The organism is Microbacterium sp. CFBP 8801, from assembly GCF_014839455.1.
GTDB lineage: Bacteria > Actinomycetota > Actinomycetes > Actinomycetales > Microbacteriaceae > Microbacterium.
On the sequence record NZ_JACYNU010000014.1, the window covers coordinates 1 to 56,611 of the forward strand.

Annotated in this window: 54 protein-coding genes and 3 tRNA genes (1 of these 57 cut by a window edge); 26 read left to right on the forward strand and 31 right to left on the reverse strand. The window is 68.8% G+C overall.

Features of this window, described 5'->3' with window-relative positions:
• The 7 genes from IFR11_RS13585 to IFR11_RS13615 all read right to left on the reverse strand — a co-directional run.
• Positions 1 to 199 (reverse strand): cation:proton antiporter (locus tag IFR11_RS13585; RefSeq protein ID WP_191916521.1); only part of this gene is annotated, 199 nt, incomplete at its 3' end.
• Positions 196 to 462: a monovalent cation/H+ antiporter complex subunit F gene (locus IFR11_RS13590; protein WP_055832242.1), complete on the reverse strand. Its 267-nt coding sequence runs from the start codon at positions 460 to 462 to the stop codon at positions 196 to 198. The genes IFR11_RS13590 and IFR11_RS13585, both read right to left, overlap by 4 nt.
• Positions 459 to 1,073 carry a Na+/H+ antiporter subunit E gene (locus IFR11_RS13595; RefSeq protein ID WP_055832244.1) on the reverse strand — a complete coding sequence of 205 codons (615 nt, stop codon included), beginning with the start codon at positions 1,071 to 1,073 and terminating at the stop codon, positions 459 to 461. Before IFR11_RS13595 ends, IFR11_RS13590 begins: the two co-directional genes overlap by 4 nt.
• On the reverse strand, positions 1,070 to 2,626 hold the full coding sequence (locus IFR11_RS13600) for a Na+/H+ antiporter subunit D (protein ID WP_191916522.1): 1,557 nt from the start codon (positions 2,624 to 2,626) through the stop codon (positions 1,070 to 1,072). The genes IFR11_RS13595 and IFR11_RS13600 overlap by 4 nt, the downstream gene beginning before the upstream one ends.
• Entirely contained in the window at positions 2,623 to 3,204 is a 582-nt protein-coding gene (locus IFR11_RS13605) for a Na(+)/H(+) antiporter subunit C (protein ID WP_191916523.1), read from the reverse strand. The genes IFR11_RS13600 and IFR11_RS13605 overlap by 4 nt, the downstream gene beginning before the upstream one ends.
• The gene (locus IFR11_RS13610) at positions 3,201 to 6,128 is read right to left on the reverse strand and encodes a Na+/H+ antiporter subunit A (protein ID WP_191916524.1); all 2,928 of its coding nucleotides are present in this window, start codon (positions 6,126 to 6,128) and stop codon (positions 3,201 to 3,203) included. The genes IFR11_RS13605 and IFR11_RS13610 overlap by 4 nt, the downstream gene beginning before the upstream one ends.
• A 98-nt stretch (positions 6,129 to 6,226) precedes the next feature.
• Positions 6,227 to 7,276 (reverse strand): substrate-binding domain-containing protein, encoded by a 1,050-nt coding sequence (locus IFR11_RS13615; RefSeq protein WP_191916525.1) that lies wholly within the window; start codon positions 7,274 to 7,276, stop codon positions 6,227 to 6,229.
• A 77-nt stretch (positions 7,277 to 7,353) separates the two neighbouring features.
• Here IFR11_RS13615 and IFR11_RS13620 point away from each other — a divergent pair, with 77 nt between their 5' ends.
• From IFR11_RS13620 to IFR11_RS13645, 6 genes are all read left to right on the forward strand, one after another.
• Positions 7,354 to 8,589 (forward strand): MFS transporter, encoded by a 1,236-nt coding sequence (locus tag IFR11_RS13620; protein WP_191916526.1) that lies wholly within the window; start codon positions 7,354 to 7,356, stop codon positions 8,587 to 8,589.
• A gap of 161 nt (positions 8,590 to 8,750) precedes the next feature.
• Positions 8,751 to 9,671, forward strand: coding sequence for a hypothetical protein (locus IFR11_RS13625; RefSeq protein WP_191916527.1), 921 nt, complete (start codon positions 8,751 to 8,753; stop codon positions 9,669 to 9,671).
• Between the two features lie 9 nt (positions 9,672 to 9,680).
• On the forward strand, positions 9,681 to 10,376 hold the full coding sequence (gene nucS, locus IFR11_RS13630) for an endonuclease NucS (RefSeq protein WP_055832263.1): 696 nt from the start codon (positions 9,681 to 9,683) through the stop codon (positions 10,374 to 10,376).
• A gap of 56 nt (positions 10,377 to 10,432) precedes the next feature.
• The gene (locus tag IFR11_RS13635) at positions 10,433 to 11,125 is read left to right on the forward strand and encodes an HAD hydrolase-like protein (protein ID WP_055832266.1); all 693 of its coding nucleotides are present in this window, start codon (positions 10,433 to 10,435) and stop codon (positions 11,123 to 11,125) included.
• On the forward strand, positions 11,118 to 12,329 hold the full coding sequence (locus IFR11_RS13640) for a hypothetical protein (protein ID WP_191916528.1): 1,212 nt from the start codon (positions 11,118 to 11,120) through the stop codon (positions 12,327 to 12,329). Before IFR11_RS13635 ends, IFR11_RS13640 begins: the two co-directional genes overlap by 8 nt.
• A 39-nt stretch (positions 12,330 to 12,368) precedes the next feature.
• Positions 12,369 to 14,432 (forward strand): bifunctional lysylphosphatidylglycerol flippase/synthetase MprF, encoded by a 2,064-nt coding sequence (locus IFR11_RS13645; protein ID WP_191916529.1) that lies wholly within the window; start codon positions 12,369 to 12,371, stop codon positions 14,430 to 14,432.
• Between the two features lie 72 nt (positions 14,433 to 14,504).
• On the opposite strand, the gene IFR11_RS13650 is transcribed toward IFR11_RS13645, so the two are convergent.
• A complete protein-coding gene (locus tag IFR11_RS13650) occupies positions 14,505 to 14,711 on the reverse strand; it encodes a cold-shock protein (RefSeq protein WP_055833134.1) in 207 nt (68 codons plus the stop codon).
• Between the two features lie 384 nt (positions 14,712 to 15,095).
• Here IFR11_RS13650 and IFR11_RS16195 point away from each other — a divergent pair, with 384 nt between their 5' ends.
• The 3 genes from IFR11_RS16195 to IFR11_RS13665 are packed head-to-tail and all read left to right on the forward strand — an operon-like array spanning position 15,096 to position 16,627.
• On the forward strand, positions 15,096 to 15,704 hold the full coding sequence (locus IFR11_RS16195) for a GntR family transcriptional regulator (protein ID WP_244630782.1): 609 nt from the start codon (positions 15,096 to 15,098) through the stop codon (positions 15,702 to 15,704).
• Between the two features lie 48 nt (positions 15,705 to 15,752).
• The gene (locus tag IFR11_RS13660) at positions 15,753 to 16,181 is read left to right on the forward strand and encodes a GNAT family N-acetyltransferase (protein WP_055832273.1); all 429 of its coding nucleotides are present in this window, start codon (positions 15,753 to 15,755) and stop codon (positions 16,179 to 16,181) included.
• 44 nt (positions 16,182 to 16,225) lie between these two features.
• Entirely contained in the window at positions 16,226 to 16,627 is a 402-nt protein-coding gene (locus IFR11_RS13665) for a hypothetical protein (RefSeq protein WP_191916530.1), read from the forward strand.
• Here IFR11_RS13665 and IFR11_RS13670 read toward each other — a convergent pair.
• From IFR11_RS13670 to IFR11_RS13700, 8 genes are all read right to left on the reverse strand, one after another.
• Entirely contained in the window at positions 16,624 to 16,761 is a 138-nt protein-coding gene (locus tag IFR11_RS13670; protein ID WP_191916531.1) for a hypothetical protein, read from the reverse strand. The genes IFR11_RS13665 and IFR11_RS13670 overlap by 4 nt on opposite strands.
• 67 nt (positions 16,762 to 16,828) lie before the next feature.
• On the reverse strand, positions 16,829 to 17,827 hold the full coding sequence (locus IFR11_RS13675) for an endonuclease/exonuclease/phosphatase family protein (protein WP_055832277.1): 999 nt from the start codon (positions 17,825 to 17,827) through the stop codon (positions 16,829 to 16,831).
• Between the two features lie 78 nt (positions 17,828 to 17,905).
• Positions 17,906 to 18,172 (reverse strand): GlsB/YeaQ/YmgE family stress response membrane protein, encoded by a 267-nt coding sequence (locus tag IFR11_RS13680; RefSeq protein WP_055832279.1) that lies wholly within the window; start codon positions 18,170 to 18,172, stop codon positions 17,906 to 17,908.
• Between the two features lie 504 nt (positions 18,173 to 18,676).
• Positions 18,677 to 18,799 (reverse strand): hypothetical protein, encoded by a 123-nt coding sequence (locus tag IFR11_RS16655; RefSeq protein WP_258027444.1) that lies wholly within the window; start codon positions 18,797 to 18,799, stop codon positions 18,677 to 18,679.
• Between the two features lie 5 nt (positions 18,800 to 18,804).
• Positions 18,805 to 21,327, reverse strand: coding sequence for a class III lanthionine synthetase LanKC (gene lanKC, locus IFR11_RS13685; protein WP_191916532.1), 2,523 nt, complete (start codon positions 21,325 to 21,327; stop codon positions 18,805 to 18,807).
• 202 nt (positions 21,328 to 21,529) lie between these two features.
• Complete coding sequence (locus tag IFR11_RS16820) at positions 21,530 to 22,219, reverse strand: response regulator (RefSeq protein ID WP_055935218.1); 690 nt, start codon at positions 22,217 to 22,219, stop codon at positions 21,530 to 21,532.
• Positions 22,212 to 23,492, reverse strand: coding sequence for a sensor histidine kinase (locus tag IFR11_RS13695; protein WP_156458670.1), 1,281 nt, complete (start codon positions 23,490 to 23,492; stop codon positions 22,212 to 22,214). The genes IFR11_RS16820 and IFR11_RS13695 overlap by 8 nt, the downstream gene beginning before the upstream one ends.
• 133 nt (positions 23,493 to 23,625) lie before the next feature.
• Positions 23,626 to 23,709 (reverse strand) — tRNA-Leu (locus tag IFR11_RS13700).
• Positions 23,710 to 23,863: 154 nt separating this feature from the next.
• Here IFR11_RS13700 and IFR11_RS13705 point away from each other — a divergent pair.
• The 7 genes from IFR11_RS13705 to pknB are packed head-to-tail and all read left to right on the forward strand — an operon-like array spanning position 23,864 to position 32,807.
• Positions 23,864 to 24,601 carry an FhaA domain-containing protein gene (locus IFR11_RS13705; protein ID WP_055832287.1) on the forward strand — a complete coding sequence of 246 codons (738 nt, stop codon included), beginning with the start codon at positions 23,864 to 23,866 and terminating at the stop codon, positions 24,599 to 24,601.
• Complete coding sequence (locus IFR11_RS13710; RefSeq protein ID WP_055935212.1) at positions 24,598 to 25,137, forward strand: FHA domain-containing protein FhaB/FipA; 540 nt, start codon at positions 24,598 to 24,600, stop codon at positions 25,135 to 25,137. The genes IFR11_RS13705 and IFR11_RS13710 overlap by 4 nt, the downstream gene beginning before the upstream one ends.
• Positions 25,138 to 25,146: 9 nt before the next feature.
• Positions 25,147 to 26,385, forward strand: coding sequence for a PP2C family protein-serine/threonine phosphatase (locus tag IFR11_RS13715; RefSeq protein WP_055832291.1), 1,239 nt, complete (start codon positions 25,147 to 25,149; stop codon positions 26,383 to 26,385).
• On the forward strand, positions 26,382 to 27,782 hold the full coding sequence (locus IFR11_RS13720; RefSeq protein ID WP_055832293.1) for an FtsW/RodA/SpoVE family cell cycle protein: 1,401 nt from the start codon (positions 26,382 to 26,384) through the stop codon (positions 27,780 to 27,782). Before IFR11_RS13715 ends, IFR11_RS13720 begins: the two co-directional genes overlap by 4 nt.
• 49 nt (positions 27,783 to 27,831) lie before the next feature.
• On the forward strand, positions 27,832 to 29,286 hold the full coding sequence (locus IFR11_RS13725; RefSeq protein ID WP_070408901.1) for a peptidoglycan D,D-transpeptidase FtsI family protein: 1,455 nt from the start codon (positions 27,832 to 27,834) through the stop codon (positions 29,284 to 29,286).
• The gene (locus IFR11_RS13730) at positions 29,283 to 31,073 is read left to right on the forward strand and encodes a serine/threonine protein kinase (protein WP_191916533.1); all 1,791 of its coding nucleotides are present in this window, start codon (positions 29,283 to 29,285) and stop codon (positions 31,071 to 31,073) included. The genes IFR11_RS13725 and IFR11_RS13730 overlap by 4 nt, the downstream gene beginning before the upstream one ends.
• A 33-nt stretch (positions 31,074 to 31,106) precedes the next feature.
• Positions 31,107 to 32,807: a Stk1 family PASTA domain-containing Ser/Thr kinase gene (gene pknB / locus IFR11_RS13735; protein ID WP_055832300.1), complete on the forward strand. Its 1,701-nt coding sequence runs from the start codon at positions 31,107 to 31,109 to the stop codon at positions 32,805 to 32,807.
• Here the strand turns inward: pknB and IFR11_RS13740 are convergent.
• From IFR11_RS13740 to IFR11_RS13750, 3 genes are read right to left on the reverse strand one after another with little or no spacing between them, the layout of a single operon-like run.
• On the reverse strand, positions 32,785 to 33,432 hold the full coding sequence (locus IFR11_RS13740; protein ID WP_191916534.1) for a glutamine amidotransferase-related protein: 648 nt from the start codon (positions 33,430 to 33,432) through the stop codon (positions 32,785 to 32,787). The two genes, pknB and IFR11_RS13740, sit on opposite strands and share 23 nt — an antisense overlap.
• The gene (locus tag IFR11_RS13745) at positions 33,429 to 33,584 is read right to left on the reverse strand and encodes a DUF4175 domain-containing protein (protein WP_162239381.1); all 156 of its coding nucleotides are present in this window, start codon (positions 33,582 to 33,584) and stop codon (positions 33,429 to 33,431) included. The genes IFR11_RS13740 and IFR11_RS13745 overlap by 4 nt, the downstream gene beginning before the upstream one ends.
• Positions 33,584 to 34,375, reverse strand: a complete 792-nt coding sequence (locus tag IFR11_RS13750) for a class E sortase (RefSeq protein ID WP_055832304.1) — start codon at positions 34,373 to 34,375, stop codon at positions 33,584 to 33,586. Before IFR11_RS13750 ends, IFR11_RS13745 begins: the two co-directional genes overlap by 1 nt.
• A gap of 53 nt (positions 34,376 to 34,428) precedes the next feature.
• On the opposite strand from IFR11_RS13750, the gene IFR11_RS13755 reads away from it, so the two are divergent.
• Positions 34,429 to 34,668, forward strand: a complete 240-nt coding sequence (locus IFR11_RS13755; RefSeq protein WP_055832306.1) for a cell division protein CrgA — start codon at positions 34,429 to 34,431, stop codon at positions 34,666 to 34,668.
• A 63-nt stretch (positions 34,669 to 34,731) separates the two neighbouring features.
• On the opposite strand, the gene IFR11_RS13760 is transcribed toward IFR11_RS13755, so the two are convergent.
• Complete coding sequence (locus IFR11_RS13760; RefSeq protein WP_235560498.1) at positions 34,732 to 35,505, reverse strand: rhomboid family intramembrane serine protease; 774 nt, start codon at positions 35,503 to 35,505, stop codon at positions 34,732 to 34,734.
• A 171-nt stretch (positions 35,506 to 35,676) separates the two neighbouring features.
• Complete coding sequence (locus tag IFR11_RS13765) at positions 35,677 to 36,234, reverse strand: peptidylprolyl isomerase (RefSeq protein ID WP_055832310.1); 558 nt, start codon at positions 36,232 to 36,234, stop codon at positions 35,677 to 35,679.
• Between the two features lie 101 nt (positions 36,235 to 36,335).
• Between IFR11_RS13765 and IFR11_RS13770 the strand changes: the two genes are divergently transcribed.
• Both IFR11_RS13770 and IFR11_RS13775 read left to right on the forward strand, forming a co-directional pair.
• Positions 36,336 to 36,908, forward strand: coding sequence for a hypothetical protein (locus IFR11_RS13770; protein ID WP_055832313.1), 573 nt, complete (start codon positions 36,336 to 36,338; stop codon positions 36,906 to 36,908).
• The gene (locus IFR11_RS13775) at positions 36,905 to 37,378 is read left to right on the forward strand and encodes an aminoacyl-tRNA deacylase (RefSeq protein ID WP_082516407.1); all 474 of its coding nucleotides are present in this window, start codon (positions 36,905 to 36,907) and stop codon (positions 37,376 to 37,378) included. The genes IFR11_RS13770 and IFR11_RS13775 overlap by 4 nt, the downstream gene beginning before the upstream one ends.
• 6 nt (positions 37,379 to 37,384) lie before the next feature.
• On the opposite strand, the gene IFR11_RS13780 is transcribed toward IFR11_RS13775, so the two are convergent.
• The 10 genes from IFR11_RS13780 to dnaA form a co-directional block, all read right to left on the reverse strand.
• On the reverse strand, positions 37,385 to 37,816 hold the full coding sequence (locus IFR11_RS13780) for an NUDIX hydrolase (RefSeq protein WP_055832315.1): 432 nt from the start codon (positions 37,814 to 37,816) through the stop codon (positions 37,385 to 37,387).
• Positions 37,817 to 37,918: 102 nt separating this feature from the next.
• Positions 37,919 to 37,991, reverse strand: a tRNA-Ala gene (locus IFR11_RS13785).
• Positions 37,992 to 38,005: 14 nt separating this feature from the next.
• Positions 38,006 to 38,079: transfer RNA gene (locus IFR11_RS13790), tRNA-Ile, on the reverse strand.
• A 68-nt stretch (positions 38,080 to 38,147) separates the two neighbouring features.
• Positions 38,148 to 38,552, reverse strand: a complete 405-nt coding sequence (locus IFR11_RS13795) for a DUF3566 domain-containing protein (RefSeq protein ID WP_055832316.1) — start codon at positions 38,550 to 38,552, stop codon at positions 38,148 to 38,150.
• Positions 38,549 to 41,179 carry a DNA gyrase subunit A gene (gene gyrA, locus IFR11_RS13800; protein WP_055832318.1) on the reverse strand — a complete coding sequence of 877 codons (2,631 nt, stop codon included), beginning with the start codon at positions 41,177 to 41,179 and terminating at the stop codon, positions 38,549 to 38,551. Before gyrA ends, IFR11_RS13795 begins: the two co-directional genes overlap by 4 nt.
• 53 nt (positions 41,180 to 41,232) lie before the next feature.
• On the reverse strand, positions 41,233 to 43,266 hold the full coding sequence (gyrB, locus tag IFR11_RS13805) for a DNA topoisomerase (ATP-hydrolyzing) subunit B (RefSeq protein WP_055832321.1): 2,034 nt from the start codon (positions 43,264 to 43,266) through the stop codon (positions 41,233 to 41,235).
• 119 nt (positions 43,267 to 43,385) lie between these two features.
• Complete coding sequence (locus tag IFR11_RS13810; protein ID WP_055832323.1) at positions 43,386 to 43,874, reverse strand: DUF721 domain-containing protein; 489 nt, start codon at positions 43,872 to 43,874, stop codon at positions 43,386 to 43,388.
• Positions 43,867 to 45,021 carry a DNA replication/repair protein RecF gene (gene recF / locus IFR11_RS13815; RefSeq protein WP_191916535.1) on the reverse strand — a complete coding sequence of 385 codons (1,155 nt, stop codon included), beginning with the start codon at positions 45,019 to 45,021 and terminating at the stop codon, positions 43,867 to 43,869. Before recF ends, IFR11_RS13810 begins: the two co-directional genes overlap by 8 nt.
• A gap of 47 nt (positions 45,022 to 45,068) precedes the next feature.
• Positions 45,069 to 46,220, reverse strand: a complete 1,152-nt coding sequence (dnaN, locus tag IFR11_RS13820; protein ID WP_191916536.1) for a DNA polymerase III subunit beta — start codon at positions 46,218 to 46,220, stop codon at positions 45,069 to 45,071.
• A 449-nt stretch (positions 46,221 to 46,669) separates the two neighbouring features.
• Positions 46,670 to 48,097 (reverse strand): chromosomal replication initiator protein DnaA, encoded by a 1,428-nt coding sequence (gene dnaA / locus IFR11_RS13825; RefSeq protein ID WP_191916537.1) that lies wholly within the window; start codon positions 48,095 to 48,097, stop codon positions 46,670 to 46,672.
• A 294-nt stretch (positions 48,098 to 48,391) separates the two neighbouring features.
• On the opposite strand from dnaA, the gene rpmH reads away from it, so the two are divergent.
• The 7 genes from rpmH to IFR11_RS13860 all read left to right on the forward strand — a co-directional run.
• The gene (gene rpmH / locus IFR11_RS13830) at positions 48,392 to 48,529 is read left to right on the forward strand and encodes a 50S ribosomal protein L34 (protein WP_013584598.1); all 138 of its coding nucleotides are present in this window, start codon (positions 48,392 to 48,394) and stop codon (positions 48,527 to 48,529) included.
• A gap of 8 nt (positions 48,530 to 48,537) precedes the next feature.
• On the forward strand, positions 48,538 to 48,876 hold the full coding sequence (gene rnpA, locus IFR11_RS13835) for a ribonuclease P protein component (protein WP_055935199.1): 339 nt from the start codon (positions 48,538 to 48,540) through the stop codon (positions 48,874 to 48,876).
• On the forward strand, positions 48,873 to 49,229 hold the full coding sequence (gene yidD, locus IFR11_RS13840; protein ID WP_055832332.1) for a membrane protein insertion efficiency factor YidD: 357 nt from the start codon (positions 48,873 to 48,875) through the stop codon (positions 49,227 to 49,229). Before rnpA ends, yidD begins: the two co-directional genes overlap by 4 nt.
• Before the next feature lie 2 nt (positions 49,230 to 49,231).
• Positions 49,232 to 50,305, forward strand: coding sequence for a membrane protein insertase YidC (gene yidC, locus IFR11_RS13845; protein WP_156458668.1), 1,074 nt, complete (start codon positions 49,232 to 49,234; stop codon positions 50,303 to 50,305).
• A gap of 17 nt (positions 50,306 to 50,322) precedes the next feature.
• On the forward strand, positions 50,323 to 50,826 hold the full coding sequence (locus tag IFR11_RS13850; RefSeq protein WP_055832334.1) for a Jag family protein: 504 nt from the start codon (positions 50,323 to 50,325) through the stop codon (positions 50,824 to 50,826).
• Positions 50,827 to 50,831: 5 nt separating this feature from the next.
• Positions 50,832 to 51,461, forward strand: a complete 630-nt coding sequence (rsmG, locus tag IFR11_RS13855) for a 16S rRNA (guanine(527)-N(7))-methyltransferase RsmG (protein ID WP_055832337.1) — start codon at positions 50,832 to 50,834, stop codon at positions 51,459 to 51,461.
• A gap of 4,770 nt (positions 51,462 to 56,231) precedes the next feature.
• A protein-coding gene (locus tag IFR11_RS13860) for a ParA family protein (protein WP_374754284.1) crosses the window boundary here: on the forward strand, positions 56,232 to 56,611 show its 5' end (the start). Its footprint extends 547 nt past the window's final position; the window shows 380 of its 927 coding nt (coding positions 1-380); the start codon lies at positions 56,232 to 56,234; its stop codon lies beyond the right edge, outside the window.

Consider the following 56,611-nt stretch of genomic DNA (forward strand, 5'->3'; position numbering starts at 1 on the left):
GGGCCTCCCACGTGCGCAGCGACAGCGCGACCGCCGACACGATGAGCAGCACGCCGAGCACCTGCGGCTTGGTGGCCGCGTGCAGACGGGTCGGCACGTCGCGCCAGCGCAGCAGGCCGATCGTCGCGGTCAGGCACAGCACCGCGCCGATGAGCACGAGCACGAGCGCGACGGTGTCGAGAACGGAGTCGAGGGTCATCTCGGGTTCTCCTTGCGCGCGACGAAACGGGCGACCGCGATCGAGCCGAACACGCCGACCGCGGCGATGATGAGCATCGCGGGCAGCGACTGGGTGTGCTTGTTGATCACCATGTCGGCACCCAGGATGCAGAGCACCTCGGTGAGCAGCACGTCGGCGGCCACGGCGCGGTCGAGGATCGACGGGCCGATCACGAGGCGGATCAGCGCCAGCACCGCGGCGGCGGCGAAGACGGCGAGGATGACGACGACGAGCGGGTTCACAGCAGGGTTCTCCCGTCGCGCGGGGTCTCGGCTCCGTGCCGGGCATCGGCATCGGACTCGGCGATCTTGGCCCGCAGCTCCTGCAGCTCTTCCTTCGAGCCGACGGCCCGCGTGATGCGGGCTTCCCAGCCGAGCACGACGCGGCGCTGATGCTCGGCATCCGCATCGCTTCGCACGCCGATGGTGTGCAGGAACAGGGTGCGGTTCTCGCGGTCGACGTCGACGATGAGCGAGCCGGGAATGAGGGATGCCGTGACGGCGGTGTGCGCCATGATCACGTCGTCGTCGACACGCAGAGGCACCGCGATGATCGCGGCCCCCGGCTGCCGCCGGAGATCGACGACCTGCCACGCCACGATGAGCGAGCCGCGGATGACCGCGCCGAGGAAGGTGACGACGAAGACGAGCCCGTACCAGAGGTTGATGCGGCCGGACAGCTCGACCGGGGGCAGGCGGAACACCCGCGTGACGAAGATGGCCGCCACCAGACCGGTGAGGAACGCCAGCCAGGTGAACTGGCCCCACAGCAGCATCCACAGGGCGACCAGCCACACCAGGAACGGCAGCTGGTGCAGGAACAGCCCCACCTGGGAGCGGCGCGACGGGCTCATTGCTGACCCGCCTGTTCCCGCACCTGCACGAGACTCACGCCGTCGGTGATGGTGACGCCCGCCCGCAGGCACATGTCCAGCAGCGGGCCCGCGAACACCGTCAGCGCCAGGGTGACGGCCACCATGCCGACGGTCGCCGAGGTCATGATGCGCGGGATCGCGCGACGCTCGGTTGAGATCGTCGCGGCGGGGGCGTTGCCGAGGTAGGCGACGCGCTCCATCGTCTCGGGCGAATCCTCGTTCTCGCGCCAGAACGACAGGTTCCACGCGCGCATCAGGGCGTAGAGCGTCAGGATCGACGTCGCGATCCCGCCCACGATCAGCACCATCATCACCGGCGTCCCCACCTGGGCCGCCGCGTCGAAGAGCGCGTACTTGCCGATGAAGCCCGAGAAGGGCGGCAGACCGCCGAGGTTGATGGCCGGGATGAAGTACAGCACCGCCAGAAGGGGCGCGGCCCGCATGAGGCCCTTCACCTTGAGGATCGAGGTGCTGCCCGCGCGGCGCTCGATGAGGCCCACCGCGAGGAACAGCGTGGTCTGCACGATGATGTGGTGGACGATGTAGTAGATTGTCGCCCCCACCGCCAGCGGCGTGTTGATGGCCAGGCCGAAGATCATGTAGCCGATGTGGCTCACGAGCGTGAACGACAGGATGCGTTTGAGCTCGGCCTGCGCGACGGCGCCCAGGATGCCGACGATCATCGTCGACAGCGCCACCATCATCAGCAGGAAGTTGAGGTCGTTGTCGACGAACAGCTGGGTCTCGGTGCGGATGATCGCGTAGACGCCCACCTTGGTCAGCAGCCCGGCGAACACCGCGGTCACCGGCGCCGGAGCCGTGGGGTACGAGTCGGGCAGCCAGAACGAGAGCGGGAAGACGGCCGCCTTGATGGCGAACGCGAGAAGCAGCATGAGATGCAGGACCGTCTGGGTGTCCTGCGGCAGCAGCGCCATGCGCTCGCTGATCTGCACCATGTTGACCGTGCCGAGCGCGCCGTAGACCATCGCGATCGCGGCGAGGAAGAGGATCGACGACACCAGCGAGACGACGATGTAGACGACCCCCGTGCGGATACGCGACTCGGTTCCGCCCAGGGTGATGAGCACGTACGAGGCGACGAGCAGGATCTCGAAGCCCACGTAGAGGTTGAACAGGTCGCCCGCGATGAAGGCGTTGAAGATACCCGCGCCGAGGATGAGGTAGGCCGGGTAGAAGATCGAGACCGGGGTGTCCTCGTCGTTGTCGGCGGCTCCCTGGCCGATCGAGAACAGCAGCACGGCGAGCAGCACGATGCTGGTGACCACCACCAGCAGCGCGGCGAGCACGTCGACGTACAGCACGATGCCGAACGGGATGTCCCACGCGGCGATGGCCACGGCGAGGGGGCCGTTCGTGTCGACCTCGACGAGCAGCACGGCGCCCAGCACGAGCACGGCCGCGAGAGAGGCCACCGACACGACGATCTGCGTCTTCTTGCGACGGCCGAACACGAGGTTGATCGCGGCGCCGATGAGCGGGATGCCGACGAGCAGGGGAACGAGGGCGCTCACGCGCGATCACCATCCTGGGGGTCGCGGGAGTCGGGGGTGGGAGCGTCGTCGTCGTCGCGCTGCACGGCGACGCGGTCGACCGGTGCGTCGTCGACGAGCTGCGACAGGTCGCCCTGGTGCAGCACCCGGATGGGCGAGGCCACGTCGCCCACGAAGTCGGTGGTGACGTCGTCGTCGTCGGAACGCGACTCTTCGTCCATGGCGTCTTCGGGCTCGGTCGCCGTGCGCGTACGAAGAGCGACGTCGTCGGCGTCGTCGATGACCGTGTCGGCCTGACCCAGCTGCCAGGACCGGTAGATCAACGCGAGCAGGAACGCCGAGATGCCGAACGTGATGACGATGGCCGTCAGCGTCAGGGCCTGCGGCAGCGCGTCGGACATGTCGGCGGGGTCGGTCTGCCCGTCGTAGAACGGCGCTCTGCCCGGAGCGCCCATGACGATGAGCAGCAGCAGATTGGCGGCGTTGCCCAGCAGCAGGAAGCCGATGAGCACGCGGGTCAGGCTGCGCTCGAGCATCGCGTACACGCCGCACGCGAAGAGCACGGCCATCACGATGACGAGGACGAGAGAGATGGTCACGGGCCCACCACCTCCGCGTCTTCGGGATGCAGCGACTGCCTGTCGACTTCGGCGCCGAGGCTGCGCAGCACGTCGAGCACCAGGCCGATGACGACGAGGTAGACGCCCACGTCGAAGATCGTGCTGGTGACGAACTCCCAGTGACCGATGAGCGGCAGCTCGCCCTCGAACGTGAAGCTCTGCAGAGGCGCGAAACCGAAGGCCATCGGCACCAGCGCGCACAGCACGGCGATCGCCATGCCCGCGCCCAGCAGCCGGCCGGCGTCGGTGGGGGCGGCGGCGCCGAGCTCCCATCGCCCACCGGCGATGTAGCGCATGACCAGACCCATGCCGGCGACCAGACCGCCGGCGAAGCCGCCGCCGGGGAGGTTGTGCCCGGCGAACAGCAGGTACAGCGACACGATCATGATCGAGTGGAAGAGCACCCGGATGATGATCTCGAGCAGGATCGACCGGTTCTCGGGCTGCACCTTCGAGCCCGAGATGAGCCAGGCCCGCGGAGCATCGGTCTCGCCCACGCGCTGGGCCCGCACTCCGCTGTCGGTCTCGACGAGCGGGCGACGGCGACCGAGACCCGTGCGACTGCGGGCCGTGCCCGAGCGCCGCGACAGGTTGTCGCTGCGGTCGGTGATGAAGACGAGCGATGCCACGCCCGTGGCCGCGAGCACGAGCACCGAGAGCTCGCCCATGGTGTCCCACCCGCGCAGGTCGACCAGCGCGACGTTGACGACGTTGCGGCCGTGGCCGATCTCGTACGCCAGGGCCGGCCACTCGAGCGAGATGGGAAGGTCTTGCCGCGCGCCGGTCGCCACGACGGCGACCAGCGCCATGGTGAGACCCACGCCGGCGCCGAGCACGGCGCGCGCAAGGGGGGCGACCGATTCGTTCTGCTCGCCCATGCGAGCCGGCAGACGCCGCAGCACGAGGGCGAACACGACCAGGGTCACCGTCTCGATGAGCACCTGCGTGAGGGCGAGGTCGGGGGCGCCGCTGGTGGCGAAGAGCACGACCATGCCGAGGCCGGTGACCGACACGAGCGCGACGCCGGTGTAGCGCTTGCGCGCCCGCACGGCGAGGATGCCCGCGGCGATCATGATCGGCGCCGAGATCAGCTGCGCCGGCGACTGCCACGCGTCGAGCTGCGCGCGCCACTCGCTCGAGGCGAGCAACGCGGTGCCCTCGGCCACCACGAGAACGACGAAGATCGTGCCCACGTAGAACGGCAGCGAGCCGCGCTGGAAGCGCGCGGTGACCCACTCCGACGTGTGGTCGATGCCGCGCAGGGTGGCGTTGTAGACGTCGTTCGCCGTGAACGGCAGCACGCGGCGGCGCTTGTGCAGCTGCGTCTTGCGCACGACCCAGAACACCCCGGCGCCGAGCGCGAGCGTGCCCAGCGAGATGAAGAGCGCCGGCTCCAGACCGTGCCAGAGCGCGAGGTGGTACGGGTACTCGGGCGCGGGAACGCCGGCCGTCGCCTCGGGCAGCTCGTCGGCGTAGGGCGCGAGCCAGTGGTCGACGATCGGCGCCAGGAAACCGAGCGCGAGCGAGGCCGCCGACAGCAGCACCGGGGCCGAGAGGAAGCCGATGGGCGGGTCGGGCCACTCGGTCTTCTCGACGTCGCGCTTGGTCCAGTACGCACCCCAGAGGAACCGGATGCCGTACGCCGCCGTCAGAGCGGAACCCAACACGATGCCGATCAGGGCGACGAGACCCCATCCGGCGCCGCCCTCGGCCTCGTGCAGCAGGGCGGTGAGAGCAGTCTCTTTCGCGACGAAGCCCAACGTGGGGATGACGCCGGCCATCGACGCGATCGCGATGAACGAGGCCGTGGCCATGACCGGGGCCTGGCGTCCGACACCCGAGAGCTCGCCGATGTCACGCGTGGAGAGCTGACGGTCGATGACGCCGACCACGAGGAACAGGCACGACTTGAACAGAGCGTGGCTGAGCAGCAGAGCGACGCCCGCGAGGGCGGCATCGCGCGTTCCATAGCCCAGCATGACGGTGAGGAAGCCGAGCTGGCTGACCGTACCGAAGGCCAGGATGCGCTTCAGGTCGCGTTCGCGCAGCGCCTGGAAACCGCCCAGCAGCATGGTGAAGACACCGAGGGTGATCAGCGTCGGGCGCCAGAACGGGGTGTCGGCGAAGCCGGGGGCGAGCCGCGCGATGAGGTAGATGCCGGCCTTCACCATGGCGGCGGCGTGGAGGTAGGCGCTCACCGGGGTGGGAGCGGCCATGGCGCCGGGCAGCCAGAAGTGGAAGGGGAAGATGGCCGATTTGCTCAGCGCGCCCACGAGCAGCAGCAGCACGGCGATGTCGACGACCGTCCCCACGGGGGGATCGGCGAGGATCGCCGACAGGCTCGAGGTGCCCGCCTGCACCACCAGCAGCACCACGCCGATCAGCATGACCAAGCCGCCGAGGGTCGTCACGAGCAGGGCCTGGAGGGCGGCACGGCGACTCGCCGCACGACCGTGGTAGTAGCCGATGAGCAGGTACGACAGCACGCTCGTGGCTTCCCACAGCATGACGAGCACGACGATGTCGTCGGTGAGCACGAGGCCGTACATCGCGCCGGCGAAGGCCAGCAGCACGGCCGAGAACTGCCCGACGCCCTGCGTCTTGCCGCGAAAGTACCAGCGGCAGTAGAGCATGACGAGCGCGCCGACGCCCGTGACGACGAGGGTGAGCAGCCAGCCCAGCACATCCATGCGCATCGAGAGCGAGACGCCCAGCGCGGGAATCCACTGGTATTCCTCAAACGGAATGTCTCCGCCGAAGACCGACGCGGCCTGCACGATGGCGAAGCCGAAGGCGAGTGCCGGAAGCACCGCCGCGACGTAGAACGCCCGAGCTCCGATGCGTGAGACGAGCCACGGGAGCAGGAGCGGGAGAGCCGCGAAGGCGCCGAGGAATATCAGCATGGTCGGGCCTCCTCGGGTGTCGACGGGTGGAGTGCCCGGGCTCTCGGGGTGTCGTGACTATTCTATGCGGAGCATGAGACGCGCCGCTGCCCGCGACCTCATGTGGTACGCGGCGGCGCGGTCGTCGTGCCCTCGCGGAACGTGCACGACAACCGCAGACCCGAGGGCACGGCATCCTCGAGCATCGCGGCGACGGCCTCGCCGGCCGCGCGGCCCTTGGCGGTGGCCGGCTGCACCAGCGTCGTGAGGACGTGCGGCGCCAGGCCGTCGACGACGACGCCGTCGAACCCCGTCACGCTGACGTCGTCGGGAACCCGAAGGCCCGCCTCTTCGGCGGCGCGGATGACCCCGGCCGCCAGCAGGTCGCTCTGCGCGATCACCGCGGTGGGGCGCTTGGCGGGGTCGGCGAAAAGCGTGCGTCCGGCGATCGCGCCCTCGTCGATCGAGCTGGTGGCCGCGGCCAGCGCGGGCGCGTCGGGGAACACGCGACGGGCCCCGGCCAGTCGATCGGCGGTGACGTCGACGCGCACGACCTCGTCGGACGCGATCCAGCCCCGCCGCCGCGACGTGTCGATCGGCAGGGTGACGAGAACGACGTCGCGGTGCCCGAGGTCGGCCAGGTGTTCGGCGGCGGCGGACTGCGCCTCGGTGTTGTCGAGCAGCACGCGCGGGATCCCCTCGCCGGCGTCGCCCTCGACGACGACGACCGGGATGCCGCGTCCGCGGACGATCTCGAGCGAGTCGCGCATGCGGGGGCTGCACCCGATCAGCACGGCGGCGTCGATGGGCGCGGTGTGCAGCGACGGCTCGCTCACCGTCTCACCGTCGTCGCGCAGCAGCAGCAAGGCCGCGCCCAGGCGCGAGACCCCGTCGGCGAGGCCGTCCATCATGTGCGTCGTCACCGGGTCGAGGAAGGCGGTTCCGAGGTGCTGGTCGAAGACGACGCCGACGATGCCCGACCGTCCGCGCCGCAGAGAGGCCGCGCGCGGGTCGGGCCCGGTGTAGCCGAGACTCTGCGCCGCGGCGAGCACGCGTGCCCGGGTGGCCTCCGAGGTGGGGGTCTTGCCACTGAAGACCACCGAGGCGGTCGACGGCGAGACGCCCGCCTCGCGGGCGACGTCGCTGATGGTGGCGCGTCGGGTGCTCACGGGCCGATCGTAACCCGCGACACGCGCGCTTCCGAATCGATTCGATCGACGTCGAATCGATTCGGTACAGTGGCGCCATGCATTCCACGCTGACCCGGTCCCAACTCGTGCGTTGGCACGTCGCGATCTGCGCCATCTTCCTCGCGAGCGGACTCAGCATCTCGACCTGGGCCTCGCGCGTGCCGGCGATCCGCGAGTCCCTCGGCATCGAGAACTCCGGCGTCGGGCTCCTGCTGCTCGGCATGGGCGTGGCATCCATCATCGGACTCTCCATCGCCCCCGCCGTCATGGCCCGCATCGGCGCCCGCACGGGAATGCTCGTCGCGCTGGTGCTCGTGGGCGTGGGCCTGGCCATCATCGGCTTCGGCACCGACTCCCTGCAGCTCTTCGCCGTCGCGCTCGTGGGCCTCGCCCTGTTCGGGTTCGGCAACGGCGCCGTCGACGTGATGATGAACGTCGAGGGCGCCGCCCTCGAAAAGGCCACGGGCCGCACGATCATGCCCCTGCTGCACGCCTTCTTCAGCTTCGGAACGGTGATCGGCGCCGCCCTCGGCTTCGTCGCCGTGCGCTTCGACATCCCGGTCGTCGCGCACTGCGTGGCCATGGGCGTGGTCATCGTCGTGGTGGCGTTCGTCTCGGTCGCCAACGTCCCCCGCGCCGAGGCCGCGATGGACGCCCCCGTCGCCGAGGAGCGCGCTCACTGGCGCGAGCGCCTCGCGGTCTCGCTGCAGGCCTGGCGCGAGCCGCGCACCTACACGCTCGGCGTCATCATGCTGGGCATGGCGTTCGCCGAGGGCAGCGCGAACGACTGGCTCCCCTCGGCCGTCGTGTACGGTCACGGAGCACCCGAAGAGGCCGGCCCCGCCGTGCTCGCGGTGTTCTCGGTCGCGATGACCGTCGGACGCATCGCGGGCGGACCGGTGGTCGATCGTCTCGGTCGCGTGCTGGTGCTGCGGGTGCTGGCGGCCACCGCGGCCGCGGGCCTGCTGCTGTTCATCCTCGCGCCGTTCGGCCCGTGGGTGTTCGTGGGCGCGGCACTGTGGGGTCTCGGTGCCTCCCTCGGCTTCCCGATCGGCATGTCGGCCGCCGCCGACGACCCCGCCAAGGCCGCCTCGCGCGTGGCCGCCGCGGCGACCATCGGGTACGTCGCATTCCTCTGCGGTCCCCCGATCCTCGGGTGGATCGGCGACCACATCGGGCTGCTCAACACGCTGCTCATCGTGGTCGGCCTGATCGTGGCATCCGGTCTCTTCTCGGGCGCGGCCAAGCCGCTCGTCGTCGCGAAGGCCGAAGCAGAAGAAGCGCGCCGCTGACGGGCTCCGGCAGACGTGCTCCACCCCGGGCGGGAGGAATCGGGAGGGACAACGGCGGCGGCGTCGAGACCGATCCGCGCATCCGGATAGTCTGAGCGCCGGAGCGTCGGGCGACCTCGGAACCACCGGGACGCGTTGACGTGGGGAAGGAACGGCAACCGATGGAGTTCTTCTCGTTCGATCTCGGCGGCATCTTCGTCGCCGTGGTTCTGGCGCCCATCGCGTGGTCGATCAAGAACTGGGTGCAACGGGCATCGCAGCAGCGACAGGCCGAATTCGAGCAGTCCCAGCGCGACAGCGAGGCCCGCCGCCTCGAGACGCAGGAACGCCTGACCCTGGCCAATGAGAGACAGCGCGAAGTACTGGAGCTCCAAGAGGCCTTCGACATCCACGAATCCCTCACGACGCGGGAGGTGTTCGAGGCGATGAGCCGCGCTGAGCGAGAACCCGCCTCGCGCGAGTATCTGACGCAACTGCATCGTCGCGCCTCGCATCGATACGAGCAGTTCGACGAGCGCTGGCCGCTCCCGCCCGACGTGCAGGAACTCGTGCGCGCCGCCGTCGCCGACATCGCCCGTCGCATCCCCGCGGAGGCCGCCGAGGCACAAGCGCTCTTCGAGCAGAAAGTCGAGCGCAAGACGCTGGCGGGCGACCGCAGTACGTTCCGCGTCGACGGGCATGTCCTCAGCAAGCACCACACGCTGCATGCCATCGCCGTCCGGTTCGCCCGGGAGCACGGCATCCACACCGTCGACGACTTCACCCGGGAGTGGGGCGCCGTCGTCACCCGCGTGATCGGCACGTCTCTCACGCCCAGCGTGTTCACCGGCCGAAAGCTCCTGACGGATCCGCGCGTCGGCAGCGAGTCCTATCTGCGACGCTACGCACCCCGGGACCGCAAGACATTGGCCGACCTGGGCGGGCTCGAATTGGACGGCACCTCGTACTTGTTGGCGTGGGAGAGCGGTGTGACTCCGGCGCCCGCCGACATCGGCAGGGTTGTGCACCTGCCCTTGATCGAGGAGTTCGCCTCGAACCCGAAATGGCACGTCACCGAGGGTCCGCGCCACGAGCGCGATTAGGCTCGACGGGTGCGTCTCGTCATCGCCCGTTGCTCCGTCGATTACACCGGCCGACTCAACGCGCATCTCCCCCTCGCCACCCGCCTGCTCGTGCACAAGGGCGACGGCAGCCTGCTCGTGCACTCCGACGGCGGCTCGTACAAGCCGCTCAACTGGATGAGCCCGCCGTGCAGTCTCACGCTCGAGCAGCCCGATGAGGCCGACGTCGAAGACGGCGTGATCGAGCGGTGGCGTGTCACCCACGCCAAGACGGGCGATGCGCTGCTGGTGCGCATCCACGAGGTCGTCCACGATTCCTCGCACGAGCTCGGCGTCGACCCCGGCCTCATCAAGGACGGCGTCGAAGCCGACCTGCAACGTCTGCTGGCCGAGCAGGTCTCGGTCGTCGGCGAGGGCCTGCGACTCGTGCGTCGCGAGTACCCCACGGCGATCGGTCCGGTCGACCTGCTGCTGCGCGACGACGCCGGCGGCACCGTCGCGATCGAGGTCAAGCGCCGCGGCGACATCGACGGTGTCGAACAGCTCACGCGCTACCTCGAGCTGCTCAACCGCGACCCCCTGCTCGCTCCGGTCACCGGCATCTTCGCGGCCCAAGAGATCAAGCCCCAGGCCCGCGTGCTCGCCACCGACCGCGGCATCCGCTGCCTCACCCTCGACTACGACGAGATGAAGGGCGTGCAGTCGGGGGCGCCGCGCCTGTTCTGACGCACTCCACGCGTGGGCAGCGAGCCGGGCCGATGCCGCGCCGGTAGCGTGGGAGCATGCCCGTACGCTCCCCCTTCTCGTGTGTCCTGTGGGACGTCGACGGCACTCTCGTCGACGCGTCCGAGGGGATCCTCCGTCGCCTGACGATCACCCTCGAGCATTTCGGACGCACTCCGCCGACGCGGGGAGAACTGTCGCACTGGATCGGGCCGCCCATGTTCGAGTCCTTCCAGGTGAACGTCGGGATGACGCCCGAGCAGGCCACCGAGGCCGTCACGTTCTATCGCGGCCTCAATCGCAGCGAGGGCTACACCGTCAGCGCGCGGCTGTATCCCGGCGTCGGTGAGATCGTGCACGACCTGCACGCCGCCGGTGTGCCGCAGTCGACGGCCAGCTCGAAGCCCGAGGTGCAGGTCGTGGCCCTGATGGACCACTTCGGTCTCGCCCCCGACCTCGAGGCCGTGGTCGGGGCGTCGCTCGACGAACGCACCCTGAGCACGAAGTCCGACATCGTCCGCGAGGCCCTGCGGCGACTGGAGGCGCAGGGTGTCGACGTCTCGCGCCCCGTGCTGATCGGCGATCGTCACCACGACGTCGAGGGCGGTCGGGATGCCGAGGTGCCCGTGATCTTCGTGCGCTGGGGGTTCAGCTGGCCGCACGAGTCCGAGGGCGCGCAGGCCGCCGTCGACGACGTCGACCAGTTGCGGGCCCTGCTGCTCGTCGACGACGCCCCCGCCGACCGTGACTGACGTCGCCTGGGCGATCCCCGCGGCGATCGCGCTCACCGGCGGTCTGCTCGTCGCGGCGATCGTCGTGCTGGTCGTTCGGGTGCGTCACCGCTCGCCACGCGCGCAGGCCGCGGCGGCCGAGGCCGTCACCGCCGCCGAGGCCGCCCTGCTCGACCTCGATGATGCGGTCAACTCCCTCGACATCGCGTTCGAAGCGGCCGACGCCCTGCCCGCGAGCGATGCCCCGGCAGATCTGCGTCGGGCGTACACCGCCGCCCAACGCGCTCGCGACCGCGGGTTCTCCGACGTCTCGTCGCTGCGACGGGGTGCCGTCGTCCCCGCGCGACGACGTGTCGAGGCCGAGCGGCTGCGCGCCGGGCTCGTGTCGCAGCTCGCCCGCGTCGAGGCGACGCGCACGCAGCTCGCCGCCTGGTCGACGGCGCATCGCACCCCGGCCGCACTCGTCGCAGCCGCACGTCGGCGCCGCGACGAGGCCGTCACCTCAGCGGGCGACCCGGCCCCGCTGCTCGCGGCACTGGGCGACCGCTTCGACGCCGACGATTGGCGCGACGCCGCCCTCTCGGCGCAGGCCGGCCATGCCGCGCTGATCGAGGCCGACGCCGAGATCGACCGCGCTGCGGCACGCGACGCCGATGTCGCAACCGTGATGATGCACCTGCACCGCTCGACCGACGCCACCCGCCGAGCCGGACGCCACCTGCGTGCCGTGGAGGATTCCCACCGCATCGCCCTGCAGGCCGCCGACAACGTCACCGCCGAGCTGGCCGCGGCCCGCGCCGAACTGGGCGCGGCGATCGAGCTCGCGACCGCCCGCGCCGACGCGTGCGCGCCCGGCGCGCAGGCGCGTCTGCTCTCCGCGGTCCGCGACCTCGACGACGCGGCCGCCCACGCTCCCCGTCGCCCGCGCACCGCCGTCGAAACCGTGGCGCGGGTGCGCGAGGTGCGCGACGACGCCCTCGGCGAGGCACCGAGCACCCGGCATCGGCTCGAGGTCGCCCGCACGGCCCTGCCCGGCACTCTCGCGTGCGCGCGTGCCGCCCTCGCCGCGGCCGACGCGCGCGAGGGCGTTCTGGCCATCGACGCCCGACTGCGCCTCGAGACCGCGCGTCGCGAGTTGGCAGCGGCCCGGGCGGCCACCGACGCGGTCGTCGCCCTGGCCAACGCGCGCGCCGCCTGGCACGCCGTCTCCTCGGCCGAGCTCTGAGCGAGAGGCCGAGAGCGGCCGTGCCCTATCTTTAGCGGCATGAGGGAGAACACCACGACCCGCCGCGTGAGCGCGGTCGCGCGCCGCATCCCGGCCACGCTCGCACTCGTCGGCATCCTGATCCTCGTCGGCGTCGCGGTGGGTGCACTGTGGCAGCCGTTCACCGCGTCTCCCCTGTTTTCGAGCGTGGCCTACGGCCTGCCGGCGCTCGAGGCGGGCCGCTGGTGGACGCCGCTCACCGGCTCGTTCTTCGTCGGCGCCCCCTGGGTCTACGCGCTCGTCGTTCCGGGTCTGGCCGGCATGGCGCTGCTGGAGTTCCGTCGGGGCAGTCGCGTGGCACTGGCCTACTTCGGCGCCGGGCAGCTCTTCTCCGTTCTCGCCGCGGCCGCGTTCCTGTGGGGCGCCGCCCTGCTCCCGTGGGCGTGGGCCCAGGAGCAGGCGATGGCCCTCGGTGTGGGACCCTCCGGCGGCATCGTCGCCTGCCTCGCGGCCGCCGTCGGGGTCCTGCCCTCGCCCTGGCGCCTGCGGGCCGGCACGACGCTGATCGCCGTCCTGTCGGTGACGTTCTTGTACTGGGGAACGTTGTCCGACCTGCAGCACGTGTTCGCCGCCGCACTGGTGCTGGGCGTCGACCGGTCCCTGCGCCCGCAACGCGTGAGTGTGCGAGAGCAGCGACTGGTCGCGTTCGCCCTGGTGTGTGCCCTCGGGGCGATGGAGATCATCGGCTACGTCGCTCCCATGACGGGCCCGTTCGGCTCGTCGGGCCCCGCCGACGGCTCGTGGCTCGACGTCGCCGTCAACACCGTGCTCGTGCTCGTCGTCGCCCTGGCTCTCCACCGCGGTCGGCGCTGGGCGTGGATCGTGCTCCTGGCCTATAGCGCCCTGAACCTCGTGCTCGTTCTGCTCACGCTGCTCCTCGCCGTGCTCGTGGGCGTGACCGAGCTCGAAACCGACCTGGGTGCCGACCTCACCAGCATCCTCGCCTCGTCGACGCTGTGGATCCTGGCGGCGGCGTATTTCGTGCTCGTGCGCGCCGCTTTCCGCGCCCGCCCGCGCGCGGCCCTCGGCGACGCGCCCGCCCCCGGGGTCGAAGACGTGAAGACCGAGCTGCGAGCCTCGGGCGGCGGGACCCTGTCGTGGATGACCACGTGGGAGGGGATGTCGTACGCGCGATTCGGCCGGGGGATCGTCGCGTACCAGCGGCGCTCGGGCGTGGCGCTTGCCTTGGCCGATCCGCTCGGTCCGGTCGAGACGCGCGCCGCCACCGTGCGGGCGTTCATCGAGAGCGCCGAGGCCGCCGGGCTCGCGCCGTGCTTCTTCGGCGCCGACGACGCGACGCGTGCGGCGGTGCCCTCGGACTGGCGCAGCATCGTGGTGGCCGACGACACCGTCGTCGACCTGCCGGGTCTGGCTTTCACCGGCAAGGCCTGGGGCGACGTGCGCACGTCGCTCAACCGCGCACAGCGCGAGGGGATGACGTTCCGTCTCTCGCGCCTCGCCGACGAGACCTGGGGCGTGCGTCAACAGCTGCGTGCCATCTCCGAGAGCTGGGTCGACGAGAAGGACCTGCCCGAGATGGGGTTCACGCTCGGCACCCTGCACGAGGCGGCCGACCCCGAGGTCCGCATCGCCCTCGCCGTCTCGCCGCACGGCGACGTCGACGGCTTCCTGTCGTGGCTGCCGATCTACGGCGATGGGGCGGTGCGCGGGTGGACGCTCGATCTCATGCGCCGACGCGACGGCGGGTTCGGGCCGGTGATGGAGTACCTGATCGGCTCGTCGGCGCAGCAGTTCTCCACGGAGGGGGCGGCCGTGATGTCGCTGTCCGGCGCGCCGCTGGCGCACGAGTACCCCGCCGACGCCGGGGCCATCGTCGACCTGCAGACGCGCATGGCGAGCATGCTGGAGCCCGTGTACGGGTTCGCCTCGCTGCACCGCTTCAAGCAGAAGTTCCACCCGCGGTACGAGACGCTCTCGCTCCTCTACCGCGACGAGGCCGACCTCGCGCGCATCGGTGCCGCTCTGACGCGGGCGTTCCTGCCGCACGCCACGATCCGGCAGTTCGCCTCCGCGGGCGTCGATCTGGTGCGCCACGAACAGTGAAGACCCCGGCCGCGCACGATCGTCGAGGGACGCGAGCGCGGCCGGGGCCGATCCGGGACGTACCCGAGAAGATCAGATGACGCGGATGTCCTCGGCCTGAAGGCCCTTGGGACCCTGGGCGACCTCGAACTCGACGCGCTGGTTCTCTTCGAGCGAGCGGTAGCCGCCCGACTGGATCGCGCTGTAGTGCGCGAAGACGTCCTGACCGCCGTCATCGGGGGCGATGAAGCCAAAGCCCTTTTCCGAGTTGAACCACTTGACCGTGCCCTGCGTGCTCATCGTCATGCCGTTTTCCGCTTGAGCCGGCACCGTGCGCGCCGGACTGTGCCCCCACGGTAACGGGCCGGATCACTCGGCGCACAGGGCTGTGACACAAACGTTGCGTCGATCGCCGGGGTGGTGTCCCTCTGTGGTTCGTCCGCCGGCCCGGCGCGCGCTGGCGGCGCGACGGGCGGTGCGCGGGAGGAATCGCTCCGGAGCCCATACGACGCCCGGGCTGAGCAGTGCTCAAAGCCCGGGCGTCGACGGATCCCCCCGGATATGCCACGCGAGGCGTGACGTGATGACATTACCGGTCGCGCGAGCCTCTGCGCGACAAGAAAACGAAGAATCAGGGAGTTATGGCGATGTTCTGTGATAACCGGGAGTCGTATGATCCGCGTGATGGACACCCGGAGACGCGCTTCTGCGCTCGTCGAGGAGGCGTACTCCGCCCTCGGCGAGGCGATCGTCGACGGGCGCCTGCAGCCCGGTGATCGTTTGCGCGACGTCGAGTTGGCGGAACTCATGGGCATCTCCCGCACCCCCGTGCGCGAGGCCCTGCAGAAACTCGAGCGCATCGGCCTCGTGGACGTCGCCGCCAACCGGTACACCCGCGTCTCGCAGCTGACCGACCGCGCGCGGACCGACATGCGGGAGTACGCCGCGCACACCATCGCGGGGGCGATGCGGGTGGGCCTCCCCCGCCTCACCGCCACCGACATGGACACCGCCGTGCGGCACGTCGACGCCATGCGCGACGCCGAGACCTCGCCGTCGTACGTGACGGCCGTGCTCGCCCTGTACGCCCACGTGGTGGCCGGTTCGCGCAATATCGTCTTTGCAAAGGCGCTCGCCCAGACCCAGCTGGTGCTGCGCCGTAATCTCGACGGCTGGACGAGCATCGACGGGGACACCCGCGGCCCCCTGTTCCGACACCTGCGCGGGCAGGTGTCGGCGCGCGACGCGAACGGTGCCACCTGGACGTTCCTCGCCCTGCACGGCTTCGCCTGACGGCGCAAGGCCGGCGGGGCGAGGAGTGCCCTTCGCTAGCGTGGCGCCATGCCCCACATCGAGCTGCGCGACCTTCGTGACGAGGATCGGGATGCCGCCTTCGCGGCGCTCCGCGACAGTCCCTCGACGTGGCCACGGGTGTCGATCGACGACCGCGCCTCGTTCGACCGGTGGGTCGACGGCGACGGCGCGAGTGTGCACGCCATCGTCGAAGACGCCGCGGTCGTGGGGGTCGCCGCCGCACTCGACGTCGACGACGACCGCGAGATCCTGCTCGCGGTGTCGCCGCACGCGGGCGACGATGCCGCCACCGAGGCGCTGCGTCTGCTCACCGTGCGCGAACCGGAACGCCCGCTGTACGCCTGCGTGTCCGCCGACGACGATCCTTCGCACGCCGTTCTCGCCCGCCTCGGTTTCGTCGAGCACGAGCGCGACGGCGCCGACATCGTCTATGTCCTGCCGCCGACCCTGGAGTAGGCCGGGACGTTGACCTCCCGTGGCATCCGTGTTCGGCTGGAGTCATGGTGAGCGAATGGTGGTGGGCCGCCTTCGCGGTCGTCGGAGCCGCGCTGTGGTGGTGGTCGATCCACCTGACCCTGGGTGCGTACCCGCGGGAGCGTGTGTCGTACTGGGCGAACCCGCGAAAGGCGCCCCGTCGAGCCGTCGCGTCGCGCGCCGTGGGAATCGGGCTGACGGTCTTCGGGGTCGGCATGATGCCTCGGCTCGTCGAGACCGAGCCATGGGCGGCGGCCCTTTTCGCGGGCGGCGCGATCATCGTCCTCATCTGGGTGCCCTACGTGATCGCCATCGCCGCGCACAACCGCCGGGTCGTCACGAGCGGCGCACTCGGCGCGGAGCACGCTCCTGCCTCCCGCGGCCAGAACCCGCCGTCGCCCGCCGCGGACGTTCGCCGCGCCCGCTAGTTCGGCTCTTCCGACTCCTCGAGCGACTCGTCGACCTCGATCGACGAGTCGTCGGTGGCGCTGGCCTCTTCGGCTCGCTCCGCCTGCTGCTCGGCCCGGGCGTAGGCCTCTTCGACGCGGCGCTTCTCCGACATAAGTGTCTCCCTCGGTGATCGATCGTGCGATCAACCTAGGGTCGACGAGCCCGCGGCGGAAGATCCCTCATCGACGCGACACCGTCGCCACGACCGGGCGGTGGTCGCTCCCGGCGTCGTCGAAACCGGTGACGACCGCGAATCCGCGCGCCTGCCAATCGCCACCGGTGAGCACGTGGTCGATCGGCGCCGCGAGGGCGGCCGGCAACCGTACCGGCCAGGTGCCCACGGCCGCGGCACCCCGATCGGCGGCGGCGTCGCGGCATCCGCCGATCACCCCTCCGTCGCGACCCAGCCCCGAGAAGTGGTCCAGCGTCGCGTTCAGGTCGCCCGCCACGATGACGTCGGGATCCGCGCACCGCGCCGCGACCCAGTCCAGCCCGTCGACCCACTCGGTCATTATCAGCGGCAACGGGGGCAGGGGGTGAGCGGCCACCAGCACGGGGCCGTCGCCATCGCTCGGCCGCCACACGCCGCTCGGTACGCCGGGAGTCGATCCCGCCGACGCGTCGCGTTCGTATGGGCCGAGCGAGGTCGCGATCAGGATCGAGGTCGGCACGGGGTCGTCGCCCGGCTCCGACACGACGGTGTCGTGCATCATCTCGATACCATCCCGAGCCAGGATGCCGACCACCGCGGCCGCCGCGATCGCATCGGTCTCGGGCAGGCTCACCACGTCGGCCCCCGTCTCGCGCACGAGCCGCGCGATGCTCTCGGGCGACGCGCCGCCGCCGTAGGTGTTCCACGCGACGACGGTCAGATCACCCTCCGCGATCGCACTGCCTCCGCCCCGCGCGAGCAGGACGGCGCCGTGACCGACCGTCGCCGCGGCGAGCGCGATCGCGAGGGCCGCTGTCACGCTCCATCGTCGCCGCAGCACCGCCACCACGGTGGCGACGAGCGCGAGAGCACCGAGAACGAGGGCCAGGATGCCGCGGAACGGGATCGCATTCGACACGAGGGGCAGCCGGTGCAGGCCGAGGGCCTGCGGCCACACGCAGATCACCGCCAGCAGCACACCGATCACCAGCGCGATGACGAAGGGGCGGCGTCGGGTGTTCGGCATCCGGACAGTAAAGCGGATCCCCGTGCACGCAGAAGGGCCCGGGGCGCGGTTCCACCGCCCCGGGCCCTTCGTTTCACCTCAGCGCGCGGAGCGGCGGCTGGTGATGAAGCCGTAGATGAGCAGCACGATGATCGAGCCGCCGATGGCCAGCAGCCAGGTCTGGATCGAGAAGAAGTCCTGCAGGGGCGCGTTGAAGATCAGGCCACCCAGGAAACCACCGAGCAGCGCGCCCACGACGCCGAGGAGCAGCGTGATGAGCCAGCCGCCGCCCTGCTTACCGGGCAGGATCAGCTTGGCGATGGCGCCGGCCAGAAGGCCGAGAAGAAGAAATCCGAAGAATCCCATGATGTGTCCCTTTCGCGAGTGTGAACCGAAGACCGCTCTCGCGGGTCCCTCGATTCATCCAGCTTGCTCCCAGGTTCGATTCTCGGGGGGTGGGTTGCGTTCGAGCCGAACATGGTGTTCGGGGTCGATGAAATCGGTCTGACGGGGCGGTCCCGGGGAGCCGTCGTCTTTTCAGACGAGAAAACACGGCGACTTCGTCGAGGCCCCGCGGCATTTATCCGCTTGTTCACGGCGGCCGACGAGGTATGGCGCGAGAAAGCACGCCGTCGGCGCGGAATCTGCGGCGACGGGGGCGATTAGCGTCGGCAGGAGCGAGACGTTCGCGCTCGCGTGGGGCTCGCGCTCCCCGTCTCGCTCTCGGTGTCAGTTCGGGTCTGCACACCGATGCTGGGCGGATGCCGCAATTGGGGGCGGCTTCCGCCCAGCCTCCTCCCGGGGATCGAACGGCGGTGCGGGCAGGAGCCCCAACCCCCGGTCCCACCCGCACCGGTCGAGTGCCACCGCCTAGCGGCAGAGGCCGGTCGACGTGCTGCTGTAGCAGATCGACGTGCTCCAGGAGCTGGCGAAGACCGCGCTGCGCTCGGTCTCACCGCGCTCGAGCGTCTGCAGAGAAAGCAGGTATCCCATTGATGTCACCTCCCCCCGGGGCTCGGCGCCCGGTGTCGGGCGGAGTCGACCGGGGGGAGGTCGAGGAACGGCAGCGCCAACCGCTGACCGTCACGAAGACTCGCGAGCATCCACAGCACGCCGGCCGAGCCGGTGGCCAGGTCGCACGACAGGCGCAGCAGGGCGCGACCCGGGTACCCCACGCCGTGGGGGCGGGGGATCTCGTGCAGACGCAGCAGCCGCCGATGGCGCTGCAGCGCTCGGCTCTTCTCGGGTGTCGGTGTTCGAGCCAGCAGGATCATGAGACCCGCGCGCCCCTGGAACAGGCCCGACTCCAGCACGAACTCGGGCAGACTCGCGCGCTCGAGGGCCGCGAGGGTGGCGGTGAGCGGGTGCGCGGGTGCTCGCTCCACGAGCGCGGCGAAGGCGACGGCGACGCCGGCCGATCCCGAGCCGAGGTACGGCAGGAGCCGCCATCCCTCGTTCATCTGCAGGGAGCCGTCGCCGGCCTCGGTGCACCGTGCGAGGTCGGCCCGGATCGCCGCATCGGCCAGCTGCAGCAGCGCCGGGTCGCCGTCGCGGTCGAAGAGGGCCATCGCCAGCAGGGCGATCCCGCTGGGACCGCGCAGCAGACCGCCCGCGCCCGTGGCGACCGGGTCGGCCGAACGCTTGCTCCACCCGTTCGCGCGATCGGCGATCTCGTGCAGGATGCCGCGCGCCCGGCCGACCAGCTCGGGGTGCCGGTCCGCCAGCCGAAGCAGACCGAGCGCCGTTCCCGCCGGTCCCCCGTAGAGCCCCGGGGCATCCCACCGCAGCGGAGCGTCGAGGCATCGCTCGACGGCGCGGTCGGCCGCGTCGATCCGCCCGAGTGCCTGCAGCGCCGCGGCGGCGCCCGCCAACCCGTCGAACAGTCCTGAGCGGGCGGGGGCCGCCTCGACCGCGCGCTCGCACCACTCCACGAGCGGGGGCGGCACCCGACCCCCGGCCGCGTGCAGCGCGATCAGCGGGCCGAGCGCTCCGTGCGCGAGGGCGTACGGGGGCTCGTCGAACTGCGCCGGGTCGCCCGGCCAGAGACGATCGGTGCGTTCGGGCGTGGCATCCGCGATCAGCTGGCGGGCGACGACTGCGAGGGGATCCGCGAGGTCGTCGGGCTCCGGGGGTGAGACGCGGGCGAACCCGAGCGCGCGTTCGTCTTCTTCTCTCAGGTCGAACCTCTCGCTCACCCAGGCGCGCACCTCGGCCTCCTTCCCCGCGTGCAGGTCGAAGATGGGCGTCATCGGCGCGAACAAGAAGAGCTGCACGCGCCGCAGCGCGAAGACGTCCGCCGCCACCCCACCGCGACCGTCGGGCGCGACGAAGCCCGGCGCCCCGATCACCGCGGGCACGTCGTCGGCCGCGGGGCGCGCCATCTCGAAATCGATCAGGGTGACCTCGCCGTCGTCGTCGACGAGGAAGTTGCCCGGATGCACGTCGCCGTGCGCGAGACCCGCCGCGTGCACCGCGGTCAGCGCCCGCTCGATACGGCGCGCGACCTCCAGGGCCCAGGTCCGGTAGGTGTCGACGGCGTCGGCGTCGACCTCGGCCGACACGAGCGGATGCCGGGCCACGACCGCCTGGTGCAGCGGCAGGCCGCGTGCGCGTTTCAGAACGAGGTAGCGATGCTCGAGAACGGTGAACTCGCGCAGCAGGGTCGCGGTGCCGGTTCCCTGGAGTCGCCGCAGCGTTCGGGCTTCGCGATCCGCGCGTTGCACCGCGCTGAGACCGTCGGGGGTCACCCCGGCGTGGGGGCGCGCCTCTTTCACGATCACCTCACGCCCGGCATCGCGCGCGGTGTACACGCCGCCGGCATTCGAGAACTGCACGACCCCGGTGATCTCGGGAAAGCCCGGGGGCGGCTGCCGGTCCCGCAGCTCATCGATCAACTCCCGCAGGAACGGCGGAACGGGTGCCCAGGCCGGCGGGTCGAACCCCGGCCGCCGCACGTCGGCCACGAGGTGCCCCGACGGATGCCGGATCGCCGGCACCGCGGTTCCCTCGATGTCCACGAACATCCGGTGGAAGCCCCCGTACCGCACGAAGACCGGCCCCTCCCGCCATCGCAGGTCCGAGAGCACGTGCGGGCCGGCGAGGCGCGCGGTGCGCCGCCCGAGGTGCGTCAACGTCCGGTGCAGCTGATCGATCGACGTCGGGTAGATCGTGACGAACTTGCCGGAGCCCTCACGACCGGCGTCCTTCGCGTTCGACGACGCCCGCACGCCCTCGGTCGAGAGGTGTTTGAAGGCGATCCCCGCGGGCAGGCAGTGGGCGGCGACCTCGCGCAGCAGGGTGTCGGCGGTGTCCGCCGTGCTGCTGAGGTGGATCTTCCAGCCCTGCTCGGGAAGCACGATCCCGGTCGGCTCGAGGTACGTCCAGATCCCGTCGTCGACGCGGTTCCAGCCCTCGGGCGCGTCGACCACGAAGCGGCGGTCGTCCGCTGCCGGCGGGCGTCGTGAGGGAAGGTCGTAGAAGGTCTGGTCCGCGCGGGCGAACACCGGATAGATCGCGTCCATGCCCCCGCCCACGCCGCCTGAGACGCCGGACTGACGCGGCGCGAAGCCATGGTGTTCTCGCGCGAGCGGGGCGGCTCCTCACCGCGGAGGGGCCGGCGGCGGGATCGAGGGTGTTGCGCGGGGGGATTCGCGCCGGTCACGCGCGCAATCCCGGGGGTCGAGCGGCTCTCCGGACGCGGCCGGAGGGCTCAGATGACGGTGATCAGATTCGTCCATCCGGACGAGCGGTGAGCTCGGAGCCCACCCGCACTCCCCACAGCGCGAGCTGCGTGCGATCCGAGACGTCGACCTTGCGTAGGGAGGACTGGATGTGGGTGCGCACGGTGTTCACCGAGACCACCAACTGCGCCGCCAGCTGCTCGTTCGAGGTGACACCCTCGCTGAGCAGCCGCACCACGCGGCTCTCCGACGCGCTGAGCGAGGCGACCTTGGCCCGGTCGTCGGCGCTCAGGCGGCGCTCGGCGATGTCGCGCAGCAGCGGGGCCGTCACGTGCGTCGACACGAGGGCGTCACCGCGGTGCGCGGCGTGGATGGCGTCGATGAGCTGGGCGCTGTCGTGCGTCTTCAGCAGGTAGCCCGCCGCTCCGTTGCGCAGAGCCCGCATCACGAGGCGGTCCTCGCCGTGGCTGGTGAGCACGATCACGCGGGTGGAGCCCCCCGACTCCTCGACGACGGCGCGCGTGGCGTCGATGCCGTTCATCTCGGGCATCTCGAGGTCCATCAGCACGACGTCGGCGTGCGCGGCGAGCGCCCCGGCGAGCGCGTCGCGACCGGTGGCGGCCTCTCCGACGACCGAGATCCCGTCGGCGTGCTCGAGGCGCAAGCGCACGCCGCGTCGGAAGGGGCGGTTGTCGTCGGCGATGAGAACCCGGATGGGTGCACTGTCAATCACGTTCCGCCTCCGTCGTCCTCGGGAAGGGGATCTCCACCCCCAGGTGCCAGCCCCCCTGGTCGTCTGCCGACGCGTCGACGGACCCGTCGACGAGAGTGAGCTTCTGGCGCAGGCTATCCAACCCCCAGCCGAGTCCGAGGTCGTCCTCGTCGGCCCTCACCCGTCTCGCCGGTCCGTTCGCGACCGTCGCGGTCAGCCGGTCGGCGTCGACGTGCACCCCGACGTCGACGGCGGCTCCCGCCGCATGCTTGGCGGCGTTCGAGAGCCCCTCCGAGATGGCTCGGTACGCGGTGGTCGAGACGACCACGGGCGGCGACTGCAGATCCCCGGTCGTCGTCACCCGCACATCCATGCCGCGCTCGCGCCAGAACGCGACGAGCACGGCGAGGCTCCGCAGATCCGGCGTGGGCGTCTGGGCCGAGGAGTCGACGGCCCGCAGGTCGCCGAGCGCGCCGTAGAGGCTCGCGGCGGCATAGCGTCCCTCGGCGCGCACCTCTTCGATGAGGTGCAGTGCCTGTTGCGGGTGCTCCGGCGCGAGCTCCACCGACGCGTCGCACAGCGAGACGAGCCCCGCCAGGTGCTGACCGGCGACGTCGTGCAGTTCCTGGGCGATGCGACCGCGCTCGGCGTTGCGCGATGCCTCGACCGCTTCGGCCTGCTGCGCCTTGAAGGCAAGTGCGCGTCGACGGGCGCGCTGCGTGCGCCGCTCGAGCACCGCCCACAGCATCCCCAGGGCTACACCGGCGAAGCACACGGATGCCAGGGCGGTGCCCTCCGTGAGGACGAAGCTGACGACGGCGCCGGCCGGTGCTCCGGCCGCCGCGGCCCAGAGGCCCAGCCCCACCACGGCCACGAGCACGCTCGCCCCCGCCCACGCCGCCGCGACGGGAATCGACCGCGCGCTGCCGACGGCGAACATCGCCACCGCGACGACCAACTGCATCGGAGACGCCCACGTCGGAACCCCCAACCACAGCGCGATCGCGAGGTAGCAGGCCAGAGCCCCCAGCATGGCCGGTACGGGGCGGTGGGCCGCTTGCGTGACGCAGAGCGCCTGGGCGAGGCATCCGAGGGCGGCGAGGCTGATCACGACGGCCGGCGGCAGCTGGTGCCCCCACTCCCCCGCACCCGTCCACAGGGCGACCAGCGGGTCGGCACACACCTGCACGACGGTCGCGAGGAACACCACCGCCGTGAAGACGGGCGAGCGCATCGCCTGGATCACCTGCCCGGTACCCGCGGATTCCTGTACCGTCTGCGTTTCCCCCACCATGACTCCATCGTCATGCCTTGCCCCTGGGTTTCCCGCATTTTCGCGCTGTCGCGTGGCGCCGGCGTCGAACGGGCCGGCCCGCGCACGGAAACGAGAAAGGCCCCGGGATGAACCCGGGGCCTTCTGTGTTGTGTGCGCGAGGGGGGACTTGAACCCCCACGCCCGTGAAGGCACTGGCACCTGAAGCCAGCGCGTCTACCTATTCCGCCACTCGCGCGTGCGCGGCATCGAGGATGCCACGCGACCAACTTCCCGAGAATATCACGGTCGCGCCCGCACGACGAAACGCAGGCCCCGAGAGGCGCGTCCATGACCTGCACAGCAGCCCTGGCTACGATGTGCCTACTGGTCTGCCTGCCTGAAGGAGTCTTGTGGGACTACTCGACAGTTTCGAGAAGGGTCTCGAACGCGCCGTCAACGGTGCGTTCGCGAAGACCTTCCGCAGCGGCATCCAGCCGGTGGAGATCGCATCCGCCCTCCGCAGCGAGCTCGACAAGAAGGCCGTCGTGGTCACCCGCGACCGCATCCTGGCGCCCAACTCGTTCTCGGTGCGCCTCTCTCCCGCCGACGACGAGAAGATGAGCGCGCTCGGGTCGACCCTTGTCACCGAACTCGACACCCTGGTCAAGAAGCACGCGCGCACGCAGGGGTACTCCTTCGCCGGTCCCGTCGCCATCTCGATCGAGCGCGACGGGTCGCTGTCCACCGGCACCCTGCGCGTCGACTCGCAGACCACCGAGGGCCAAGTGGCGTGGCGCGGCGTCGTCGACATCGACGGCAAGCGTCATCCGCTCTCCTCGGCCCGCACGGTCATCGGGCGCGGGAGCGACGCCGACATCACCATCCCCGACGCCGGCACGAGCCGCAAGCACGTCGAGATCCTCTGGGACGGCGAGCGCGCGATGGTCCGTGACCTCGGTTCCACCAACGGCACCACGCTCAACGGCCACAAGGTCACCGAGGCCGCTCTGCCGCCCGATTCGACGATCTCGATCGGTCGGACCAATATCGTGTTCCGAGTGGTGGCGCAGGCGCAACCGCCGCGGCGCCCCTCGGCGTCCGACGCCACGCGCATCTTCGACGTCCGGGAACGGGGACCCCTTTCATGAGTCAGCTGACTCTCCTCCTGCTGCAGGGCGGGTTCCTCGTCCTGCTGTGGTTCTTCGTCTTCGGAGTGGTCTACTCGCTGCGCGCCGACCTGTTCGGCGTGAAGGTGCGCAAGCTCCCCGAGCCGGTCGCCGCAGCGGCTCCGGCGGCCGCGGCCCCCACCGCCTCGCCCGACGCGGTCACCACCCAGGTCAAGCGCCCCGCGGCCCCGGTCCCCGCACCGGCCGGGGGCCTCGCCACCACCGCGAGCGTCTCGCGCATCGTCATCACGAGCGGTCCCAAGGCCGGCCTCGAGCTGCCCCTCGGCACCGAGCCCCTCACGATCGGCCGCTCGAGCGAATCGGGCCTCGTCGTGCGCGACGACTACACCTCCAGCCACCACGCACGTCTCGTGCTGTGGGGGGAGCAGTGGATGCTGCAGGACCTCGACTCCACGAACGGCACCTCCCACGACGGTGTGCGCGTGGCCTCCCCGGTCCAGGTCAAGGTCGGGGCACCGATCAAGGTGGGCGCCACGACCTTCGAGTTGAGGAAGTAACCCTCCTCCATGGTCTTCCAGGGCTCGAGCGTCGCCATCTCCCACACGGGCAAGGTGCGCTCCAACAACCAGGACTCCGGCTACGCCGGGTCCAATCTCTTCGTGGTCGCCGACGGTATGGGCGGCCACGCGGGCGGTGACGTCGCCTCGAGCCTCGCGATCCACCGTCTCACCGACCTCGATCAGCCCTTCACCACGCCGTCCGAGGCCGAGCACGCGATCCGCGACGCTCTGGCCGACACCGCCGCCGAGCTGATCGACACCGTCGCCCGCCGACCCGAGCTGGCCGGCATGGGAACCACCGTCAGCGCGCTCGTGATGGTCGACGCCTACGCCGTCATCGGGCACATCGGCGACTCGCGCATCTACCTCTACCGCGACGACACGCTCACCCAGATCACCGCCGACCACACCTTCGTGCAGCGCCTCGTCGACTCGGGCCGCATCACGCCCGAAGAGGCGCGGTACCACCCGCGCCGGTCGGTGCTCATGCGCGTTCTCGGCGACATGGACCCCGACCCCGAGGTCGACACGTTCATCATGCCGACGCAGGACGGCGACCGGTGGCTGCTGTGCTCCGACGGCCTGTCGGGCGTCGTCGACGACCCGCACACCGCGCGCACCCTCGGCCTGGGCCTGCCGCCGGGGCGCACCGCCGATGCCCTGCTGAAGCAGGCGCTCGACGGCGGAGCACCCGACAACGTCACGGTCGTGCTCGTCGACGTCGGCGGACAGCACCCGGTGTTCATCGGTACTCCGACGATCGTCGGATCCGCCTCGAACCCGAGCGGTGTCGTCGTTCCCGCCGCGCGTCCGGGTCGCTCGGGGTGGCTGCACCCCGCTCGACAGGCGGCCAACGAGCCCACGCACTTCGAACCCGCCGCCGAGTTCCTCGAGGAGCTCATCGAAGAAGACCGTCGCCGCGCCCGCCGTCGTCGACTGGGCTGGCTCGCCGCCCTGCTCATCGTGCTGGCGGGGATCGGCGTCTCGCTGTTCGCGGGGTACAACTGGACGCAGACGCGCTACTACGTCGGCGCCGATGAGAACTCCGTGGTCATCTACCGCGGCATCCAGCAGTCCATCGGCCCGGTCTCGCTGTCGACCGTCTACGAAGACACCAACATCGTGCTGGCCGATCTGTCCGACTTCGACCGGCAGACCGTCGAGGCCACCATCTCGGCGCGATCGCTCTCCGATGCCGAGCTCATCGTCGACCGGCTGCGCCCGACCGAGGAGGCCGGCGGATGACCGATCAGAAGCTCACCCGCGGTGAGGCCGTCTCGACCGACACCGCGGTCATGCGCGCGCTGAAGAAGATCCGCGTCCCCGCCACGCAGCGCAACCGCGAGCTGGGCCTGCTGGTCTTCGCCGTCGCCGTCTACGGTTCGGCCGTCGCCCTCGTTCAGCTGGGCGTGAACGGCACCGTCGACCCGGCCTTCCTCCTGTTGGCGGGCGTTCCCGCGTTCCTCGCCCTCGTGATGCACGTCGTCCTGCGCCTGCGTGCCCGCGACGCCGACCCGTTCGTGCTGCCGATCGCGACCGTACTCACGGGCCTCGGCATCGCGATGATCTACCGCATCGACCTGGCCGACGAGGCGAGCGGATGGGATGCCACGGGCAACCGCCAGATCGCCTGGGCGGTCATCGCGATGGTCATCGCCCTGGCCGTGCTGATCTTCGTGCGCAACTACCGCGTGCTGTTCCGCTACACCTATCTCTTCGGCCTCGTCGGCATCCTGCTGCTGCTGCTGCCGTTCGTGCCGGGCCTGGGCACCGACCAGAACGCCGACGTCTGGGTCTCGCTCGGATTCGTGTCGTTCCAGCCGGGCGAGCTGGCGAAGATCTGCCTCGCGATCTTCTTCGCCGGCTACCTCGTGCGCACCCGCGAGAGCCTCACCTCCACCGGCACGCGCTTCCTGTTCATGACCTGGCCGCGCGCCCGCGAGCTCGGACCCGTGCTGATCATCTGGCTGGTCTCGCTCGGCATCATCGTTCTGCAGCGCGACCTCGGCACGGGGCTGCTGATCTTCGGCATGTTCGTCGCCATGCTCTACGTCGCCACGGGCAAGACGAGCTGGGTGTTCATCGGTCTCGTGCTCGTCGGCGTCGGTGCGTTCCTGGCATCCCGGTTCCTCCCGTACGTGAACGGGCGCTTCGCCAACTGGCTGAACGCGTTCGACCCCGAAGTCGTCAATCGCGACGGCGGCAGCTACCAGCTCGTGCAGGGCATCTTCGGCCTGTCGCACGGAGGACTGTTCGGTACGGGCCTCGGTCAGGGGCGGCCCTACATCACGCCGCTGTCGCAGAGCGACTACATCGTGCCCAGCCTCGGCGAAGAACTGGGTCTCGTCGGCCTGTTCGCGATCCTCGCGCTGTACATGGTGTTCGCCAGCCGCGGCGTGCGCGTGGGGCTCGCCGGTCAGGACGACTTCGGCAAGCTGCTCGCCACGGGCTTCTCGTTCACGATCGCCCTGCAGGTGTTCATCATGGTCGGCGGCGTGACGCGCGTCATCCCGCTCACCGGCCTCACCACCCCGTTCCTCGCGGCGGGTGGCTCCTCGCTCATCGCCAACTGGATCATCGTCGCGTTCCTCCTGCGCATCTCGGATGCCGTCCGCAGCCGCCCGCGAGTGGTGATCGGCTGATGACCCCGATGACCCCGCGCCCCGGCGCCCCGATCTCGAAGGAGGCACCGTGACCAAAGAACTCCGACGCCTCAGCATCGTGATGCTCGCGATGTTCATCGCCCTGTTCGCCTCGACCAGCGTCATCCAGGTCGTGCAGGCGAACGACCTGACCAACACCACCGGCAACACGCGCGCGCTGTACGACTCGTACCAGATCCAGCGCGGATCGATCATCGCCAGCGGCACGGCCATCGCCTCGTCGGTGCCGTCCGACGACGTCTACAGCTGGCAGCGCCAGTACGCGGATGCCGAGATGTGGGCCCCCGTGACCGGCTACATGAACCCCGTGCTCGACGCCAAGACGCAGATCGAGTCCGCCGAGAACAGCGTGCTGAGCGGCTCGGACTCGAACCAGTTCTTCTCGCGCATCGACCGTGCGATCACGGGCCAGGCCCCGCGCGGCTCGAACGTGGAGCTCTCTCTCGACGCGAACGTGCAGAGGGCGGCGTGGGACGCCCTCGGCGACCAGCAGGGTGCCGTCGTCGCAATCGAGCCGTCGACGGGCCGCATCCTCGCCATGGTGTCCAAGCCCGGGTACGACACGAACGTCCTCGCCTCGCACGACACGGATGCCGTGAACGCGGCGTACGACCAGCTCGTCGCCGACTCGTCGCGCCCCCTCGACAACCGCGCCATCGGCGGCAACCTCAACCCTCCGGGGTCGACGTTCAAGCTGGTCGTGGCCTCGGCTGCCCTGGCATCCGGTCGCTACACCCCCGACTCCGCCTTCCCCAACCTCGCCGCGTACACGCTGCCGCAGTCGACCAACGTGGTCAGCAATGCGGGTGGCGGAACGTGCGGCGGTGGCGACACCGTCACGATCGCGACCGCCCTGCGCCTGAGCTGCAACATCCCGTTCGCCGAGCTCGCGGTCGACCTGGGTGACGACGCGATCCGCGCCGAGGCCGAGAAGTACGGCTTCAACGCGCAGTTCACGATGCCGCTGGAGTCCACGGCATCCACCTACCCCTCGTCGCCCAACGCCCCGCAGACCGCGCTCAGCGGCTTCGGCCAGGGCGATGTGCGCGCGACGCCCCTGCAGATGGCCATGGTCTCGGCGGGTATCGCCAACGGCGGTGTCGTGATGAACCCGCGCATGGTGGACCGGGTCATCGAGCCCAACCTGTCCGTCAAAGACGAGAGCAGCAGCAGCGAGTTCGGTCGTGCCCTCGAGAGCACCATCGCCGCGCAGATGGTCACCATGATGACGGCGAACGTCCAGGACGGCGCCGCATCGAATGCAAGAATAGACGGGGTTCAGGTGGCGGGTAAGACCGGCACCGCGGAGAACGATTCCCGTCCCTACACTCTCTGGTTCACCGGCTTCGCCCCGGCGGACGACCCCCAGGTCGCCGTCGCCGTGGTGGTCGAAAACGGTGGAGGCCAGGGGCAGAGCGGGAGCGGCAACGAGATCGCCGCCCCGATAGCGAAGAAGGTCATGGAGGCGGTGCTGGGTAAATGAGACCGACACAAGGTGTGACCTTCGGCGGGCGGTACGAGCTCGATTCGCGGATCGCGATCGGCGGCATGGGCGAGGTCTGGGAAGCCAACGACCACGTCATCGGACGTACCGTCGCCATCAAGATCCTCAAAGACGAATACATGGGCGACCCCGGGTTCCTCGAGCGCTTCCGCGCCGAGGCCCGTCACGCGGCCCTCGTCAACCACGAGGGCATCGCGAGCGTCTTCGACTACGGCGAAGAAGACGGCAGCGCCTTCCTCGTGATGGAGCTCGTCCCCGGCGAGGCCCTCTCGACCATCCTCGAGCGCGAGGGGTCCCTGTCGACCGACAAGACGCTCGACATCGTCGCCCAGACGGCCGCGGCCCTGCAGGCGGCGCACGCCGCCGGCCTCGTGCACCGCGACATCAAGCCGGGCAACCTGCTGATCACGCCCGACGGGCGCGTGAAGATCACCGACTTCGGCATCGCCCGCATCGCCGACCAGGTGCCGCTGACCGCGACCGGCCAGGTCATGGGCACGGTGCAGTACCTCTCGCCCGAGCAGGCCTCGGGTCACCCCGCGTCGCCCGCGACCGACACCTACTCGCTCGGCATCGTCGCGTACGAATGCCTGGCCGGTAAGCGCCCCTTCACGGGCGAGTCGCAGGTCGCGATCGCCATGGCTCAGATTAACGAGCAGCCCGCACCCCTGCCGCCCACGGTGGCCGTGCCGGTGCAGAACCTCGTCATGGCGATGATCGCCAAGAAGCCCGATGACCGACCGGCCTCCTCGGCCGCGGTCTCGCGCGCCGCCACCGCCCTCCGCCGCGGCGACCTCGTCGCGGCTGCCGCAGCGGTCCCGGCCATCGCCGCGGGTGCCGCGGTCGCCGACGACGCGACGCAGCTGCTCACCGCGGGGCAGACCTCTGCCGCGACGCGTCTGCTGCCGTCGGCCGGAGCGGGAGCGGCGGCGACGTCGCTCCTCACCGAGGAGCACACCGAAGAAGACGTGCAGCCGCAGAAGAAGGCGCGGAGCCGCTGGACGTGGCCGCTCGTCGCTCTCATCGCTTTGCTCGCCTTGATCCTCGGCGCCACCGTCGTCGGCCTGCTGTCGAACCAAGACGCCCCGGCGCCCGCGCCCACCAGCGCCGCACCGTCGGCGTCGACGCCCGCACCGGCACCCTCGACCCCCTCGCCGACCCCGAGCCCGACCACCACGCGTGTCGAGGTGGCGTCTCTCGGCCTGAACGGCAAGACCTGCGATGACGCGCGCGCCATCCTCGAGTCCAACGGTCTCGTGGCCGACTGCCGCGTCGGCAACGCCGCGACCACCACGGCCGACGTCGGTCTCATCTACGACGTCAACCCGACCGGTCGCGTCGACGAGGGCACGACGATCACCGTCACGACCTACGCCGACGAGACGCCGCTGACCGCGCCCGGTACGCCGACCCTCCCCGGGTCGACGGTGTCCGCCGGCGCCGACGTGCAGGTCTCGTGGCAGCAGTACACCTGCCCCTCCGGCACCGGATCGGTCGCGTCGTACAACTTCACCGCCGTCAACGGCACGTTCGACACCAACGGGCAGTCCACGGCGTCGTTCGAGCCCGACGCGCGCACCGCGTCGCTGAAGGTCAGCAACTCCGTGGGTCAGACCCTGCGGGTGACCTACACCGTCAGCTGCTCGGGCACGGATCGTACGGCCGGGCCCTCGGGTGAAGCGTCCGCGAGCATCACCGGCGGCAACACCCCGAGCCCCACGATCACGGGTAACGGCGGCAACAACGGCAGCAACACCAAGCCCTGACCTCCGTCATCCCCCCACGCCAGGAGTTCCTTCGTGACCACTGAGACGCGCGTCCTGTCCGGGCGCTATCGCGTCGACGACCTCATCGGTCGCGGCGGCATGGCCAGCGTCTACCGCGGATACGATCAGACGCTCGGCCGCACGGTGGCGATCAAGATCCTGCGCACCGACCTCGCCGGCGACGCCGCGTTCCGCACGCGGTTCCGTCTCGAGGCCCAGGCCGCGTCGCGCATGGCGCACCCGACGATCGTGCGGGTGTTCGACGCGGGTGAAGACGTCGAGACGGGTCTCGACGGCAACGATCGCCCGGTCCCGTACATCGTGATGGAACTCGTCCAGGGGCGCCTGCTGAAAGACGTGATCGCCGAGGGGCCGGTGCCCACCGACGATGCTCTGCGGTACGTCGACGGCATCCTCGAGGCTCTGGAGTACTCTCACCGGGCCGGCGTCGTGCACCGCGACATCAAGCCCGGCAACGTCATGATCACCGAGGCCGGGCGCGTGAAGGTCATGGACTTCGGCATCGCTCGCGCGGTGTCGGACTCCTCGTCGACCGTCGCCGAGACCACGGCCATCGTGGGGACGGCGGCGTACTTCTCGCCCGAGCAGGCGAAGGGCGAATCCGTCGACGCGCGCGCCGACCTGTATTCGGCCGGAGTCGTCCTGTACGAGCTGCTCGCGGGGCGCACGCCGTTCCGCGGCGACACCCCCGTGGCCGTCGCTTATCAGCACGTGAGCGAGGCACCGCTCCCGCCGAGCGAGATCAACGACACCATCCCGCGGGCATTGGATGCCATCGTGCTCCGCGCCCTGGCGAAGGATCCGTTCCAGCGTCCGCAAGATGCCGCGAGCTTCCGCGAAGCGCTCGACGAGACCGTCGACGGAAAGGCGCCAACCAAGCGCCAGATGTCGGCGCTGTCGAACGAGCTCTACGGTCCGAACCCGCGCCAGGCCGCCGAGACCGCACGTTCCCTGCGTCAGCTGAGCACCGACACCACCATGCGGCGCACGCAGGCCGGGCCCCCGGTCGCGTGGATCTGGGCCGGCGTGACCGTCCTGGCGGTGCTGCTGGTCGCCGTCCTCATCTGGGTCATGCAGATCCAGCAGACCGACGACGTGCCCACCACCTCGCTCGCCGTCCCCAACGTGGTCGACATGTCGTACGAACGCGCCGTCGAGACGCTCGAGGCCGAGCAGATGACCACGAGCCGCGTGAACGAGTCCAGCGAGACGATCGCCGCGGGCAATGTCACGCGCTCGACGCCCGAGGCCGACACCTCGGTCGCCGCGGGGCAGCTCGTGACGCTCTACGTCTCGACGGGCCCCGACACGGCCAAGGTCCCGACCCTCGACGGCATCACCGAGACCGAGGCCCGCACCGCTCTCGAAGCCGCCGGTCTCTCGGTGGGCTCCATCCGTCGTCAGACCGATCCCGCCCTGGCCGGGGGGACCGTCATCTCCTCGAGCCTCGCCTCGGGCTCCGACGTGGCGAAGGGCACGACGGTGAACCTCGTCGTGGCCAGCGGTCAGATCGTGATCGTCGATTACACGGGTTACACGGTCGATGCGGCCAAGCGCGAGCTCGAGTCCGACGCGAAGCAGCTCACCGTTCAGGTGACCGAGGACCCCGGATGCCGTGCCTCGTCGCCGGCGACGGTGAAGACGCAGTCGCTGGCCCCGGGCGAAGTGCCGGTGCACAGCGAGATCACGCTCACGACGTGCTCGGGCTCCTGAGCCGCCGCGGGTGAAGTCGGGCGCCGCGCAGCGCGGCGCCCCGCAGGCCGGCGTTCTCGAGCCAGCGACCCAGCAGGGCGTGGCCGCCTTCGGTGAGCACGCTCTCGGGGTGGAACTGGACGCCTTCGATCGGGGCGGTACGGTGCCGCAGACCCATGATCACGCCGCCGTCCGTGCGCGCGGTGACCTCGAGCTCGCCCGGCACCGACGACGGGTCGACCGCGAGCGAGTGGTACCGCGTCGCGACGAACCCGTCGGCCAGGTCGGCGAACACGCCCTCGTGGTCGTGGTGGATGACACTCGTGATGCCGTGCAGCAGCTCGGGTGCGTGCCCCACCCGTCCGCCGAACGCCGCGGCGATCGCCTGGTGCCCGAGACAGACCCCGAGCAGCGGAACCCCGGTGTCGTACGCGGCGCGGACCACCGCCACCGACTGACCGGCGTCGAGGGGATGACCGGGTCCGGGTGAGACCAGGATCGCGTCGGCACCCGACGTCTTCTCGAGCAGGGCCGGGTCATCGGCCGACATCATCACGGTGGTGGCGCCGAGGTCGCGGACGTACCCGGCGAGAGTGTGGACGAAGCTGTCGCGGTTGTCGACGACGACGACGCGCCAGTCGGTCACTCGACCGTGACCTCCTGGGGATAGACGATGTCGCTCACCCAGGGGAAGACGTAGAAGAACAGTCCGTACAGCACGGCGGCCGCGAGCACGAGGACGATGAGCAGGCGTACCCACCACGGACCGGGCAGAACGCGCCAGAGGGCTCCGTACATCAGGCGGCTCCGGAGGTCAGTGACACCGGCGGGCCGGCGTCGGTGCGGGGGGTGAACGACTCGAAGACGCCGTAGGCGATGGCGCGCTCCGAGAAACCGTAGCGAGGGCTGCACGTGGTCATGGTGATGACGCGGTCGGTCGCTTCGATCTGCGGCGCCTGGGGGAACGGCAGCAGCACCTCCACACCGTCGGGGCGCACGTACTCGAGGTTACGGAACCGGTAGGTGTACCACCCGCCCTCGGTCTCGACGACCACCGCGTCCCCGACGCGCAGCGACGGAAGATCGGCGAACGGTGCGCCGTGGCTGCCGCGGTGGCCGGCGATCGCGAAGTTGCCGACCTGACCCGGCATGGAGGTGTCGGGGTAGTGCCCCAGACCGATTGGGTCGAGAGTCACCGACGCGCTCACCCCGCCGGCCAGCTTGAACTGCCAGTCCGCGCCCAGACGCGGTACGCGGAGCACACCGAACACCTCGCCGTCACCGGGCTGATCCAGAACCGGGGGTTCTGCGGTGGCGGGACCCGTCGTTCCCGGCGTAGGGGTGACCGACGGTGCGGGCGCGGCCGGGGCGCTGTTGGCCCATTCGTCGGTGAGGTTGCTGGCCTCGTCTTTGAACTGCGCGCCGATGATGGCGTCGCCGATCCACAGCTGCCAGACCACGAACAGCAGCACGACGACGCCGGCGGTCACCAGGAGGTCGCCGAGCACGCCGACGAAAGACAGACGTCGCCGGTCGCCGCGACCACCACGTCGGCTGCGGCGGGTCGGTGGTTGCTGCACGGTCTGCACCAGGCGAGTCTAGTTCCGTGGGTCCGTGGTCACCTGGCCGTTAGACTGACCGCATGGCGCGAACTGGTAAAGGCGACGACCCGATCGCCGAACGCAATGATGGCGGATCGGCACCGAACCCCGTGTGGTTCCTGCCCCTCATGGTCGGACTCATGCTCGTCGGCCTCGTGTGGGTGCTGGTGTTCTACCTCAGCAACTCGCAGTTCCCCATCCCGGGCATCGGTCCGTGGAACCTCGTCATCGGCTTCGGCATCGCCTTCGTCGGCTTCCTCATGACGACGCGCTGGCGCTGACTCGCCCGAAAGTTACACCCGTGTAATTCATCCCCAGGTTGTGGATGGATCTGTGGATAACTCTCAGACGTAGGCGATCGCGGGAATGGCCAGCAGGCCGACCAGCACCACGGTGAGCGCCACGAGCAGACCGATCTGCAGACCGCGCTGGCGCGGCGCGCGGGTGCGGGAGTAGATCAATCCCACGGCGGCTCCCGTGGCGAGCCCACCGAGGTGCGCCTGCCACGAGATACCCACCGCGGCGAGTGCCCCGGCGAAGTCACCGCTCCCGATCGACTGCACGCCGGCCGCGACGAACGGCCAGGCGAAGTTGATGGCGATGATGACGCCGATCACCCGGATGTCGGCACCGATGTGGCGGCCGATCACGAGCAGGGCACCGAAGAGAGCGAAGATCGCGCCCGAGGCGCCCACCGTCCACACTCCGGGGGCGAGCAGGGCCACCGCGACCGAGCCGCCGAGGGCGCCGACGACGTAGAGCGTCAGGAAGCGCGCGCGACCCAGCAGCGGCTCGAGATTGCGACCGATGAACCACAGCGCGAGCATGTTCAACGCCACGTGGAAGAACCCGCCGTGCACCAGCGCGACGGTGAGCAACCGCCACGGCTGGACGACACCGGCCTGCGGCAGCAGGTACACGCTGTTGAACATCAGCAAGTTGGTGAGCAGGGGACCCACACCGGGGATCAACCCGATGATGTAGACCAGCCCCGTCACGGCGATGATCGCCAGCGTCACGCGAGGGCGGTCCGACGACACGATCGCCATCGGGCGCGAAGCCCAGCGGCGCTGCGCCTTCTTCTGCGCCGGAGTCTGCGAGGCGCGTTGCTGCGCCATGCACTCCGGGCAGATGACTCCGACGGCGGCGGGGGTACGGCAATCCGAGCACACGGTGCGCATGCACCGCTGGCACAGAACGAAGCTCTGCCGGTCAGGGTGCCGGTAACAGAAGTTGTCGCTGTTGCGACGGAACTCGTCGGTCGTAGACACCCCCGCCGCCCGTGGGACTCAGACCGAGACGACGTCGACCGACTGAAGGACGACGTCGACCTTCGGCCGGTCCTGCGCACCGGTGGGCACCGCGGCGATGGCGTCGACGACGGCCTTGGAGGCGTCATCGGCGACCTCGCCGAAGATCGTGTGCTTGCCCTGGAGCCACGGGGTCGGGTCGGTGGTGATGAAGAACTGCGACCCGTTGGTGCCCTCGGCCTTGCCGGTGATGGCGTTGCGACGCAGTCCCGCGTTGGCCATGGCCAGCTTGTAGGGCGCCGTGAAGTCGAGCTCGGGGCTGATCTCGTCGTCGAAGTTGTACCCGGGGCCGCCGATGCCCTGGCCGAGGGGATCGCCGCCCTGGATCATGAAGTTGGGGATGATGCGGTGGAAGATCACGTCGGAGTACAGGGGACCTTCGCCCGGGGCACCCGTAGCCGGGTTGGTCCATTCCTGGGTTCCGTCGGAGAGCCCGACGAAGTTGCGGACGGTACGCGGAGCGTGGTCACCGAACAGGTTGACGACGATGTCGCCGTGGTTGGTGTGGAGGGTCGCGACGGCAGTGTGGTTGGCCATGGGTACATTCTCTCAGAGTTATCTGCAAGGGTCGGCGGCGCAGGCGGCCCCTTCTGGCAAGATGAACGCAACGTACATCCCATCGATAGGGAGGATGAGCCGTGGGCCTCAGCCGCAAGAGCAAGAAGGAACTGCGCAAGCTCCAGAAGCACGCCGCCAAGGTGTGGGAGTCGCAGCAGGTGCTGCTGGGCGAGAGCGGGAAGGTCGCTCGTGAAGCCGGCCACCAGCTCGGTCGCTTCAGCCGCGAAGACCTCGTCCCCGCCGTGCAGGACGGGTACAGCAAGTACGCCGCCCCGTACGTCGACAAGAGCGTGAAGTACAGCAACCGTTTCCTCAGCACCAAGGTCGTCCCGGCCGCCGGTGCCGTGGTCGGCGGAGCCATGTCCGTGTGGGACGCCGCGGGCGACACCCGTGACCGCCTCGCGAAGGGCCGTGGCTTCGAGCTCGACACTCACAAGTACGCCAAGCGTGCCGAGAAATACGGCAAGCAGGCCTCGAAGCGTCTCGCCAAGAAGCTGCCGTCGCAGCACGACGGAATCGGTGCCGGCGGTGTCATCGCGATCATCCTCGGTGTCGTCGCCGCGGCCGGCGTGGCTTACGCCGCCTGGCAGACGCTGCGCGCCGATGACGAGCTGTGGGTTGCCGACGACCCGCTGCGTGCACCGGACGCGTGAGCGACCCCACCATCAGAGTCAGAGAGGCCGCGCGTGAGCGCGGCCTCTCTGTCGTCATACGCGAACGCCCCGCGGCCTCGAGCCTCGACGAGGCGGCCGCGCTTCTCGGCATCCCGGCCGCCTCGATCGTGAAGACGCTCGTCGTCAAGCGATCCGACGACACCTACCTGTTCGCGCTGATCCCCGGCGATCGGGCGATCTCGTGGCCGAAGCTCCGCGCGGTCGTGGGCGTCAACAAGCTCCGCCTCCCCGAGCCGGAGTTGGCGCTCGCGGCCACTGGATACGAGCGTGGGACCATCGTTCCGGTCGGCAGCACCACGGACTGGCCCATCTACGCCGACGAACGCATCGTCGGCGAGCGCATCGCCATGGGCGCCGGAGCCCATGGCTACAGCCTGTTCGTCGACGCTGACGATCTCCTCTCGTCGTACGGCGCCGTGGTCGCCGACATCAGCGCCGAACGCGCCTGACCGGGCTCACGGCCGAGCGAGGCCCGCCATCCGGAACGCCACGTCGACCAGCTGCACGCGCCGCAGCTTGCGGGCGGTCGGCAGGGTGAACCACTCCGCCCGGTCGGTGGAGCCGTCGACCTCGTTGCGCAGGCGCCCGCCCACGACGTGCGCGCGGTAGACGATCCGCAGGGCGTGGAGGGGTCCGGTCTTCCCCTCGGCGGCGCGCGACTCGGCCGGGATGACACGCGAATGGATGCCGAGAAGCTCGTCGATGCCGACCCGGTACCCGGTCTCTTCGCGCACCTCGCGGCGTACGGCGCTCACGGGGTCCTCACCGTCTTCCAGACCGCCGCCCGGCAGCGTCCACGCCGCGCGTCGCCCGTGCACCCAGTGGGCGAGCAGCACGCGGTCTTCGGCGTCGGTGATGACGGCGTACGCGGCGACCCGCATGTCCATGACCGAACTCTAGCGAAGCCGAGGCGGCGGCACGTCCCGGCGCGAGCGCCGCGGCCGGAAACGAGAAGAGCCGGTCCTGGTGGACCGGCTCTTGCACCGTTGTGGAGCCTAGGAGATTCGAACTCCTGACATCCTGCTTGCAAAGCAGGCGCTCTACCAGCTGAGCTAAGGCCCCGTGAGGGAGAAGGGTGGGGCTACCAGGACTTGAACCTGGGACCTCTTCATTATCAGTGAAGCGCTCTAACCGCCTGAGCTATAGCCCCGTCTCGGTGACGTGATCACGTCAACCTCGAAGACTTTACCGGATCACCGAGGTTTTTCCGAATCGACGTCAGTTCGACGTGAAGCCGACGAGCAGACCGCCCGTGACCTTGACGGCGAGGTTGTAGATCCCCGCCATGACGGCGCCCAGAACGGTGACCACGACGAGGTTGAGGATCGCCACGATGGCCGCGAAAGCCATGACCTGCGGCAGTCCGACGTACTGCGAGAGCGTCGCCCCGCCATCGGTGAAGCTCGTGAAGAACTCATCGAGCTTCGTGATGAGGCCGGTCGCCGACACCACCAGGTAGATCAAGAAGTACGACACGACCGTGACGATGGCCAGGGCCACCGCTGCCAGGAACGACAGCTTCACGGCCGACCAGAAGTCGATGTACACCAGGCGCAGACGTACCTGCTTGGCAGGGGTCTTGTGAGTCGACTTCTTGGCGAGTTTGTCGGCTACCGTGCTCATGCGTCAGTACTTTCCTCGGGGGTCTCGGGAGCGGAGGCATCGGCCTCGTCCGCAGGGGATGCGGCGGGCTCCGTGGTTGTCTCCGTCGTCTCGGCAAGGTTGCGCTCGGCGTTGCGCGCGATGGCGATGATGCGGTCATCGCCTCCGGCGCGGGCGAAAACGACACCCATCGTGTCGCGTCCCTTGGCGGGCACCTCGGCCACGGCAGAGCGTACCACCTTGCCACTGGCAAGAACCACAAGGACCTCATCGCCCTCGGACACCATCATTCCGCCCGCGAGGGTGCCGCGATCGTCGGTCAGACGCGCGACCTTGATGCCCAGACCGCCACGATTCTGCATGCGGTATTCGGTCACGGCGGTGCGCTTGGCGTAGCCGCCCTCGGTGACGACGAAGACGAACTCGTCATCCTGGGCGACCGATGCCGAGAGCAGGCTGTCGCCCTCTCGGAACTCCATGCCCTTCACGCCCGAGGTCGAACGACCCATCGGGCGCAGGGTGCTGTCGGTGGCCGAGAACCGCAGCGACATGCCGAGGCGGCTGATGAGCAGGATGTCGTCTCCCTCATCGACCAGCATCGCGCTCACGAGCTCGTCGGCGGCGCCCTGCTCGGCCTCGTCACCCTCTTCGGCGACCTGACCGCGCAGCTTGATCGCGATCACACCGCCCTGACGGTTGGTGTCGTACTCTGCGAGCCGGGTCTTCTTGACCAGACCGCCGCGTGTGGCCAGGACGAGATAGGTCGACACCGAGTAGTCGCGGATGTCGAGGATCTGGGCGATCTCTTCGTCGGGCTGAAGCGCGAGCAGGTTCGCGACGTGCTGGCCCTTCGCATCGCGACCGGCCTCGGGCACCTCGTACGCCTTGGAGCGGTACACACGGCCCTTGTTCGTGAAGAACAGCAGCCAGTGGTGCGTCGTCGTGACGAAGAAGTGCTCGACGACGTCGTCGGCGCGCAGCTGCGCACCCTTCACGCCCTTGCCGCCGCGGTGCTGCGAGCGGTAGTTGTCGCTGCGCGTGCGCTTGATGTAGCCGTCGCGCGTGACGGTGACGACCATCTCCTCCTCGGCGATGAGGTCTTCGATCGACACGTCACCGTCGAACCCGTGCAGGATCTCGGTGCGGCGGTCATCGCCGAAGCGGTCCGTGATCGCGGTGAGCTCGTCGCGGATGATCGTGCGCTGACGCGCGGGCGTGGCGAGGATGTCGTTGTAGTCGGCGATGCGGGCTTCGAGCTCGGTCGCTTCGTCGACGATCTTCTGCCGCTCGAGCGCCGCGAGGCGGCGGAGCTGCATGTCGAGGATCGCCTGCGCCTGCACATCGTCGATGTCGAGGAGCTTCTGCAGGCCCTCGTTGGCATCCTGTGCCGTCGGCGAGCGACGGATGAGCGCGATGACGTCGTCGAGGGCGTCGAGTGCCTTGAGGTAGCCGCGCAGGATGTGCATGCGCTCTTCGGCCTTGCGCAGGCGGTACTGCGTGCGGCGCACGATGACCTCGACCTGGTGGTCGATCCACAGGCTGATGAAGCCGTCGAGCGCGAGCGTGCGCGGCACGCCGTCGACGATCGCCAGCATGTTCGCGCCGAAGTTCTCCTGCAGCTGGGTGTGCTTGTAGAGGTTGTTCAGCACGACCTTCGCGACGGCGTCGCGCTTGAGCACGACGACCAGGCGCTGACCGGTACGGCCCGAGCTCTCGTCGCGGATGTCGGCCACGCCGGTGATCTTGCCCTCGCGAGCGAGGTCGCCGATCTTGACCGCGACGTTGTCGGGGTTGACCTGGTACGGCAGCTCGGTGATCACCAGGCACGTACGGCCCTGGATCTCTTCGATGTTGACCACGGCGCGCATCGTGATCGAGCCGCGACCGGTGCGGTAGGCCTCTTTGATGCCGCGCGTACCGAGGATCTGCGCGCGGGTCGGGAAGTCGGGGCCCGGGATGCGCTCCATGAGCGCTTCGAGCAGCTCCTCGCGAGTGGCATCCGGGTTCTCGAGAGCCCACAGCGCGCCGGCCGAGACCTCACGCAGGTTGTGCGGCGGGATGTTCGTCGCCATGCCGACCGCGATGCCGACCGAGCCGTTCACGAGCAGGTTCGGGAACCGCGCCGGCAGGACCGTCGGCTCCTGCGTCTGGCCGTCGTAATTGTCCTGGAAGTCGACGGTCTCTTCTTCGATGTCGCGCACCATCTCGAGCGCGAGCGGCGACATCTTCGTCTCGGTGTACCGGGGCGCGGCCGCTCCCTGGTTTCCGGGCGAACCGAAGTTGCCCTGTCCAAGTGCGAGCGGGTATCGCAGCGACCACGGCTGCACCAGACGCACGAGGGCGTCGTAAATGGGAGCGTCGCCGTGGGGGTGGTAGTGCCCCATGACCTCGCCCACCACGCGGGCGCACTTCGAGAACGACTTGTCGGGGCGGAATCCCCCGTCGTACATGCCGTAGATCACACGGCGGTGCACCGGCTTGAGGCCGTCACGCACGTCGGGCAGCGCACGGCCGACGATGACGCTCATCGCATAGTCGAGATAGCTCCGCTGCATCTCGAGCTGCAGGTCGACCTGGTCGATCCTGCCGTGGTCGTGGGCGGGCTCGGCGCGGACGTCGTCGGGCTCGGGAGTGGAGTCGTCAGCCATGTCTTCTCAGTTTCGTAGTGCGTCGTCGTCGATCGTCGTCGTGCCGGACGAGATCAGATGTCGAGGAAGCGGACGTCTTTGGCGTTGCGCTGGATGAAGCTGCGGCGCGATTCGACGTCTTCGCCCATGAGGACCGAGAAGATCTCGTCGGCCGCGGCCGCGTCGTCGATCGTGACCTGCTTCAGCGTGCGCGTCTGCGGGTCCATCGTGGTCTCCCACAGCTCGTGATCGTTCATCTCACCGAGACCCTTGTACCGCTGGATGCCGTTGTCCTTGGGGATGCGGCGACCGGAGGCCTGACCGTCGATCAGCATCGCGTCGCGCTCACGGTCGCTGTACGCGTACTCGTGCGCGTGGTTCGACCACTTCAGGCGGTACAGCGGCGGCTGCGCGAGGTAGACGTAGCCGGCCTCGATGAGCCCACGCATGTAGCGGAAGAGCAGCGTCAGCAGCAGCGTCGTGATGTGCTGACCGTCGACGTCGGCATCGGCCATGAGCACGATCTTGTGGTACCGCGCCTTGGTCATGTCGAAGTCTTCGCCGATGCCCGTGCCGAAGGCCTGGATCATCGCCTGCACTTCTTTGTTGCCCAGCGCGCGGTCCAGGCGGGCGCGCTCGACGTTGAGGATCTTGCCGCGCAGCGCCAGGATCGCCTGCGTGTGGGGGTCGCGACCCTGAACGGCCGACCCACCGGCCGAGTCGCCCTCGACGAGGAAGATCTCGCTGATCGACGGATCCTTCGACGTGCAGTCCTTGAGCTTGTCGGGCATCGCCGCCGACTCGAACACGCTCTTGCGACGCGCGGTCTCGCGCGCCTTTCGCGCGGCGAGGCGGGCGGTGGCCGCGTCGAACGCCTTGCGGATGATGTTCTTGGCCTGGGTGGGGTTGCGGTCGAACCAGTCGCCGAGCTTGTCGCCGACGACCTTCTGCACGAATGCCTTGGCCTCGGTGTTGCCGAGCTTGGTCTTGGTCTGACCCTCGAACTGCGGCTCCGACAGCTTCACCGAGATCACGGCGGTGAGACCCTCGCGGATGTCGTCGCCCGTCAGGTTGTCGTCTTTTTCCTTCAGCAGGTTGTTCGCCCGCGCGTAGCGGTTCACGAGAGTGGTCAGCGCCGCGCGGAAACCCTCCTCGTGCGTTCCGCCCTCGTGCGTGTTGATGGTGTTCGCGTAGGTGAAGACGTTCTCGGTGTACGCCGTCGTCCACTGCATCGCGAGCTCGAGTGCGATGTGGCGGTCGGTGTCTTCGGACTCGACCTCGATGATCACGTCGTTGACGACGTCGGCCTTGCGCACGCGATTGAGGTGCTCGACGTAGTCGACCAGGCCGCGCTCGTACAGGAACGAGTCGTGGCGGCCCTGGGTGACCTCTGCTCCGGGGTCGCCCTCGGTCACGACCGCGTCGGGCCGCTCGTCGCGCAGGCTGATGCGCAGGCCCTTGTTCAGGAACGCCATCTGCTGGAACCGCGTCCGCAGGGTGTCGTAGTCGAAGTCGACGGTGTCGAAGATGGTCGCATCGGGCCAGAACGTGATGGTCGTCCCGGTCTTGTCGCTCTCTTCGCCCTTCGCGAGAGGGGCGAGGGGAGTACCGCCGTCGCGGAACGACTGACGCCACACGTGTCCCTGACGCTGCACCTCGACCTCGAGGCGCGTCGACAGCGCGTTCACGACCGACGAGCCCACGCCGTGCAGGCCGCCCGAGACGGCGTAGCCACCGCCACCGAACTTTCCACCGGCGTGCAGCACGGTGAGCACGACCTCGACCGTCGACTTGCCCTCGGTGCGGTGCATGTCGACCGGGATGCCGCGACCGTTGTCGATCACGCGGACGGCTCCGTCGCTCATGATCGTGACGTCGATCGTGTCGCAGTAGCCGGCCAGGGCCTCGTCGACGGAGTTGTCGACGATCTCTTGCACGAGGTGGTGCAGACCCCGCTCACCGGTGGAGCCGATGTACATGCCGGGGCGCTTACGGACGGCCTCGAGACCCTCGAGCACCTGGATGGCGTCTGCCCCGTACTCGTTGGGAACCTTGGTCGATGCGACGGGAGGTTCCTCGGAAACGCTGTCGGGGTTTTCGGACGTCATGGGTACGTGCGCTCCAGATCGGTTCGTCGGAAGCTCCATCCTACCGCGTGGGGCTCGCGAAAATGGCGTGTACGCCCCTACACGGCGATAAATCGGACCGAGGCGGGATCGACCATGGCCTAGCCGTAGGTATCGCGCGGACCGCGGCCTGGAACGGCTCTGGGGCCCCATTTCCAAGAGGGGACGTCCGGCCCTACGAACCGGATGGCTTCGACCCCCGCGTCGGGGAAGCGTCGGATGATCTCCGAGAGGATGTGCGCGCGCATCAACTGGAGCTGCTTCGCCCACGCCGTCGAATCGGCCTGGACCGTGAGCGTGCCGGCATCCAGAGCCACCGGGCGGGTGTGCGCCGCCGTCTCGGCACCGGCGACCTCGTCCCACTTGCGCACGAGGTCCTCTCGCGACAGCTGGGGCTCCCAGCCCGCCGATCGAGTGAGGCCCGACAGCACATCGCCGAGTCCCCGGGGATCACGGCCCGGCGTGAACGGTGCGTTCTCGCCGTCGTCCACCCGGCGCCGACGCTTCTTCTTGCGATACGGCGAGGGCTCGAGTCCGCGCAGCCGCAGGTAGGTCGCCACCGTCTCGGGGAGCTCGCCCTCGTCACTCATCGCCGGGCTCACGGATCTGACCGGCTTCGACCCGCACGACGCGGGCGCGCAGCTCGGGCGGGACGTCTTCTTCGACGGCCGACGTCACGATGACCTGTTCGTACCCCGCCGCGAACTCGGCCAGGCGGGCGCGGCGGCCGGCGTCGAGCTCGGCGAAGACGTCGTCGAGGATCAACACGGGGTCTCCGAGCCGTGACTCGGCACGCAGGAGCTCGGCCGAGGCGAGTCGGAGCGCCAACGCGATCGACCAGGATTCGCCGTGCGAGGCGTAGCCCTTCACCGGGAGGCCGCGCACCTCGAGTACGAGGTCGTCGCGGTGCGGGCCGACCAGGGTGAGTCCGCGCTCGAGTTCGGCCGAACGGCGTGCGGCCAGCGAGGCTCGGAACTGCTCTGCCAGCGGAAGGGCCGAGCCCGCGGTCTCGACGGCGTCGTCTTCTTCGGGGTCGCCCCCGCCCACCGACAGCGCCCACGTGAGCCGCGGTCGGTGGTCGTCGCCCGCGATGGCCTCGTAGGCGTGCGCCACGGGCTGGGAGAGGGCGGATGCCAGCGCGATGCGCGCTTCGATCACCTCGGTGCCCAGGGTGACGAGCTTGTCGTCCCATACGTCGAGGGTGCTGAGGGCGTCGCCGCGCACCCCGCGGGCGCGCGCCGATTTCAGCAGGGCTCTGCGCTGCCGCAGGACGCGGTCGTAGTCGCCCAACACCGCGGCCATGCGAGGAGTCCGTTGCACGATGAGCTGGTCGGCGAACCGACGCCGGGCGGACGGGTCACCGCGCACGATCTGCAGATCTTCGGGGGCGAACAGCACCACCTGCGCGTACCGGGGCAACTCCGAGGTGCGGACGTTGACGCCGTTGACCCGAGCCTTGTTCGCACCCTGGCGGTTGAGCTGAAGCTCGAGGAGCACCGTGCGCTCACCGTGTGCCAGACGAGCGCGCACGATCGCGGCATCCGTTCCGTCGCGCACCATCGGTGCGTCGTGAGACACGCGGTGCGAGCCGAGCATGGCGAGGTAGGCGACCGCCTCGACGAGGTTCGTCTTGCCCTGCCCGTTGCGACCGATGAAGACGTTCGCGCCCGCGGAGAGCGAGACATCGGCGACCGCGTAATTGCGGAAGTCCTTCAGTCCGAGCTGCTCCACGATCACCGAGTCAGACTACCCGTCGCCTCCGACACGACGACCGGAGCCCGATCTCAGCGCAGGAGCAGGTTCGGCTGGAGAAGGTACTTGAACGAGCCCTCGCCACCCTTGTCGACCGAGGTCTGCGGGGTGACCAGCACGGGGCTGAGCTTGTTCGCGTTGTCACTCGAGGTGAACGTGATGCGCGTGAACTCGCTGCGAACGGCGCCGAGCGACTCGAGCAGGTACTGGGGGTTGAGGCCCAGGGTGACCTCGTCGCCGACGAGGGTGGCGTCGACCGACTCGGTCGCGCGCGCCTGCTCGGTACCGGAGGCATCCATCGAGACGCCCTCGGGACCGAAGGTGAAACGCAGCGGAGCGGAGCGGTCGAGGACGAGCGCCACGCGGCGCACCGCCTCGGCGAGCTCGGCGGTGTTGACCACGCTGTGGTGCTCGGTCTGCGCGGGGAACAAGCGGCGCACGGGGGGGAAGTTGCCCTTGATGAGTAGCGAGGTCACCGTCTTGTTGCCGGACGAGAACGCGATGATCTCGCGATCGCCCGAGCCCGAGAAGGCGATCGAGATGTCGCCGGCGTGCGCGAAGGTCTTGCCGACCTCCTGCAGCGTGCGGGCCGGCACCAGGGCCGACGTGGGTTCGTCGGAGGCCGCCGAACCGCCGTCCCAGGGGATCTCGCGCAGGGCCACGCGGTAGCGGTCGGTGGCGACGAGGCTCAGGCGGGTGCCCGTGACCTCGAGCTGTACGCCCGTGAGCACCGGGGTCACGTCGTCGCGCGAGGCGGCGAAGGCGACCTGTGCGATGGCCGTGGCGAACTCGTCGGCCGGGACGAGGCCCGATTCTCCGCTCACTTCGGGGATCGCCGGGTATTCCTGCACGGGCATGGAGGCGAGAGTGAATCGTGCGGAGCCGCAGGTGAGCAGGATGCCGCCGTCGTCGTCGACGGTGATCTGGATCGGAGCGTTGGGGAGCCGGCTGGCGATGTCGTTCAGAAGTCGGCCGTGCACCAGGATCGTGCCCGGCTCGTCGACGGAGGCTTCGATGGTGGTGCGCGCGGAGGCTTCGTAGTCGAAGGCGGCGAGGGTCAGACCCTGGTCTCCGGCCTCGATGAGCACACCGGCCAGGATCGGCTGCGGGTTTCGCTGGGGCAGGAGCTTGACCACGAACGAGACGGCTTCGCTGAACACATCACGATTGACGTGGAACTTCACGGATGCTCCCTTGATGGCGGGTACGGCTTACCCATGCTAGCCCCACGCTTCCGGCGAGCCGACGACGGGCCTGGCACGGCAAGGTCATCGAATCTCTCTTAACGAAGGGAAAAGGATCTTCATCTTGTTAACCACTGTGGAGACTGTGGATAACTTCCGACATGCGTGTTAACAGCTGGGAACTACACCGTTGTTAACTGTGGACGCGCTGCGGACAGCCTGGGCAGTTAACAGCGACGAGAGGGAGTGCGGTCGAGCTCTCCTCCACAGGCCAGCCCCGTTCGTACACAAGTCATCCGCAGCAAATCAGAGTTATCCACAGGTTTTCCACACTGTGTAGAACTGTGTCGGGAACCACTCGTACGCGGGCGCGTGCGCGATTTTCCGGGCCGAAAACGCGCGAAGGGCTCGCCCACGATGGTGGACGAGCCCTGACGGGAGAGGAGCGCTCAGCGCATACGGCCGAGCTGGCTGGTGATCTCCGACACCTGGTTGAAGATGGAGCGGCGCTCCTTCATGAGGTCGCTGATCTTCTTGTAGGCGTACATGACGGTGGTGTGGTCGCGGTTTCCGAAGAGCTGCCCGATCTTCGGCAGTGACAGGCTCGTGCGCTCGCGGCACAGGTACATCGCGATCTGTCGAGCCGTGGCGACGGCCTGCGAACGGCTCGAGCCGTAGAGGTCGTCGACCGACAGCTTGAAGTACTGCGCCGTCGCCGTGATGATGTCGGTCGGCGAGATGACGTTGGCATCGTCTTGATCGATGATGTCGCGAAGCACGGTCTGGGCCAGCGACATGTCGAGCGTCGACCTGTTCAAGCTGGCGAAGGCCGAGACGCGGATCAGCGCCCCTTCGAGCTCACGGATGTTCGACGAGACGACGGTGGCGATGTACTCCAACACGTCGTCGGGAATCAGCAGTCGCTCGCTCTGCGCCTTCTTCCGCAGAATCGCGATGCGCGTTTCCAGGTCGGGGGCCTGCACATCGGTGATGAGTCCCCACTCGAAGCGACTGCGCATGCGGTCTTCGAATCCGGTCAACTGCTTCGGCGGCAGGTCGCTGGTGATCACGACCTGCTTGTCGTGGTCGTGGAGCGTGTTGAAGGTGTGGAAAAAGGCTTCCTGCGTCTCGGCACGACCCTGGAGGAACTGGATGTCGTCGATCAGCAGGATGTCGACTTCGCGGTACCGCGCCTGGAACGCCGAGCCGCGGTTGTTCGCGATCGAGTTGATGAAGTCGTTCGTGAACTCCTCACTCGAGACGTACCGCACGCGGATGCCCGCGTACATGCTGGCCGCGTAGTCGCCGATGGCATGGAGGAGGTGCGTCTTGCCGAGGCCGGAGTCGCCGTAGATGAACAGCGGGTTGTACGCCTTGGCCGGTGCTTCGGCGACCGCGACGGCAGCGGCGTGCGCGAAACGGTTCGACTGCCCGATGACGAAGTTGTCGAAGGTGTACTTCGGGTTCAGGCGGGTGTCGTTCCGTGACGCCGGCACGATCGGCTCCGGTGCCTGTTCGATGACGGCCGCGTGCACAGAGACGGCGGGGCCGGATGACGACGGCCGGTCATCGTCACGGGACGAGGTGTGGTGGGATTCGACGAGGTCGGGATTGACCACGACGCGGAAGGTGCCCACTTCCGGGTCACTCCCCTGCACCTGGGCGAGCGCCTCGAGGATCGACGCGCGCATGCGTTTGTTGAACTGCGCCGCGGTCAGGTCGTTGGGGACGTCGAGGTAGAGGGTCCCGCCCATCACACCCTGCGGCACAGCCAGATTGAGGAAGCCGTGCAGCTGCGGGGTGACCCGATCGTCGGTGAGAAGATGGTCTAGCACGGCGGACCAGACGGGAACATCCGGTACTTCGTGCAGAGACATATCCCCTCCGGGATCTAGACGCGACGGCGATCGACGAGTCGCGTCGAACCTGTGGATAACTCCGAGGGCCACGCTAGTTCGCGGCTCTCGAGGAGCAAAATCCACTGTAAGTCCCGGCCGCGTGTCTTTGCCACGCTTGTGGACGGAGCCTGGGGATAATGAGCGGTCGGCTTCCCAGTTTGAGTTAACGCCCCGCTCGACGTAGCCTTAGTCGGTTGACTTATGCCTATACGGCAGTCCCGACCCCCGTCCCCGGCAGAAGAGCATCGGGCGACATCACCTCCGGAGTGACCCATGAGCAAGCGCACCTTCCAGCCCAACAACCGCCGCCGCGCCAAGAAGCACGGCTTCCGTGCCCGCATGCGCACCCGCGCCGGCCGCGGCATCCTCGCGGCGCGTCGCGCCAAGGGCCGCACCGAGCTTTCGGCCTGACCTACCAGGTGCTCGCGAAGCCGAACCGACTCACCCGCGGATCGGACTACAAAACCACAGTCCGACGGGGTTCTCGTTGTGCCGGAGCGCACACCGTGACCTACGTCGGGTCGTCGGCTGAGAGTGGTTCGCCTCGCTTCGGCTTCATCGTGAGCCGACAGGTCGGCTCCGCTGTCACCCGCAACACCATTCGCCGCCGCCTCAAAGCGGTGTGCGCCGAGGCGCTCCCGTCCATCAACGGGGGCGCCTCTATCGTCATCCGCGCTCTGCCGTCCGCGGCGACCGTGGATTACGCGACACTTCGCGCCGATGTGGTGCGGTGTCTGCAACGCAAGGCCGTCGCATGAGTGCGTCGACACTGCCGACATCGGCCACCGGGGCCGGTCGCCTGGCACCGGACGCCGTCCTGGCATCCCTCCCCCTCCTCCCCCGGAATGCAGGGCTCGCCCTGCTGCACGCGTATCGAGCGACGATCTCGCACGTCTACGGCGACGTGTGCAAGTACTACCCGTCATGCTCCGCCTATTCGGTGGGAGCGGTGCAACAACACGGACTCGTCAAGGGCGTCGCGTTCACCGCGGCCCGTCTCGCACGCTGTCATCCCTGGGCTCAGGGGGGCATCGACGATGTCCGTCCGCACCGCGCCTTCCGCCACGAACTCACTCCGCACGGTTTCGTCGTGCCTTCCCGAAAGGACTGATCGTGCAATTCGATCTCATTGGGACCCTTCTCTGGCCCCTCAAGTGGGCTGTCGAGCTCGTACTCGTCGGTTGGCATTCCCTGTTCACGGCGTTCGGCATGGCTCCCGCCGCCGGCATCACCTGGGTGCTGTCGATCGTCGGACTCGTGCTCATCGTGCGCGCGGCGCTCATCCCGCTCTTCGTCAAGCAGATCAAGAGCCAGCGCAAGATGATGGAGATCGCTCCCGAGCTGCGCAAGGTGCAGGAGAAGTACCGCGGTAAGAAGGACCAACTCTCTCGCGAGGCCATGAGCCGCGAGACCATGGCGCTGTACAAGAAGCACGGCACGACGCCGGTGTCGAGCTGCCTGCCGCTCCTGGTGCAGATGCCGATCTTCTTCGCGCTCTTCAGCGTTCTGAACGACGTCTCCAAGCACGCCGCGAGCGGCGTCGGTGGTGTCGGACTGCTCACCCCCGAGCTGACGACCGAGTTCTACGACGCGCGCCTGTTCGACGTGGCATCCATGCACGTCAACCTCGTCACCGCATGGGGTCAGGCCGACGGCCAGGTCACCGTCGCCATCCTGCTGACGCTCGTGGTGCTCATGATCGGGTCGCAGTTCTTCACGCAGCTGCAGATCATCTCGAAGAACCTGTCGCCCGAGGCCAAGACCGGTCAGGCGTACCAGATGCAGAAGATCATGCTGTACATCCTGCCGCTGGCCTTCATCTTCTCGGGTGTCTTCTTCCCGCTCGGTGTCGTCATCTACTGGTTCGTCAGCAACCTGTGGACGATGGTCCAGCAGTTCGTGGTCATCCGCGAGATGCCCACACCCGGATCCGACGCGGCCAAGGCTCGTGAGGAGCGTCTCGCGCGCAAGGGGAAGGCCATCGATGCGACCGGAAAGGTCGTTCCGATCGAGAAGTACCAGGCCGAACAGCAGCGTCTTCTCGAAGAGGCCGAGCGTGTGCGTGCAGCGCAGCCCAAGCGGCAGCAGCCCGTGGGCAAGCAGCGCGCCAAGAAGCAGCAGACCACGAAGAACACCGGTACGGCGAGCGGATCGGCCGGCACGCCCGGCTCGTCCCCCGCGCCCTGACGACCCGAAAGATCACGATGACGACGTCCGATCAGATCGCACCCGAACAGACCGCCGCCACCGAGGAGCAGCTCGAGCAAGAAGGCGACATCGCTGCCGACTACCTCGAGGGACTCCTCGACATCGCCGACATCGAGGGCGACCTCGCCCTCGATGTACGTGGGGGGCGTGCCTACGTGTCGGTCGAGGCCGATGACGCGGAGGCCCTCTCGACGCTCTCGCACCCCGACACCGTTCAGGCCCTGCAGGAGCTGACGCGCTTGGCCGTGCAGAACTCGACGGGGCGATTCTCTCGGCTCATCCTCGACATCGGCGGTTCGCGTGACGCGCGTCAGCGCCAGCTCGAAGCCCTCGTCGACCTGGCGATCGAGCGGATCAACGAGGGTGCCACACAGGCGTCCCTGCCGGCCATGTCGAGCTACGAGCGCAAACTGGTGCACGACATCGCCGCGGACCGCGGTTACACCTCTGAGTCGTTCGGTGAGGGCGCTGACCGCCACACCGTGCTGCGACGCGGCTGATCAGGATGCCGGAACAGCTCGAGCCTGAGCCGGCGGCAGCGGTCGCGCTGTTCGGCGACCGCATCGACCGTGCGCGGCAGTTCGTCGCCGCTCTCGCCGAGCATGGCGAAGAGAGGGGTCTCATCGGCCCCCAGGAAGTTCCGCGGCTGTGGACCCGCCACGTCCTGAACAGCGCGATCACGGCGCCGTACTTCTCCGGGCGATCGGTGGATGTGGGTTCGGGCGCCGGCCTTCCCGGTCTCGTGCTCGCCATCGCTCGTCCCGACGTCGAATGGACGCTCATCGAACCGATGGAGCGCCGTACGGCGTGGTTGACCGAGCAGGTCGCCGAGCTGGAGCTCGACAACGTGACGGTCGAGCGCATGCGCGCCGAAGAGTGGGCCCGCGGGCGCATCTTCGACGTGGTGACCGCCCGAGCCGTCAGTGCGCTTCGCACCCTCCTGCCCTTCACCGCTCCCCTGGTCCGCCCTGGTGGGAGGCTGGTGTTCCTCAAGGGAGCCAGCGTGGGCGCGGAGATCGAATCGGCCGCCAAACAGGTTCGTAAGCTCGGCCTCACAGACGTCTCGGTCGAGGTCGTGGGCGAGGGTGTGCTCGACGAGCCCACGCGCGTCTTCTTGGCCACCGTCTCGCGCTAGCGTTCGTGGAGGCTCTGAGGGGCTGCAGACGCCGCTGAGAGCCCACGCACGAGCGCGCGGGTGTGCGCGGCGGGTGCAGCACGGATGGTGTGCGCCCGTGGCGGGTATGGAGTGAGGAGCGGACACGGCGGTCGTCAGAGACGACGCTGACGCGAGTTTGTGCCCTTTCCCCACGGTGGCGGTGTGGTGGTCTCGGGCAGCGCCAGGGGCTGTCTTCGGTGCGTGCCTACGCACGATGGTCCAGGGCTGCGGCCGGACCGAGACATCTTGCGGGGAGCCAGCGTTCGCACCATCATTCCCCAATCTATTCAGGTGAATATAGTGGTGGGTGTAGGAAGGTGGGCGGCGCGATGGTCCTCTGGGCGACGATGAGGTCGGCAAGGACGGGTGCATCTGACGCATATCGCGCCGGATGACTTCTGTCAGATGGGGTGCGCGTGGAGCGTTCATCTGCTGCCGCCGTGCGCCTCGTGAGAGACGTGTCTTCTTCTGGATGCCAGACAAGGCACCATTGCGTCCGCGTTCGCCGACGTTGTTCACCACGTCACGTCCTCCCTCGCTCGCACGACCGGTTCGCGTGCGCGGAACGTCGTGAGGTGGGAGGACGCGCTCGAGTCCGAGTTAAGGCGAGAGCTCTGCGGCCATGGTCGTCCTCTTCGGTGAGCCTGCGACGAGGCCTGTGGGAATCGAGTCTCGTCGACGGTGAGACGGAACGGGGCACCGTATCGATCTGAAGATCCGCGGACTGGGATGGATCTACTGCGCGGGCGTGACAACGAGACCTCACGAAGCGCGTCTGCCGTGTGCGGTGGAGTTCGGAGGCGTCGACCGTTCTTGCTGCTACAGAGTGTGATGGTGGCTCGGGCGAATGCCCTGGTGCATTTCGCGTACGGGTGGGGAACGTGCTGACCAGTTGCGAGAACGTGGGGCCGTTGTCATGACCCGCACGAAGCGGGGTCCGGGTCTGGTCCGGATGTCGCTGCGTACGCCACGGTGTTCGCAGTTTCACGAGCGTAGGCGGATTCGTTCGAGCCTCTCGCTGCCCCAATGATCCTGCACATGTGAACGTGCCCCACGATGGGTGGGATCCCGTGATGCACGGTGACGATCGTGAGGTGGCGGCTCACGGGCTGTGGAGCCAGCTCGACGCGGTCGTCGTGTGTGGGGCCCGGGGAGGTCTGGGCGTGAGCCGCAAGTCGGTGTTCGACGCTCCCCTGACCGGGGTGTGGGCCTGGGCCAGCGTTGTGCACCGTGCACCGGGTTTTGGAGCGGCGCACGGGAACTCGGTTGTGACCATCAGAGTATTTCGGGGCGGCCAGAGTAGAACGATCATCTTGCATGGCATCGAGTACGGGGGCGGACGGTGACGTGATCTGCGCTTGGTTGAAGCCCGTGTGGGGCGCGCGCTTGCAGGGAGAGGCTAAGGGGTCAGCGAGAGGTGACCAGCAGGCGCGGGTATGCGGTGTCACTCTCATGTTCCACGTGAAGCATCTCGACTCTCTGGCTTGCTGTTGAACCGGCCCGTGTGTGTTTCACGTGAAACATTGAAGTTCGGGTCGAGAAGGTGGCAGGAGAGAGCGTCGGTGTCGGGTTGATCCCGCATGAGCACATCGCCTAGCTCTCGTCTCGCGGGCGCGGAATCGCGGCAGAGAATCAACGGTCGGGACGCTCCCCCGCCCATTGCTGCGCGCCCAGGCGCTCCCCGTTGGACTGGGTTGTAGTTTCGGCCCGACACGCGGATCGGTCGGTATGGGCTGGCCTTTCGGTTGCCTCTGCCCAAGACGTTGGTTCCAGCGGGGCGTCTTGAACCTTCCGAATGGTCGGTCCTGTGCGGGCGGCGCAAGTGTGTGCGGCTTGATCCGCGCGACGCCTTTCACGGGAGGTGGGAGGCTTGCGCAATGAGCGATGGCGGTGCCCTGACTTATCGCGGTCAGAGATGACTCGGTCAGCCGCCGGGAGTCTGGCCTGCTTCGCTACAGCCCTGGTCTCAACCAGTCGTTCTCCCAACAAGCCGTCTCGCCGGAGGGATCGACGTGACGGAGGGTGGGTTGTGATGAGATGCCTCCCGTGGACTGGCGACGTGGTCCGGCGGCTGATTCGGATGAGGACGTGATCTCCTCACGGTCGCGGACTCACTGACCGCGGCCGTCATCGACCGGCACGGTGCCAGCCGAACGGTGCACAATAGGCCGACGCGCGCCCCGCAGAACCACTCGGCGTCTCGTGTGGAGGTCGCCGCTGCGTAGAGAGCTCGGCATGGAGTTGACGGTGCATGGAAGGCGACACCGAAGTAGTCGAATCCGGACGAGTGCCATTCCGGGCAATCGAGGCTCGGCCCGGCTCGAAGGGGCCATCCCCCGGAGCCACCGTGCCGGTCGTGTGTGCCGGCTAATGCGATGTGCTGGGCGGTGCGACGTGCGGGGACGTACGTCGTGCCGCGACGTCTTTCGTGCCGGACCTATGTCGTGCAGGGAGATGCACCGCGCGGCGAAGTGTGTTGTCGCAGCCGCGCCCAGATGCGGTCGGGAGCACTTTCATGCGCACTGGCTGCAGCATCGGTGGCGGGACAGCGCACTGGGAAGGTCGGACGACGCCGTACCCTCCGCTCCGGTGGATGCTCCCCTGCATGGATCGAGAGACGGTCGCGGCGTACTCCGGCTTCTGCGCGGCTCAGAGATCGGCGTCGTCCGACACGCTGAGGCGCCCGCGCTTTGCTGCGCCGCGACTACCCCGCGATGGGCGCAGACAGGAGAGCGCGCGAGTGGCTGTGCGGGTCGCGTCGCTGCGACTCGGCCAGGTCATGCGTGAGGGTGGCGAACCAGTGCCGTAGTTCTTCGGCTCGAGAACGTGAGAGCACCGAAGTGACGTCACTTCGGGAGTATCGGCGCACGAGATCACGGGGCCAGATGCCGGTGAAGGCGTTCACCTTTCCGACACCGATAGATGTTTCTCGAGCCCCCACGAGCACCGCGGGTGTCCAGTGCTGAGCCCCGTCGGATCCGAGGAACTCTTGGCCACTTGGCGAGGCGTCAGGTCCACGTCCACGGGTATAACGCCGAGGTCCGAGGCGTTGAATGACAGTCCATGTTTCACGTGAAACATCGCGTATGTCGCCGGCCGATAGATCCGCCGCATTGCACCAGTACGCGGCGCACAGGGAGCCCCGCCTTCCCGCGCCCGTCTACGACAGGGATCGCGTCGTGAAGCGCGTTGGCCATCGCCATGCTGGAGCGGGTCGGAATTCAGATGCTGTCTGAGCGTCGATCGGGGACCCACCGGGAACGCGGCTTGACCAGTGACCGCCGAGCTCGCGGACGCTGCACGTGTCTGCTGCATCAGAATGCTCTGGGCGAGCTCCGTGCGCGTCGGGGATGACGCGAAGGACAGACCCCACTCCCCCGACGGTGGACGAGCATCCCAGTTCGCTGCCTCCCCACGTGACCGGCGTCGACTCGCACATAACGGACGGAGATCGTCGTGCAAGCTGTGATCGAGGCCCGACTATGCGCTCGCGTGGGGCGCTGGACTGCTCAGAGAAGGCGCATCAGCGGACCACGATCGACGCCGTTCTGGACACCAGTGCTCCGAACGGAGAGACGAGCCTCATGATGCACCGGCTTCGTTACCCACCGATGCGTGCCGCAGTGGAGTCGACGGGCGCAATCGCCCGTTGTAGGCTCTCGCTCCGGCGGCAGCGGGACGCGATGATTGTCGACTGACTAGAGTGTTCTGAGATCGGGCGATGGTGCCGAATAGAACGGCCTCCTTCCCAGCAGTCGAGGTCCGGATGGGAAGTGAGCCGAGCGAATGATGCGCAGGCGCCAGACTGGGCGATGTTTGACGTGAAACACTGAGCGATCGAACGCGCGCAGAGCGGTCTTGACCGGACGCTGCGCCGGGATGAACATCGCCGTTCGGAGCCAGTCGACGGGGAACTGGGTAGCCTCAAGCAAACCCCAAGCGCGCGGGATGCCGCCCTATTGCCGCAATCTCGGGTTTGGATGGACGGGGCGGGATGTTTCACGTGAAACGGTCTCGCATGCGTGCCACCCGTGGTGTCACACCGCTGCCTGCGGTCATCGTTACGACACCGCGCTTCCGGCGGTGCCCCGCACTCCGCTCGGATCTGGCTGGAGGCCCTGTCGAGCCCTTTCAGGACGAGAGCAGACGCCTTGATTCACAGGTTGGTGGCAGCTCACTCATCAGTGGCCAGCGGATGAGAACGAGCCACGCACTCACTTTCAGGCAGCAGCGATGGCTGATGTTTCACGTGAAACACATCGGTCCGCGGTCTCCAATGCCACGCGCATTTTTCGGTCGGGCGCAGCCACGCCGTACAGAACGCAACCCCGCGTGAACCGGTGAGCATGGATTCTGTTGCGAGATGAGAGCCGTCAGAGTCGGCGGATCGCATCACCACGTGCCTGCACTGTTAACCCTCCGCTCCGTGAAGCCAATCGGGCAGGCACCTCGCGTGTCGTGGAAGTCGTCCGCTCAAAGTTGCCCGCAGCGAGCTGTGCGGGCAGCTCACCTCTTCAGCCGAGACGTCGTGCCCCATGATCCCGCCACGCAGGACACCGCAGGAAAGCTCGGGTATCACCCATGGACGGAGCGATGGACGATCAGCGTGATGGCGGGAAGAGGATAGCTGTCCGTAGAGAGAGGTGGACCGGAACAACCCAGTCGAGTGATGGTCGTTGCACAAATGACGGTCCCACCCGGGTATCCGGGGATGTCGCGAGTAGACTGAGCAAGTTCGGCAACGGAGAGGTGTTTCACGTGAAACAGTCCGATGGGGCATCTGCGTCCTCTTCCTTCGAGGACTCCCCCATCGCTCGTGAGATCGCTGATCTTTCCGCGCGACGTCGCGCCCTTGACTCGCGAGAGGTGGAGCTGTCGGGACGCACTCGCGTCTTCACCGTCTCGAACCAGAAGGGCGGCGTAGGGAAGACAACGACCGCGGTAAACGTGGCCGCCGCTCTCGTGTCGATCGGGGCTCGCGTCCTCGTGATCGATCTCGATCCGCAGGGCAATGCGTCGACCGCTTTGGGGGTCGCTCACAACGCTGAGACGCCGAGTGTGTACGACGTTCTCATCGACGATTTCCCGCTCGCCGACATCGTGCAGACGAGCCCGGAGTCACCGAATCT

What these genes read in the sequence shown, in the direction of transcription:
- IFR11_RS13595 (WP_055832244.1), bottom strand. Translation starts at nt 1,073, where the DNA reads ATGAGCCCGTCGCGCCGCTCCCAGGTGGGGCTGTTCCTGCACCAGCTG.
- IFR11_RS13610 (WP_191916524.1), bottom strand. Translation starts at nt 6,128, where the DNA reads ATGCTGATATTCCTCGGCGCCTTCGCGGCTCTCCCGCTCCTGCTCCCG.
- IFR11_RS13620 (WP_191916526.1), top strand. Translation starts at nt 7,354, where the DNA reads ATGCATTCCACGCTGACCCGGTCCCAACTCGTGCGTTGGCACGTCGCG.
- IFR11_RS13625 (WP_191916527.1), top strand. Translation starts at nt 8,751, where the DNA reads ATGGAGTTCTTCTCGTTCGATCTCGGCGGCATCTTCGTCGCCGTGGTT.
- IFR11_RS13635 (WP_055832266.1), top strand. Translation starts at nt 10,433, where the DNA reads ATGCCCGTACGCTCCCCCTTCTCGTGTGTCCTGTGGGACGTCGACGGC.
- IFR11_RS13645 (WP_191916529.1), top strand. Translation starts at nt 12,369, where the DNA reads ATGAGGGAGAACACCACGACCCGCCGCGTGAGCGCGGTCGCGCGCCGC.
- IFR11_RS13650 (WP_055833134.1), bottom strand. Translation starts at nt 14,711, where the DNA reads ATGAGCACGCAGGGCACGGTCAAGTGGTTCAACTCGGAAAAGGGCTTT.
- IFR11_RS16195 (WP_244630782.1), top strand. Translation starts at nt 15,096, where the DNA reads ATGGACACCCGGAGACGCGCTTCTGCGCTCGTCGAGGAGGCGTACTCC.
- IFR11_RS13660 (WP_055832273.1), top strand. Translation starts at nt 15,753, where the DNA reads ATGCCCCACATCGAGCTGCGCGACCTTCGTGACGAGGATCGGGATGCC.
- IFR11_RS13665 (WP_191916530.1), top strand. Translation starts at nt 16,226, where the DNA reads ATGGTGAGCGAATGGTGGTGGGCCGCCTTCGCGGTCGTCGGAGCCGCG.
- IFR11_RS13670 (WP_191916531.1), bottom strand. Translation starts at nt 16,761, where the DNA reads ATGTCGGAGAAGCGCCGCGTCGAAGAGGCCTACGCCCGGGCCGAGCAG.
- IFR11_RS13675 (WP_055832277.1), bottom strand. Translation starts at nt 17,827, where the DNA reads ATGCCGAACACCCGACGCCGCCCCTTCGTCATCGCGCTGGTGATCGGT.
- IFR11_RS13680 (WP_055832279.1), bottom strand. Translation starts at nt 18,172, where the DNA reads ATGGGATTCTTCGGATTTCTTCTTCTCGGCCTTCTGGCCGGCGCCATC.
- IFR11_RS16655 (WP_258027444.1), bottom strand. Translation starts at nt 18,799, where the DNA reads ATGGGATACCTGCTTTCTCTGCAGACGCTCGAGCGCGGTGAGACCGAG.
- lanKC (WP_191916532.1), bottom strand. Translation starts at nt 21,327, where the DNA reads ATGGACGCGATCTATCCGGTGTTCGCCCGCGCGGACCAGACCTTCTAC.
- IFR11_RS13695 (WP_156458670.1), bottom strand. Translation starts at nt 23,492, where the DNA reads ATGGTGGGGGAAACGCAGACGGTACAGGAATCCGCGGGTACCGGGCAG.
- IFR11_RS13710 (WP_055935212.1), top strand. Translation starts at nt 24,598, where the DNA reads ATGAGTCAGCTGACTCTCCTCCTGCTGCAGGGCGGGTTCCTCGTCCTG.
- IFR11_RS13715 (WP_055832291.1), top strand. Translation starts at nt 25,147, where the DNA reads ATGGTCTTCCAGGGCTCGAGCGTCGCCATCTCCCACACGGGCAAGGTG.
- IFR11_RS13720 (WP_055832293.1), top strand. Translation starts at nt 26,382, where the DNA reads ATGACCGATCAGAAGCTCACCCGCGGTGAGGCCGTCTCGACCGACACC.
- IFR11_RS13730 (WP_191916533.1), top strand. Translation starts at nt 29,283, where the DNA reads ATGAGACCGACACAAGGTGTGACCTTCGGCGGGCGGTACGAGCTCGAT.
- IFR11_RS13745 (WP_162239381.1), bottom strand. Translation starts at nt 33,584, where the DNA reads ATGTACGGAGCCCTCTGGCGCGTTCTGCCCGGTCCGTGGTGGGTACGC.
- IFR11_RS13755 (WP_055832306.1), top strand. Translation starts at nt 34,429, where the DNA reads ATGGCGCGAACTGGTAAAGGCGACGACCCGATCGCCGAACGCAATGAT.
- IFR11_RS13760 (WP_235560498.1), bottom strand. Translation starts at nt 35,505, where the DNA reads ATGGCGCAGCAACGCGCCTCGCAGACTCCGGCGCAGAAGAAGGCGCAG.
- IFR11_RS13765 (WP_055832310.1), bottom strand. Translation starts at nt 36,234, where the DNA reads ATGGCCAACCACACTGCCGTCGCGACCCTCCACACCAACCACGGCGAC.
- IFR11_RS13780 (WP_055832315.1), bottom strand. Translation starts at nt 37,816, where the DNA reads ATGGACATGCGGGTCGCCGCGTACGCCGTCATCACCGACGCCGAAGAC.
- IFR11_RS13795 (WP_055832316.1), bottom strand. Translation starts at nt 38,552, where the DNA reads ATGAGCACGGTAGCCGACAAACTCGCCAAGAAGTCGACTCACAAGACC.
- gyrA (WP_055832318.1), bottom strand. Translation starts at nt 41,179, where the DNA reads ATGGCTGACGACTCCACTCCCGAGCCCGACGACGTCCGCGCCGAGCCC.
- gyrB (WP_055832321.1), bottom strand. Translation starts at nt 43,266, where the DNA reads ATGACGTCCGAAAACCCCGACAGCGTTTCCGAGGAACCTCCCGTCGCA.
- IFR11_RS13810 (WP_055832323.1), bottom strand. Translation starts at nt 43,874, where the DNA reads ATGAGTGACGAGGGCGAGCTCCCCGAGACGGTGGCGACCTACCTGCGG.
- dnaA (WP_191916537.1), bottom strand. Translation starts at nt 48,097, where the DNA reads ATGTCTCTGCACGAAGTACCGGATGTTCCCGTCTGGTCCGCCGTGCTA.
- rpmH (WP_013584598.1), top strand. Translation starts at nt 48,392, where the DNA reads ATGAGCAAGCGCACCTTCCAGCCCAACAACCGCCGCCGCGCCAAGAAG.
- yidD (WP_055832332.1), top strand. Translation starts at nt 48,873, where the DNA reads ATGAGTGCGTCGACACTGCCGACATCGGCCACCGGGGCCGGTCGCCTG.
- IFR11_RS13850 (WP_055832334.1), top strand. Translation starts at nt 50,323, where the DNA reads ATGACGACGTCCGATCAGATCGCACCCGAACAGACCGCCGCCACCGAG.
- rsmG (WP_055832337.1), top strand. Translation starts at nt 50,832, where the DNA reads ATGCCGGAACAGCTCGAGCCTGAGCCGGCGGCAGCGGTCGCGCTGTTC.